Annotated in this window: 45 protein-coding genes (2 of these 45 running past the window's edge); 34 read left to right on the top strand and 11 right to left on the bottom strand. The window is 35.4% G+C overall.

Features of this window, described 5'->3' with window-relative positions; all coding sequences use genetic code 11:
- Positions 1–207, top strand: partial view of a hypothetical protein gene (locus UABHE_RS26090; protein ID WP_372366245.1) — the end only. The gene continues 5,985 nt to the left of window position 1, outside the view; only the last 207 of its 6,192 coding nucleotides appear in the window; the start codon falls outside the window, past its left edge; it ends in the stop codon at positions 205–207.
- Between the two features lie 578 nt (positions 208–785).
- On the opposite strand, the gene UABHE_RS26095 is transcribed toward UABHE_RS26090, so the two are convergent.
- From UABHE_RS26095 to UABHE_RS26110, 4 genes are read right to left on the bottom strand one after another with little or no spacing between them, the layout of a single operon-like run.
- The gene (locus UABHE_RS26095; RefSeq protein ID WP_372366246.1) at positions 786–3,077 is read right to left on the bottom strand and encodes a hypothetical protein; all 2,292 of its coding nucleotides are present in this window, start codon (positions 3,075–3,077) and stop codon (positions 786–788) included.
- Positions 3,077–3,904, bottom strand: coding sequence for a hypothetical protein (locus UABHE_RS26100; protein ID WP_372366247.1), 828 nt, complete (start codon positions 3,902–3,904; stop codon positions 3,077–3,079). Before UABHE_RS26100 ends, UABHE_RS26095 begins: the two co-directional genes overlap by 1 nt.
- Positions 3,901–5,916, bottom strand: a complete 2,016-nt coding sequence (locus tag UABHE_RS26105; protein WP_372366248.1) for a cyclic nucleotide-binding domain-containing protein — start codon at positions 5,914–5,916, stop codon at positions 3,901–3,903. Before UABHE_RS26105 ends, UABHE_RS26100 begins: the two co-directional genes overlap by 4 nt.
- A gap of 34 nt (positions 5,917–5,950) precedes the next feature.
- Positions 5,951–7,579 (bottom strand): FHA domain-containing protein, encoded by a 1,629-nt coding sequence (locus UABHE_RS26110; RefSeq protein WP_372366249.1) that lies wholly within the window; start codon positions 7,577–7,579, stop codon positions 5,951–5,953.
- A gap of 323 nt (positions 7,580–7,902) precedes the next feature.
- Here UABHE_RS26110 and UABHE_RS26115 point away from each other — a divergent pair, with 323 nt between their 5' ends.
- The 9 genes from UABHE_RS26115 to UABHE_RS26155 all read left to right on the top strand — a co-directional run bounded on the left by UABHE_RS26115 (position 7,903) and on the right by UABHE_RS26155 (position 18,095).
- Positions 7,903–9,669 (top strand): serine/threonine protein kinase, encoded by a 1,767-nt coding sequence (locus UABHE_RS26115; protein ID WP_372366250.1) that lies wholly within the window; start codon positions 7,903–7,905, stop codon positions 9,667–9,669.
- Between the two features lie 73 nt (positions 9,670–9,742).
- Complete coding sequence (locus tag UABHE_RS26120) at positions 9,743–10,540, top strand: tetratricopeptide repeat protein (protein ID WP_372366251.1); 798 nt, start codon at positions 9,743–9,745, stop codon at positions 10,538–10,540.
- An 8-nt stretch (positions 10,541–10,548) separates the two neighbouring features.
- Positions 10,549–11,274, top strand: coding sequence for a HEAT repeat domain-containing protein (locus tag UABHE_RS26125; protein WP_372366252.1), 726 nt, complete (start codon positions 10,549–10,551; stop codon positions 11,272–11,274).
- 85 nt (positions 11,275–11,359) lie between these two features.
- On the top strand, positions 11,360–12,598 hold the full coding sequence (gene glyA, locus UABHE_RS26130; RefSeq protein WP_372366253.1) for a serine hydroxymethyltransferase: 1,239 nt from the start codon (positions 11,360–11,362) through the stop codon (positions 12,596–12,598).
- A 12-nt stretch (positions 12,599–12,610) separates the two neighbouring features.
- Positions 12,611–13,045, top strand: coding sequence for a hypothetical protein (locus tag UABHE_RS26135; protein ID WP_372366254.1), 435 nt, complete (start codon positions 12,611–12,613; stop codon positions 13,043–13,045).
- Between the two features lie 286 nt (positions 13,046–13,331).
- Entirely contained in the window at positions 13,332–14,750 is a 1,419-nt protein-coding gene (locus UABHE_RS26140; RefSeq protein WP_372366255.1) for a hypothetical protein, read from the top strand.
- A gap of 103 nt (positions 14,751–14,853) precedes the next feature.
- Positions 14,854–16,083, top strand: a complete 1,230-nt coding sequence (lysA, locus tag UABHE_RS26145) for a diaminopimelate decarboxylase (protein WP_372366256.1) — start codon at positions 14,854–14,856, stop codon at positions 16,081–16,083.
- A complete protein-coding gene (locus tag UABHE_RS26150; protein ID WP_372366257.1) occupies positions 16,080–17,297 on the top strand; it encodes a leucine-rich repeat domain-containing protein in 1,218 nt (405 codons plus the stop codon). The genes lysA and UABHE_RS26150 overlap by 4 nt, the downstream gene beginning before the upstream one ends.
- A gap of 258 nt (positions 17,298–17,555) precedes the next feature.
- Positions 17,556–18,095, top strand: a complete 540-nt coding sequence (locus UABHE_RS26155) for a hypothetical protein (protein ID WP_372366258.1) — start codon at positions 17,556–17,558, stop codon at positions 18,093–18,095.
- Positions 18,096–18,619: 524 nt separating this feature from the next.
- On the opposite strand, the gene UABHE_RS26160 is transcribed toward UABHE_RS26155, so the two are convergent.
- Positions 18,620–18,853, bottom strand: a complete 234-nt coding sequence (locus UABHE_RS26160; RefSeq protein WP_372366259.1) for a hypothetical protein — start codon at positions 18,851–18,853, stop codon at positions 18,620–18,622.
- Positions 18,854–19,105: 252 nt separating this feature from the next.
- Here UABHE_RS26160 and UABHE_RS26165 point away from each other — a divergent pair, with 252 nt between their 5' ends.
- Complete coding sequence (locus tag UABHE_RS26165) at positions 19,106–19,771, top strand: hypothetical protein (RefSeq protein ID WP_372366260.1); 666 nt, start codon at positions 19,106–19,108, stop codon at positions 19,769–19,771.
- A 10-nt stretch (positions 19,772–19,781) separates the two neighbouring features.
- The gene (gene hemH, locus UABHE_RS26170; RefSeq protein ID WP_372366261.1) at positions 19,782–20,816 is read left to right on the top strand and encodes a ferrochelatase; all 1,035 of its coding nucleotides are present in this window, start codon (positions 19,782–19,784) and stop codon (positions 20,814–20,816) included.
- Between the two features lie 702 nt (positions 20,817–21,518).
- Here the strand turns inward: hemH and UABHE_RS26175 are convergent.
- The 3 genes from UABHE_RS26175 to UABHE_RS26185 all read right to left on the bottom strand — a co-directional run bounded on the left by UABHE_RS26175 (position 21,519) and on the right by UABHE_RS26185 (position 24,115).
- Complete coding sequence (locus UABHE_RS26175) at positions 21,519–21,944, bottom strand: SufE family protein (RefSeq protein ID WP_372366262.1); 426 nt, start codon at positions 21,942–21,944, stop codon at positions 21,519–21,521.
- Positions 21,945–21,955: 11 nt separating this feature from the next.
- Positions 21,956–22,804, bottom strand: coding sequence for a sulfurtransferase (locus UABHE_RS26180; protein ID WP_372366263.1), 849 nt, complete (start codon positions 22,802–22,804; stop codon positions 21,956–21,958).
- Between the two features lie 69 nt (positions 22,805–22,873).
- Positions 22,874–24,115 (bottom strand): hypothetical protein, encoded by a 1,242-nt coding sequence (locus UABHE_RS26185; protein WP_372366264.1) that lies wholly within the window; start codon positions 24,113–24,115, stop codon positions 22,874–22,876.
- Between the two features lie 731 nt (positions 24,116–24,846).
- Here UABHE_RS26185 and xseB point away from each other — a divergent pair.
- The 14 genes from xseB (at position 24,847) to UABHE_RS26255 (ending at position 41,457) form a co-directional block, all read left to right on the top strand.
- The gene (xseB, locus tag UABHE_RS26190) at positions 24,847–25,080 is read left to right on the top strand and encodes an exodeoxyribonuclease VII small subunit (protein WP_372366265.1); all 234 of its coding nucleotides are present in this window, start codon (positions 24,847–24,849) and stop codon (positions 25,078–25,080) included.
- Positions 25,081–25,250: 170 nt separating this feature from the next.
- Positions 25,251–26,126, top strand: a complete 876-nt coding sequence (locus UABHE_RS26195) for a polyprenyl synthetase family protein (RefSeq protein ID WP_372366266.1) — start codon at positions 25,251–25,253, stop codon at positions 26,124–26,126.
- Between the two features lies 1 nt (position 26,127).
- Positions 26,128–26,970, top strand: a complete 843-nt coding sequence (locus UABHE_RS26200; RefSeq protein WP_372366267.1) for an NAD(+)/NADH kinase — start codon at positions 26,128–26,130, stop codon at positions 26,968–26,970.
- Positions 26,971–27,187: 217 nt separating this feature from the next.
- A complete protein-coding gene (locus UABHE_RS26205; protein WP_372366268.1) occupies positions 27,188–27,922 on the top strand; it encodes a metallophosphoesterase in 735 nt (244 codons plus the stop codon).
- Complete coding sequence (locus tag UABHE_RS26210; RefSeq protein ID WP_372366269.1) at positions 27,922–28,485, top strand: uridine kinase; 564 nt, start codon at positions 27,922–27,924, stop codon at positions 28,483–28,485. The genes UABHE_RS26205 and UABHE_RS26210 overlap by 1 nt, the downstream gene beginning before the upstream one ends.
- A gap of 136 nt (positions 28,486–28,621) precedes the next feature.
- Positions 28,622–29,356, top strand: coding sequence for a toll/interleukin-1 receptor domain-containing protein (locus tag UABHE_RS26215; RefSeq protein WP_372366270.1), 735 nt, complete (start codon positions 28,622–28,624; stop codon positions 29,354–29,356).
- A gap of 116 nt (positions 29,357–29,472) precedes the next feature.
- Positions 29,473–31,155, top strand: coding sequence for an energy-dependent translational throttle protein EttA (ettA, locus tag UABHE_RS26220; protein ID WP_372366271.1), 1,683 nt, complete (start codon positions 29,473–29,475; stop codon positions 31,153–31,155).
- 103 nt (positions 31,156–31,258) lie between these two features.
- Positions 31,259–31,576 carry a thioredoxin gene (trxA, locus tag UABHE_RS26225; RefSeq protein WP_372366272.1) on the top strand — a complete coding sequence of 106 codons (318 nt, stop codon included), beginning with the start codon at positions 31,259–31,261 and terminating at the stop codon, positions 31,574–31,576.
- A 106-nt stretch (positions 31,577–31,682) separates the two neighbouring features.
- Positions 31,683–34,064, top strand: coding sequence for a hypothetical protein (locus UABHE_RS26230; protein WP_372366273.1), 2,382 nt, complete (start codon positions 31,683–31,685; stop codon positions 34,062–34,064).
- Positions 34,065–34,103: 39 nt separating this feature from the next.
- On the top strand, positions 34,104–36,359 hold the full coding sequence (locus UABHE_RS26235; protein ID WP_372366274.1) for a DUF3352 domain-containing protein: 2,256 nt from the start codon (positions 34,104–34,106) through the stop codon (positions 36,357–36,359).
- Positions 36,360–36,553: 194 nt separating this feature from the next.
- Positions 36,554–37,582, top strand: coding sequence for a phosphotransferase (locus tag UABHE_RS26240; protein WP_372366275.1), 1,029 nt, complete (start codon positions 36,554–36,556; stop codon positions 37,580–37,582).
- 7 nt (positions 37,583–37,589) lie between these two features.
- On the top strand, positions 37,590–38,555 hold the full coding sequence (locus UABHE_RS26245; protein WP_372366276.1) for a nucleoside hydrolase: 966 nt from the start codon (positions 37,590–37,592) through the stop codon (positions 38,553–38,555).
- 86 nt (positions 38,556–38,641) lie between these two features.
- On the top strand, positions 38,642–39,226 hold the full coding sequence (locus UABHE_RS26250; protein ID WP_372366277.1) for a NifU family protein: 585 nt from the start codon (positions 38,642–38,644) through the stop codon (positions 39,224–39,226).
- Between the two features lie 8 nt (positions 39,227–39,234).
- Positions 39,235–41,457, top strand: coding sequence for a bifunctional serine/threonine-protein kinase/formylglycine-generating enzyme family protein (locus UABHE_RS26255; RefSeq protein WP_372366278.1), 2,223 nt, complete (start codon positions 39,235–39,237; stop codon positions 41,455–41,457).
- Positions 41,458–41,500: 43 nt separating this feature from the next.
- Here UABHE_RS26255 and UABHE_RS26260 read toward each other — a convergent pair whose 3' ends face one another.
- Entirely contained in the window at positions 41,501–42,523 is a 1,023-nt protein-coding gene (locus tag UABHE_RS26260) for a polysaccharide deacetylase family protein (RefSeq protein WP_372366279.1), read from the bottom strand.
- A 259-nt stretch (positions 42,524–42,782) separates the two neighbouring features.
- Between UABHE_RS26260 and UABHE_RS26265 the strand changes: the two genes are divergently transcribed.
- Complete coding sequence (locus tag UABHE_RS26265; RefSeq protein ID WP_372366280.1) at positions 42,783–45,128, top strand: penicillin acylase family protein; 2,346 nt, start codon at positions 42,783–42,785, stop codon at positions 45,126–45,128.
- A 161-nt stretch (positions 45,129–45,289) separates the two neighbouring features.
- Here the strand turns inward: UABHE_RS26265 and UABHE_RS26270 are convergent, their stop codons facing one another.
- A complete protein-coding gene (locus UABHE_RS26270) occupies positions 45,290–46,399 on the bottom strand; it encodes a tRNA dihydrouridine synthase (RefSeq protein WP_372366281.1) in 1,110 nt (369 codons plus the stop codon).
- Between the two features lie 242 nt (positions 46,400–46,641).
- Between UABHE_RS26270 and UABHE_RS26275 the strand changes: the two genes are divergently transcribed.
- Genes UABHE_RS26275 through hemL form a run of 3 tightly spaced genes read left to right on the top strand, consistent with a single transcriptional unit; the run spans position 46,642 to position 51,543 of the window.
- Positions 46,642–48,270, top strand: coding sequence for a hypothetical protein (locus tag UABHE_RS26275; protein ID WP_372366282.1), 1,629 nt, complete (start codon positions 46,642–46,644; stop codon positions 48,268–48,270).
- 8 nt (positions 48,271–48,278) lie between these two features.
- Positions 48,279–50,246: a VWA domain-containing protein gene (locus UABHE_RS26280; RefSeq protein WP_372366283.1), complete on the top strand. Its 1,968-nt coding sequence runs from the start codon at positions 48,279–48,281 to the stop codon at positions 50,244–50,246.
- Positions 50,247–50,256: 10 nt separating this feature from the next.
- Positions 50,257–51,543 carry a glutamate-1-semialdehyde 2,1-aminomutase gene (gene hemL, locus UABHE_RS26285; protein ID WP_372366284.1) on the top strand — a complete coding sequence of 429 codons (1,287 nt, stop codon included), beginning with the start codon at positions 50,257–50,259 and terminating at the stop codon, positions 51,541–51,543.
- A 90-nt stretch (positions 51,544–51,633) separates the two neighbouring features.
- Here the strand turns inward: hemL and UABHE_RS26290 are convergent, their stop codons facing one another.
- Positions 51,634–52,836, bottom strand: a complete 1,203-nt coding sequence (locus UABHE_RS26290) for a serine/threonine protein kinase (protein WP_372366285.1) — start codon at positions 52,834–52,836, stop codon at positions 51,634–51,636.
- Positions 52,837–53,525: 689 nt separating this feature from the next.
- Between UABHE_RS26290 and UABHE_RS26295 the strand changes: the two genes are divergently transcribed.
- From UABHE_RS26295 to UABHE_RS26310, 4 genes are all read left to right on the top strand, one after another.
- Entirely contained in the window at positions 53,526–53,996 is a 471-nt protein-coding gene (locus UABHE_RS26295) for a hypothetical protein (protein ID WP_372366286.1), read from the top strand.
- Positions 53,997–54,603: 607 nt separating this feature from the next.
- Entirely contained in the window at positions 54,604–55,509 is a 906-nt protein-coding gene (locus tag UABHE_RS26300) for a DUF445 domain-containing protein (RefSeq protein WP_372366287.1), read from the top strand.
- A gap of 182 nt (positions 55,510–55,691) precedes the next feature.
- Positions 55,692–56,768 (top strand): hypothetical protein, encoded by a 1,077-nt coding sequence (locus UABHE_RS26305; RefSeq protein WP_372366288.1) that lies wholly within the window; start codon positions 55,692–55,694, stop codon positions 56,766–56,768.
- On the top strand, positions 56,765–57,671 hold the 5' portion of the coding sequence (locus tag UABHE_RS26310) for a hypothetical protein (RefSeq protein ID WP_372366289.1). Its footprint extends 605 nt past the window's final position; the window shows 907 of its 1,512 coding nt (coding positions 1–907); it begins with the start codon at positions 56,765–56,767; the stop codon falls past the right edge of the window. Before UABHE_RS26305 ends, UABHE_RS26310 begins: the two co-directional genes overlap by 4 nt.

Genomic DNA, 57,671 nt, shown 5'->3' on the forward strand with positions numbered 1-57,671 from the left:
CTTTCTAAAGTGTATGTTAAAGTATATGCGCGCTTCAATAATGGTAGCATACAATTTTATAAGGATGGTTATACTGATTTACGTGGACGGTTTGACTACACTTCACTAAATACAAACGAACTAGACAATGTATCGCGATTTTCAATTCTTATACTAAGTGAAGAGCACGGAGCGATGATTCGCGAAGTTGCTCCTCCAAAGATGTAATTTATTTGGATAGCGTTTACATTCACACATGTTGTTTTACAAATATTGTATACATGTAAAGTTAAGGGCATACTTTTTTATGTGATGCCCTCACTTCGCTTCTACATAAGCTTGTATTCTCTTCCTGTGGCAGAGGATACAAGTATTTACTTAGTAAAATACAGCATCAAATTAATGCGTACCAAAAGTGGAGGATTATTTTACTCTGCTAGGGCGTGTCATCATTCAAAATATTGTGTGTTTTTTCGAGCCCGAGCCCGTTTGCGAGCCCGTTTCCGAAACTTTCACTAACAATTTATCAAAGAAGCAAAGTTTCTTTTTCCATCGCAAAAAACTAGTATTGAACCAATAAATCACTTTCTGTCGCTCTCAAAAAGTTTTCGGGCGCGGGTTCGCAAACGGGCTCGGGCTCAATACTACTGGCGTATCATTAAATGAATCCGTTATATTTTTATCTGTATTGAATGATGACACGCCCTAAATAAACAAAGTAAAAAAGAAAAGAATAGCGGTAACAATAGGGAAGTTAGTAGGAGTGAGATAGTAAAAGGATGAGGTTTTCACCTCATCCTTTTTTTTTATTTCTTCGCTACTTCTTTTTGAGGTAATATGCCCTGCATTTTGTTTTTGAAGTGACGAATAGATACCTTTTTCTTAATTTCTTCGATAGTTGTATTTAGCGCTGGTGCAAAAGGTGTAACGTGATAATTGTGACATAGAGTACAATTGTCTCCCGCTCTACTTTTCACGTGGCACTGACTACAAAGGTCTTTTTTCATAAATTCGAAGTTGCTCATAAATTTATGAGGATCTTTATTTTCATAAATTTTATTATACTTATCTTTTACAAATAAATCGTGCTTTTCACCTTCAACAGGCATTGTCTTCTTTAATGTATGACATTTTACACATCCTACATCATCAAGTAATGCTAGGTGAGGTGCATGAGAAAAGCGATTAAATCGTCCTTGGTTAGAAGGTTTATTTGGTTTCCAGTTGATTTTCCATACCGCATCTTTATCTTCAGATTTATCGATACTGTGACACTTTACACAACGATTAAGCGCTTGGAAAACATAGTGAGTATTTCCTTGAACCTCATCCTCTTTGTTTTCGTCGTCTTTGTTGTATGAGCGTGCCATCAACTCTAACCAGGTCTTCATAACTGTGTCGCCGTGCTTTGCAGGTCTATACTTTAAAGTATATTCACTAAAATACCACCCTGTTGGCAATTCTTTTTCTTCAAATTCGAAAGCGCTAAATCGTTGTTTGCGTTTCGGATTAATAGGAGGAAGAACGCGCGCTTGAACAACTTGTAGCATATCAGCTACATTTGGAAATAGATTCTTCAAAGTCTCATTATCAACTGAAATCTTCAGAATTTTTTCCAATCGTTCTTTTAGTGCTGAAGTATCTTCCTTAGCGATTTCATCACACAGTCCCTGAATCATAGAAACATAAGCATTGATCGCCTTTATTTCATTTTTTTCTTCATCAGCTGGCGATTCAGCAACAATGTCAGATATCCATGTCTCAAGATATTCACTAAGATCTTGATCTTCAAATGCCTTTTCTTTCGATAACAACATACGCATAAAATCTGTTGCTTCTCCTGTGTCTTCTTCATCCACAGATGGCCATTTATTAAATTTAGGGCGCATTCTAAATTTCTTAGACTGCGCATAAAAATCTTCCATTAAAAAGCCAGGAAAGCGAATAACTGGAATATCCTCATCTTGTTTCAAGATATCTTTTTCGTGGCACTGAATGCATGTTTGTTCAAACGTTTTTACAACCATCAAATGCTCACCTTCATCAAGCTTGTGACAAGCATTGCATTTGTTGGGAATATTTTTCATACCTTCGTTTTTCTTTTGCTTAAAATATTCACCAAAGTGTGTTGTATGATCAAACATAATACGCGTGCGACGTTCGTAAGGAAAATGGTCAAACATCGGGTGTCCGTGTGCAAAACTTGAAAACTTAATTGAATGGCATGTTTGACATTGTTCATTTGTCAATTTTGTTAAGTTATAATCGCGACCATGGTGTTCACGGTGACAAGTAGAACAAGCAACTTGATGATATTTATTTTTACCATCTACAACTTCTTTTACTACTTCGCGACTAGCCAAACTAGTGACAAAAGATTTTTTCATATTTGTAAAATCAGCAAGAGGGAACAACTCGACACTATCTTTTTTCTTACTCACTTTTTCTGTAGAACTTTGCAAGCGTTCATCTGAAATACCATGAATGCGAAGTGCAAAAGACTCTGCTTCTTTACCCCTTTTATCACCTTGTTGACGGTGACAATCAAGACATTTGTGACTTTCACTAAGCTTTGAATTATGCCCAGCAAATGCTTCACCCACCCAAGCTAAAGCATCACCCTTACCAGCCGTATGACATATAGAGCAGTCATCCTGGCCTTCAAGTTTTGCAGTAATTGCGCTGTGAGGAGCTGTTAAACTTCCAGGAGAAGCAAAACTAGTAGTGTAAATTCCAAATAAGAAAATAAAAAGCGTAGCAACAGCAGTCATTGCAAAATACAACGCAACACGCCCTCTTTTAGCTCGATGGCTAAGTTTCGGCTGGCACACAGGAATTTGTCGACAGCAAACACCTGTCGGAGATGGTCCATTTTCACAAGCTCCACCCAAACTCTTAGGACGTGCGCACTTCCAACGATCTTCATCTTTCCAAGGTGTACACTCTAAAAGTTTATCATTAACTGCACGACATCGTCCTTTAGTATCAGGACCTACGTGGCATGGACATCCATGCTCTAAACGTCCGCATACCCATTTTTGATTTGGACGTTCATAGTGACTTTTATCAAAGTCAAATATCTGTAGTTTTTTCGTCATTACATTCCTCCTCCATGGAAGGCATATGCTAAGATGCCATGAACAAAAGAAAATACTAACAAAGCATATGTTACAGGTATGTGAAAAAACAACCACCCTTTTAACATCAATTGATGTGCATATTGATAGTCGAGATTGTCTTTAGTTTCAATGAAAGAAACTATTTCTTGTAGAACTTCTTTTTCATCACCATTCAAGTAACGCTCAACAACATCAACCTCATTTTTTAGCTTGCGCATAGGTGTATGAGATTCAAATAAATGTTTAATAATATTTTTCGGTTTACTAAAATATCCATGCAGTTTATTAAGATAAAATTCACTTAAAGTTGTCGAATTTGTTTCCTCTATGCTATCAAACACTAACTTCTCTACTTCATCTTTGATATTTTTACGAAAAATAGGAATTCTCTCGTATAGAACGGTCTCTCCTTTGCGAGTCATGAGACGCGGACTACGGCGTGTGACAAAAATGCCGAGTATTCCACTACCAACAACGGCAAAGAACAGAATAAAAAGGATACACTCAAACAATCCATTTGGTATATGAAAATTTACATGTAGGACAAACATAAATATAGTAAAAAGACCTACGTACAAATGGAATTGTAGCCAAAAAGCTGAGGTACCTAAAAAAGGTAAGAACGGAAATTTTTTACGCATGTTATACAATGTTAAAAATATCATACAACCCGCAAGAATCCATCCCGTATAGAAATTTGTTGGTTTTAAAGAAGCCTGCCATACACTATATGCGAAGTAAAATACAACACATACAAGAGTAAGCAGAATTAAATTTTGTGTTCTTCTTGAAGCAAACGTTTTCATCGGCTAATCCAATTTGCTAAGGTTTCCAAATTACTCATATCTATTCGTTTTAGTGCATCATGAGGACATGCTCTTTGACATGCAGGACCTCCCAGTTGATCTACGCAAAGATCGCATTTTGTTGCTTTTACAATAGGTTTATTCGTTTCATTTTCAAGAATAAAGTTTCCTGAAGAATCGCGAATTTCAACCATGCGTATATTGTTATAAGGGCAACTATTTGCACAAGTTGCGCACCCGATACAAGTAATATCATTAACAATAACTTGTCCTTGTAGAGCATCGCGGTGAATAGCTCCTGTTGGACAACCAAGCATACATACTGGATCAGCGCAGTGCATACATGCGTTTGCAATCATAACCTGGTCAACTTGAGGGCCATGACGCAAAAATTTTGGGTTGTTATCGTGAGCTGCTGCACAAGCACGAACACAATCGTCGCAACGCGTACAACGTTCAAGATTAATCATCATTGTGGCTGTACCATTGATAAAACGATTTTCCACTAAAAATTCCATCAAATGACTACCTATTTTCTCTAATTGCTCTGTATTATCCTTGGCTGCGCGACTTTTTGAAGCTTTAGAAGGATCAATTAAATCAGGCAAATCTTGTGGTGGAAGAGATGGTAAAACGACATCTTCCATTATTTTTGTAGGAATAACAAGTACATCTGTATAACCAACAGCCCGTAGACTTTTTTGAAAACAAACTTGTTTTTTACTTCTCCAGTTATGTGCGATCTCTTCTAAACCGTATACATGTCCCCCTCCTAAGTAAGCAAGAGTTTTATGTCCATGTCCGTATTTTTGACTTAAACGCGCAAACCCAGAGCGAATCATATATACTCCGGAAGGATAATCTCCTTCTTGAGCAATAACAGGTTCTTTACCAATACCACGCTTAGCGGCTTTTTTGAAATCTCGGTTCCACTCAAAATCACCAAAAGTCTCAAAAATTGTATTTTGCACAATTAAATCAAGTTGTTCCGCTGAAAGATTGCGAAACATTGGTGTTTCTTGGATTTGAAATCGCAGGTTGTTTTGGCGATATATTTTATCGATATGTTCTTTTAATTCTTTAGCACGTTTACGTATATCACGCAAACCTTGCCAGCGAATTTCTACAAGCTCAATATCTTCGCTTGCTACAACTGTCGCTGTACGCGGCGTACGACTCATTGCAGCAATTTCTCCAAAAATCTGCCCAGCAACTAAACTAGCTGTATTATATTTATCAAATACACTAGGTATTCCCTGTAAAGTTATACGGTTATTACGTTTACCTTTTTTCTTGCTAGCACCACCTTGGTATATTTTGGTGTTGCGCACCTCTGGCATTTTTGGGTTTTTCCACAACTGAGCTATTGCGCTCAAAACACTTTTACTCTTTTTCTTACTGCGTCCTAAAAGAGCTGGTGGAAGACCTTGCCTTCCTTTTCCTAGTACAACTTTTACTGAACCCTGAAGGATAAAGAAAGCAGAGTTTCCGTAGTCGCCTTCGCGAATAATAATATCCCCAGAATTGTATTTGACAATACGAGCATCATTACGCAAGATACCTTTAAGCGGTGCGGCAGCTGTAAATGCACTTTCATCAATATCTTTAAATGGTGCGTGCGTAAGGATATAGTCTACTTTTTCATCAGACATATCTTCGCCGTATGGTACCGCCCAACGTTTCGGTCGACTGATAGATACAGCAACAACTTTTTCTTCTCCAGGTTCGCGTATAGTAACTTTTATTGTGAATGGTTCAATGGTAATAACATCACCATCACTTAGCACACTAGAATCAATGCTTTCTTCACCCACAAGAATTTCACTGTGTTCGGACATTTTTGTCAGTACGTAGCCATCACGTTGCAATTCAATATTAGCATGCTTACGTGAAATACCTCCCATACTCAAAACAACATCGTTTTGAGGTAAACGACCGATATTGATTTTGTCTTTAGTAAAGTCAAATTCGCCGAACGTTTCTTTTCCTTTTTTTACAACTAATTGGATCATAATCTGTAGGCATCCTTGAAAGAAAAGTTAAAAACTATGCATCTACCACTATATCGCCTTTAGGTTCACCAATACAAGTATAACAAGTACCAGCTTCCGGCGGATCGCTTGGATCACTAACATAGTTTACTTCACCAGATTTTAGAGCAATGACACATGCACCGCAGTTACCTGCACGACAACCGGATTCCATTGCAACACCATTAGCTTCTCCCAATTCAAGAATAGTTCCACTACCAGGTGTCCAATCAACAGTTTGGTCTGATTTAGCAAATTTGACTTTAACAGCAGGAGCACCGCCAGCAGCTGGCGCAGCTTCAGCAGGTTTTGCTTTTTTAACAGAAGCAGGTCCGAACGCTTCGTAGTGAACGTTTTTAGAAGGTACGCCCCACTCGTCTAAACCACCGACAACTGACTCCATCATTGGGCCAGGACCACACATATAGTAATCATAGTTGCTAGAAGGCAGTAAACGCTTAAACAGGTCTACGCTAACACGTTCTTTGTGCTGGTAGTCTCTTCCTTTTACATCTTCATCAGTTGGTCTACTATAACAAACATGTAAACGTACATGGTCATTTTCCAAAGCAATAGACTCTAAATACTCTTTAAAAACATGTTCTTGGCCATTGCGTAAACCGTAAAAAAACCAAGTTTCTCTTTTAGATTTTCTATCAAGAATAGTATTCAGCATACTCAAACAAGGTGTAATTCCAACTCCACCAGCAATAAGAACAATAGGAGTTTGTTTATCCATGTCGAGGAAGAATTTTCCACCTGGAGCCTTAACATCAATAATATCACCTTCTTGCACATGATCATGCCAGAAATGTGAAGCTAACCCAGGACTTTTGTCCTTACGGAAGTGGCGCTTAATAGATACGCGGTAATAATCTAATTTAGGACTATCCGATAAAGAATAACAACGAACAGGTGGCTTAGTTTCACCAGGAATTTTAAACTGAAAAGTTAAATATTGGCCTGGATCAAAAGATGGCAAAGGGCGTCCATCGTGCGGACTAAGGTAAAACGAACAAATACCACTTCCTGAACCTTGTTGTGCTTCTCCAGCAGGTAAACTTACTTTGAATGGTACATCTCCAAAAACCAAATCATCATCATGCTTCAACTTTACATGAACTTCTGCTTTAAGTTTTTCTCCGTTAAGGGTTGTACCATTTGTACTAAAATCATCGACAACAAATAACTCATTTCGACGACACATAATACGTGCGTGTTTTCCACTAACAGTACTGTGGACAACCTGAATGTCTGTATCTTTAGTACGACCAACAACCATTTCCTCTATCTTCACTTCATATTCTTTGTTTTCATCTGTGCGAGTAAGGTATGGTCCTTTTGGTTTTTGTTTTCCTTCATGTTGCTTTTTCTTTACCACAAATTTACGAAAACCATTCCAACCAAGAGTAGCTGTCTCTTGCTGATATTGTTTTATTTTCGCTGTTTGCAACTTTGTTTTTAAAACTTCCATTTCGAGATTGTGCTGCTTTAACTCGTTTGCACTTCTCTTGAGAGAACCTAGAAAGTAGAGCGAAATCTGCATTGTCACTAATACTACAACAGCAAGACCAATAAGACCGATTATAGTCCCAGAGTGCTCTACAATTTGTTCTAATACACCTGTTTCTAAAATAAAACCCATAGTATTTTAGCGTAGTTTATGAGAAAATCTCTAAACTACAAACTCCTTATGAAATGACTATATTTTTTACACATATGCTATTTTAGAAATAAACATTTTTAATTTTCTAGTGAATTTGTAATATTTTATATTATTATCATATACAAAAAATTTGACTATTGCAAGGAATTATCTCATCGTGAATGGTAAGTTATTTCATGCTTTTACAAGATGAGTAGTTACATGCAGTGATTTTTTTTTGACACCCTTAGCGTAGTCTGCTAAAATCAAAAAAAATACAATACTTTAGGTTTTATTTTACAATTTGAGGATGGTACAAGCGCATGGCCAATAATCCCGAATTTTTTGGACAAATCGCTATTCGCAAAAATTTTGTTAGTCTTGAACAGTTAGATAAATGCCTTCGCCTCCAAAAAAGAATGCATCCACCGTTGCGAATTGGAGAAATTCTATTGGAGCAAAAATGTCTATCTCAAGTACAATTAGATGACATTTTATCAGCACAACTAAGGCAACCAGGTAAAGAGGAACTTATTTTAATTGATGACGAGACGCTCGAAAAAACAGTTTTAGTTAAAGGTATTGCTTCAAAAAAACACTTAAAAGAAGCGCGACGTATTCAAACCGCTTTGCAACAAAAACAAGGGCAAAAAAAGAACTTAGCAGAGATTATGTTAGAAAGAAAATTTATTAGCATTACTCAGCTAAGGCGTATTAACAATGCACCAAAGAAAAACGATGAAAACGAAGAGTACCCTAAAATCGAAGGCTACGATATTATTAAAAAAATTCAAAAAGGGGGAATGGGAACTGTATACAAAGCAAGACAAATGAGCATGGATCGTATTATTGCTTTAAAAGTTTTAGCTCCAGAACTTGCAGATGACAAAACCTATGTTGAACGTTTTTTTATTGAGGCAAAAGCTGTTGCTAAATTAAACGACGAAAACATAGTTTCAGGTATTGATGTTGGGCAGTCAAATGGTTATTACTTCTTTGTAATGGAATTAATAAATGGAGAAACTATTCTCAAAATAATGAAACGTGAGAAAATTTTATCTGTACCGTTTGCCTTACAAGTAACATACCAAACAACTAAAGCTTTAGCGCATGCTGCAAAACATAAGATTATTCATCGCGATATAAAGCCTGGTAATATAATGATCAATCTCAATAACGAGATCAAACTTTGCGATTTGGGGTTTGCTAAAACATCAAACATTGATTTACTAACCAAAAAAGGTACAACTCTTGGAACTCCGTATTACATGTCTCCAGAACAATGTAGAGGACTTCAAGATATTGACACACGAAGTGATATTTACTCCTTAGGTGCTACTTTATACCATATGCTAGTAGGCAAAGTTCCTTTTACAGGATCTACAGCCTCAGAAATACTTAAAAAGCACCTAGTTCAAGATTTAGTAATTCCACAAGAACGGCGTGCATCTTTAGGTGAGCATATTTGTCACTTAATTGAAAAAATGATGGCTAAAAAACGCGAAGTTCGCTACTCTACTCCGCAAGATGTAATTGACGAACTAGAACCACTGATGGCTCGTTTTGAAGCGAAAAAGATGATAGTTCTACATCCTAGTGGATGGCCAGGAGCACATGATTTGGCTCTTTTTCTTGCAGAAGGAGCTTTTGTTGAAGGAAACAAAGTTGATTTAGTAAGTGCTGATGATGTAACTTCTGAGCAATTAACAACAGCAGGAGCTATAGTCATTGGTTCAATTGCTACTCCTAACGGCGAACTTCCACCTGAAATCAGAGGTGTTCTTGACATAATGAAACGCTTTCCTAACGATATGCGTGGAAAACTTGGCTCTGCTTTTCTTTCACACGAAGGAGAGGCTGATACAGCAACGAGAAGCAAGCAATTATATCAAATATTGCATGAGTTGTTAGGTATGGGACTCTTGGTAGAAGGTGGCTTTGACAAAATTTTTCAAGGTGAGTCGATAATAGACGATTATGATAGTGAAGGTGCTGAAGAATATCGTAGTTTAGGACGTAAATTAGCAATGACACTGTTAAATTTAACTGCAGGAAAGAAAACTATGCAGAAGTCTTGGGGAACAATATAGGTATAACTAGTTCTCTACAGAAGTTAGGATATACTTCGATACATCAATTTAAAATCTTATCAAGGTGAACGACTTGCAAGAAATAGGACGATTAAAATTTTGTATTTATCTATTATTCACAAGTTGTTTGGGTTGCTCAACACCAACGGTTGATTTTAAAACCGTACAGGGAAAATGGCAAATCTCAAATTCTTGGCAAAATATCAAATCAAAATGCCTATTGCAGGACGCACTGTACAAAGAAAAAGACTCTTATTGGTTGAAGAAGAAATATAAAAAAAATATTTATCTTCAACCAAATGAAGCCGAACATTACTTTTTATATGGTAGACTACTTGGTCTGTTAGAAAAACCCAATGTAGCCATGAGCTTTTTTCATCAGGCTTTAGAACGCGATCCTGAATACTTGTGGGCCCTTTACTCGATAGGAGTTTTACACCTTAAAAAAAAGTCGCATCTCACAGCCCAAATGTTTCTACAAAGATCTATAGATATACATTTTCAATTTACACCTAGTTTAGTAGCCTTAGCAAAATTAAAAATCAGAAAAAATAAATCAGAGGCTCTGTACCTACTATTTTGTGCGGAAGTTTTTTCACCAAAAAACATTGAAATAAAACAACATATTGCAAACGTATTAGCGCTCTTCAACCGTTATGAAGAGTCTCTTGCAAAATATAATGAAATGCACAAAATATCACCAAAAAACACTACCGTTTTAAATGAGTGGAGTAAACTCCTCATAAAATTAAAAAACTATAACGCCGCATTACCTAAATTAAAGAAGCTACATAAATTATTGCCACAAAATAAAAAACGCGCGATGGAGAAAACAATATCTTTAATTATGCATTTGATGAACAAAGAGTAGGGGGTACGATGAAATTACTGATAGGATTATCGATCATTTGCCTGAGTATCTGTTATGGACAAGAAACAAAAGAAGGTGAAAGTCGTCTTGAGCAGTTAGAAAAAAACGTAACCGCTATGCAAGATTTTTTGCATATTGAACTACAAAATTTAAAAAATAGTTTAAAGCAACAAACTAACCGTACATCACAATTACGAAAAAGAAATAATTTTTTATTGAAGAAAATAAAATTTTTAGAGTCTAAAGTAAAGGATCTTGAATCTCAAATTTTACAAAATAAAGTAAAAAGTATTTCGGAAAAACCGTTAGTTGCGGAAAAAAAAATAGAAGAAGTCAAAAGTGATGTTGTATTCCAAAACAAAAAAGTTCGTGCTCTAGCAAAAGAAATGGTTTCACCTAATGCTGATATTAGAATGGGTGCTGTCATCAAACTTGGCAACATAAATCATAAAGAGTCCATAACACTTTTAAATCAAGCGTTAAAAGACAGTAATCCATATGTTAAAGTTTTAGCTTGTAAAGTTGCCGCTAACAAAAATAGCAAACTACTAGTCGAAAATTTATTTCTTTTACTAGGAGATGGAGATACTTCTGTTCGCAAACACGCGAGTCTTGCTTTAGAGAAAATAACAAATACTCAAGTAGGTTTTGACCACAAAAACTCACAGGACACAAGAAACAACAAAATAGTCGAATGGAAAAAGAAGGTCAACTATCCCACAGCCAAAGACTAAGGGAAGGGGCTTCAATTCTAAAATTCGAGATAATGGTACTATAAACTGGTGAGTTTTTGTGATTAATCAGCATGGAAAACATAAAATGAAAAATTTAAATGATACTGATCCTGAAATAGCAAAAGTAATTGCGGATGAACTTAATCGTGAAGAGTTAACTATAGAACTTATTGCATCAGAAAACTTTACAAGTAGTGCTGTATTAAAAACCCAAGGATCGATTTTAACAAATAAATATGCAGAAGGTTACCCTGGAAAACGTTACTATGGTGGATGCGAACATGTTGACGTGGCTGAAAAACTTGCAATAAAGAGAGCAAAAGAATTATTTGGCGCCGAATATGCAAACGTACAACCTCATTCTGGTTCACAAGCCAATATGGGAGTATATCATGCTGTTTTAGACCCAGGGGATACAATCATGGGAATGGATTTATCTCATGGAGGACACCTTACTCATGGGGCTTCAGTCAATTTTTCAGGATACACGTACAACGTAATTCATTATGGTGTTTCAGAAAAAGATGAACTTATTGACTATGACCAAGTACGCGACTTAGCAATCAAAAATAAGCCTAAGTTGATTGTAGTTGGAGCTAGTGCCTATTCACGATTTTTTAAATACGAAACTTTTCGCGAAATTGCAGATGAAATAGAGGCAAAAATTCTTGTGGATATCGCGCACCCCGCTGGTTTAATAGCAGCAGGAATTCATCCATCACCTGTTCCTCACGCAGAATTCGTAACGACAACAACCCATAAAACTCTTCGTGGGCCACGTGGTGGAATGATTTTATCGCGCAAAAAATTTGCACGCGCTATAAAAAAACGTATATTTCCGGGCATTCAAGGTGGTCCTCTTATGCACGTAATCGCAGCCAAAGCGGTCTCGTTTCAAGAAGCCCTACAACCGGAGTTCAAAGAATATCAACAACAAGTTGTCAACAATGCCAAATGCCTTGCGACCTATCTTCAAGAGTATGGCTTTAGAATTGTTTCGGGAGGAACGGACAATCACTTGATGCTTATTGATTTACAAAATAAAAATATTACAGGAAAAGATGCAGAACATGCTTTAGAAAAAGCATATATTACTGTCAATAAAAACACTATTCCATTTGAAAAATTATCACCAATGGTAACAAGTGGTATACGTATAGGAACACCCGCAATGACTACTCGCGGAATGAAAGAACCGCAAATGAAAGTTATTGCAACAATGATCAACAATGTACTCTCAGATATTGAGAGCGAAAGTGTTCAACAAAAAACGCGTAATGAAGTAACAGAACTCTGCCAACAATTCCCTATTTATGTTAACTAATATCGAGAAGCAATGACAACGATTAAACTAACTTTAGAATTATTAGAGAAACTAGATATACAAAGTTCGCGTCTTTTAGGCCTAGCGCAAGACCCTCGCTATTGCGATTTTGTAGAAGAATACGATATCAATCATGTACAGTGTAACCTGTGGCTAGATATATCGCGAATTTTAGCTCATATCTTAGATCGTAATGAATATGAAGATATAGTATGTGATTATGACGAATTTGGCCTGATGGCAAAAAAAATTATGGCCTCTATGGATACAAAATTCATGCATTTAAAACAACTTTTGGCACAATGCGATGTACTCCATGATAATTATGAAATAGGAAAAGTTCTCCATGAATCAATGGAAGATATTCAGGATATATACAAAAGTATTGAAGTAGCAATGTCAAAACTATTAACAAATCCTGATGAAATAAAAAATATTTTTGGTTAAATATCTTTTATTTTTAGGTAATGTTGGCATTTATATTTTTATATAATTTTAGGTATTTCAAGGAGTAGCGAGGCATTTTCAAAGTGCAAAGTTGTACTCTGCAATCGAAAATAACAAGATATATGTCGACACACCCTAATTTATATCTCATAATTTGTAAAAGCCATATACAAACGAAATTTATTTTTTAATTGATAACACGCCCCAATATTGACTATAGAATGTCTATAAACACATTCTATACAATAAATATCCAAAACTTAAAGCCAATAAGGATGGTATCATAATGAGATATATTTTATTTACTTTATTACTATTGTCTATTACATTTGCTGATTCTTTAGAAATCTATCCTAGAAGTGCAAAAATGAAAAGTGGTTCTTCTATACATTTTTCAGTTGTTGCCACTGATCAAGATGGAAATATGTATACACCACAAGGAATCAACTGGATTGCAAGTTATGGCAATGTAAGAGGAGGTATGTACACCGCACCTTCTCAACACGGCAACTACACAGTAACAGCGCGCTGGCGCGGCTATACCGCTACTGCAAATATCAAAATCAAAAGACCACAAAACACAATAAAATCAATAGTTATTACTCCAAGAAATCAAAAAGTAGAAATCAACAGAGGAGTCTATTTTAAAGCTATTGCCTACGACCATTATAACCGAGAAGTACCGCTAAGAGCAGCAAAATGGTGGGCTGACGGAGGAAAAATTGACCAAAATGGTTACTATCGCGCAAGCTATCGTCCAGGCCGCTACACCGTTTGGGTTCAAGATACTTACAGTGGACTTAAAGCTTCAACTAGCGTCGAAATTTTTCGCAAAGTAGTTCAACCTCCACGACTTCATCACATAGCAATCACTCCACGCAACCAAAGAATAGGAGTTGGTGCTTATGTACAACTTAAAGCCATTGGTTATGATAGCTATAATAGACCTGTGTCATTTACTCCAAAATGGTGGTGTGATGGTGGAACAGTTAGTGCGAATGGTTATTATCAAGCGCCTAATCGCCCAGGTTACTACAAAGTTTGGGTCCAAGACAACTACGGTATAAAAACATCTACAACAGTTGAAGTAATTAGAAGTACAATTCCTCACAATCCACCAAGCCATGGTAGTCACATATACAAAATAGTGATTACACCGCGCAATCAACGAATAGCTGTTGGTAAAGGTGTGTATCTCAAAGCCATTGCTTACGACAAATATGATCGTGTTGTAAATTTCAGAGGAAAATGGTGGTGCGATGGTGGAACGATCAACGAAAATGGTTACTATCAAGCTGGATATAAACCTGGTACCTACACAGTTTGGGTCCAAGATAATCGTAGTCGTGTAAAAGCATCTACAAATGTCACAATTCTAAGAAATACTGTGCCGCCATATAATCCGCCGCAACATGGTGGGAAAGCGCGCATTGAAGTTACTCACTGGGACGTCAATAAAGGTAATTTGTTTAGCCGTTCACGCGTAAGAGTTAAATTTACTGTGCATGGTAAAAAAGCTCACAAGGTTGCTTTATTTGGAATCTACCCAACAGGAAAAGTTGTTGAACTAAGATCTGCCTCTTGTTCTAACGGTGAGAACCTACATTTTAGAGAAAAATATTCCTATAACATTAGTCGTTTAGAATTGCGCGTATATAATTCTTGGGACAAAGAAATAGCAAAATATAGCGGCAGTGGTCGTTAATCTTTAAAGATTGAAATCGCAGACCATTTTATCTATTATTAAAAAGATAAAATGGTCTTTTTTTATGTACCAAATTTGAATGATATAACAACGGAGATTGACAGTGACAAGCAAAGAAATACAAGGAATTTCGTTTTTTCATTTAGCTAAAAAATATAAAACACCACTATATATTTACGACACCAGTATTATAAAACAGCGTTTCGAGCAATTGCAAAAAGCGCTATCTCCTATTCCACATAAAATAAAATATGCCTGCAAAGCACTTTCAAACATCCACATTTTACGATTACTCAATAATTGGGGATGCGGCCTAGACTGTGTATCTCTAAATGAAATTGCTATTGGATTGAAATCAGGGTTTTCATCAGACAACATTATTTTTACACCAAATAGCGTTTCTTTTTCAGAAATACAACAAGCATATGAACAAAATATTACCTTAAATATTGATAGTATTACCGCACTCGAAAAGTTTGCCAACTACTATCCTGAAGGAAAATGCTCTCTGCGCTTTAATCCTGATATTACAGCTGGAGGAAACAGCTCTATCCAAACAGGACATAAATTTTCTAAATTTGGTATCGCCAAAGAACAAATAAATAATGTTGTAGAAATCATTCAAAAATCAAACATTAAAATTACTGGACTTCACATTCACACAGGTTCTGGAATTTCAAACCCCGAAGTTTTCATACAAATGTTAGATACACTTTGCCAATTATCTAAAAAATTTCCACATTTAAGTTTTCTGGATATTGGTGGTGGTTTCAAAGTAGCTTACAAAAAAGATGATAAATTTATTGATATTGAACTCTTAGCCGACAAAATAGTCCCTGAAATGAAAAAAATTTCACACGAATACGGTAGACCTCTTGAGTTATGGTGTGAACCGGGAAAATATCTTGTGAGCGAGTGTGGTTACCTTCTGGCAACAGTCAATCAAGTGAAACATAATGGTGAACGTACTTTTGCGGGCATAAATTCAGGAAAAAATCACTTACTGCGTCCCATGCTCTACAATGCACACCATGAAATTATCAATATTTCAAATCCCGATGCTGAAAAAAAAACCTACGATGTTGTAGGCTATATTTGCGAAGAAGATACATTTGCACGGCAGAGAAACATAGAAAAAATTCGCGAAGGCGATTTGCTTTGTATATGTAACGCTGGTGCCTATGGATACAGTATGAGTTCAAACTACAATTCTCGATGTCGTCCTGCAGAAGTAATGGTGTACCAAGGTAAAGATTTTCTTATTCGCCAACGCGAATCACTAGACGACTTACTACGTAATCAAGATTTTGACCCTTTTGCGAGTGAACTATGAACTACACAAAAAAACTCATGCAAAAAATTTCTCAATATTTAAATGAACCTGAGCAAACAAAAGAAGCGCAATTAAGTAATTGTCAGCTAAACTCTTTCCCTGAACATTTACTAAAATGCAACTACTTAGAAAAACTCATTCTCGATGAGAATTTTATCGAAAGCTGTCCAGAGCAAATCAAAAAATTACAAAAACTAAAAATACTTAGTTTAAATTTTAATCAAATAGAAAATCTTCCTCAAGAAATCGGTTCATTAATCAATTTACAAATTCTTAATTTGGGATGGAACCAACAAAGTACATTTTCTTATGAAATACCATCTTTACAAGAACTAAATATTGCCAACAATCGCTTTGACTCTCTACCTCAAGCGATAACACAACTTCAAAAACTACAAAAACTCTACCTACGCAGTAATCGTTTACAGTTTTTATCATCAAAGATAGAAAATCTAAGTAACTTATCGCTTCTAGACATTGCAAATAATCAACTACAGCACATAGAAACCGATTTTTCTTCTTTTCACAAACTACAAAATCTAAATCTTAACAACAATTTACTAGAAGAATTTGAAGTCAACAATGATTCTCTGCAAACTTTATCTGTAAACAGAAATAGTTTAAACTCATGTTCTATTCAAGCAAAAAAAATTATATCTATTGGTTTAGAACATAATCAATTAACAACGAGTAACCTACAAATATCACCAACATCCTATTTGCGCATACTACGCGTTAGTAACAACCCTCTCCAATATCTACCAACAGAGATAAACCAATTTTCTGAATTAATTGAATTATATGCAAATAATTGCCACCTCCAAAATATAGAGCATTTACAACATTTACCAAAATTAGAAATGTTAAATTTAGAGCACAACACTTTGCAACAATTATCTTTTGACCTACCACAGTTAAAAATTTTATTTGTAAATCATAACAACATCAATAATCTCTCTACTGAATTTTACCAAAGTAAAAATTTACGCTACTGTTATTTACGTAATAATTCATTAGAAAAAATTTCCAATGACATTAGAAATTTTGTACAATTAGAAGAATTAGATCTAAGTAACAATAAAATCTCGACTCTACCAAACGCAATAGAAAACTTAAAAAACCTACGGTATTTATACTTAGAAAAAAATTCTCTACCAAAAACAGAAAAACAAAAAATAAGCGCTCTACTACCACACACGTATATCTCTTTTTAGAAGATTACTACTATTGCCTGCAAAAAACTTTAGATCTAAGAGCCTGTTACAAAATTAATTGAGGGTGAAAAATTTGGGCATTTTAGCTTCTAATAAGGCATTTTTTTAGCGTAAAGTAGTAATTTTATAATAAAAAAATAACGAAATTCGAAGTTAAAAGGAACAATTTTGCACCTTAAAATAATTTTATAACAGGCTCTAAAAACAATAAAAGCTACGCAACACTCAACTTTGCAATTGTCAGTTAAAGGAAATACAATGCTACTAAAAGAACTATTTGAAATTGGCGAAGAACTAGAACTGCGTAATGCACGCATGTATGCACACTTCTCTTTACTTCATGGCGACGATGAAAGAATTTCGCAAACTTGGGAACAGATGAGTACAGACGAATGGCAACATTATATACTGTTAAACTTTTGCAAAGGTCTATGCCAAAATTGCGAACAACTAGACAAGCCTGCGCCCGAAATTAGTAGTATAGGATTACAAGAAACGCGCGATATCTTAGATGCGGGAGAGAAGAAACTACAAAGTGGTGTAATGACTTTAAATGAATGTTTTGAAGCGTCTATTGCCTTAGAACAAGGTGAAACTGACAATATATTTCATAATCTTGTCAATGTATCAAAACAAGTAGCACAACAATTTCACAACATTCAGGCTTTTAACAAAATCAAAAAAGCAGAGAAAAAAGCAGAGAACCACACCGACCGCCTACTACAAGCAGTTAAAAAATTTGCTAATTCACCTGATTTGTTGAGACAAGCGCAAAAAAAACTATCAAATCATAAATAAAGAAAAGAAAAAAACAGTTGTATTTAGGGCGTGTGATCATTCAAAATATTGTGTGTTTTTTCGAGCCCGAGCCCGTTTCCGAAACTTTCACTAACAATTTATCAAAGAAGCAAAGTTTCTTTTTCCATCGCAAAAAACTAGTATTGAACCAATAAATCACTTTCTGTCGCTCTCAAAAAGTTTTCGGGCGCGGGCTCGCAAACGGGCTCGGGCTCAATACAGAAAATATTTTTCAGTTTGTCGAAATCAACAATACATTGACGATTGGACATTTGATTTTACAAAAGACGAGTTTACAAATTGCGAAATGGACAAAATTGAAAGCGTGACAATGTTTTTTTTCTACAAAGGAAAGTCTACTTTGTTTATATAAAAAAAATACATGGTTCCTCAAAAAGTTGTTTTACCTTCTAAACAACTTTTTTTATCAAAGCACAAACAAAGACATATATTAACTTAAGGAACCATTAATTTTTTCTCTCAAATAATTATCTTCTTTCCTTTATATACAACAACATATGATTTTATCGTTGGTAAATAGCATAAAGGAAAATAATTAGAGGAATATAAACAAGTGTAGGTAAAAGCATTACGCGTATATAACCAAACTGTTGGATAAAAACAGCCATAGAAGGATTTAAGTCTACAAGATCCTGTATTTCTAACGCAACACCTAAAATCGATAATAAATAGTAAATTGTATATATACTCACACCAATCATTGCATTTCTTGCTGCAATCCGCAAATTAATCTTCATAAGTCCTCCTTAAATACTAACATATATAACAAATAATCCTTACGAATGAAACCAAAGAAAATTTTATCACAAAATAAGCGAAGTGTATTCGCATGCCTTAAACGCACTAAAATTTTTCTTTGAAAAATTGTTGAATGTTTTAGCGCTTTATTTTATCTTTATGGGGACGTATTGCAATTATGTTAAATAATATCGAACAGTAAGTATTACATAATCGCAATCTATGATTAACATACTAGAAAGGAAATAGTCATGAAAGTACTATTTATCTCTGAATTAGCGAGCGTGTGGATTGAAATATTTGGGGCCATTTGTGTTTTATCAATTGGTTGGTTATGGGGACGCTGGAAATCAGGCGTCGCGTGGAAACAAAAAAGATTTACCAATAGAGTAGTATTATCCTTAAATTCTTTGACTTTTCGCGAAGTTGAGAAAGAGGGAAAGACAACTAAAAAACCTGCACTACAACTGCGAACAATTTTCGAACGAGATGCGATTTATGTATTTCAAAATGAAATTATGGCAGATATACTAAATAGATGTGTAAAACAAGTACAACCAAGTGACTGCTTAGTGCATTTTGCCAAAGAAGACTCTTGGTACATGCTCAACGCTATACTAAATCAGATAGGCGAGAGATTTTCTGATGGGATTTTGAAAAAAGACATGGGAATGCCTGTAGAAACCAAATGGTATACCTTTTGTGTTACATACGAGCTTGATGGTGCAATTCGTACTCACAAACCAAGGGTTATGATGATGGAAAAAGAAGCTTTTAGCAATTTTCCAGATGAAGATCCTCAAAATTTCATCTTAGAAGCAGAAACACATACAACTCGTGTAAAAACTTTACAACATTTGAAAAGACAACAAGAAAAATATCCACATTTATTTATGGATATACAACTAAGTTTTTAAGGGAAGCAAGATGGATACAACAAACACAAACGGAATCTTACTGGTTAACTTAGGAACGCCAAATTCAACAAAGGTATCAGATGTCAGGAAATATTTACGTCAATTCTTGATGGACGAGCGCGTTATTGATAAGCCATATTTATTACGTAAATTTGTTGTTGAATGTTTTATCTTGCCAACGCGTCCTAAAGCTTCTGCAGAAGCTTATAAATCTATTTGGTGGGAAGAGGGTTCTCCACTTTTAATTTTGAGTCAAAGATTACAAGAGGCCCTACAAAAAAAACTATCAACTCCTGTAGAACTTGGTATGCGCTATGGTAATCCTTCTGCAGTGACAGCTATTTCTAGTTTAACAAAAAAAGTCACTAACTTAAAAAAAATATTCCTTATTCCTTTGTACCCTCACTATGCAATGTCTAGCTACGAAACTGCTGTTATCGATGTAAAAAATGCTATAAAAAAGTTAAAAATGGATGTAGAACTAGAAATTATGCCACCATACTATCAAAATGAAAAATACATAGATGCTTTACTCGATAGTACAAAGGATTTTTTGAGTTGGGATTACGATCATATACTGTTTAGTTACCACGGTATCCCTGAACGACACTTACATAAGACAGACAAAACAAAAAAGCATTGTTTACAAGTTGACAATTGCTGCCAAGTAGCCTCTCCAGCTCATGAACACTGTTATCGCCACCAAGTAACTAGAACCAGCGAAGAATTCATAAAAAAAGCAAATATTCCAAAAGATAAATATTCCATTTCTTTCCAATCTCGTTTAGGCCGAGATCCTTGGCTTACACCTTACACTGATAAAGAGTTTACTCGACTAGCAGAGTCAGGAGTAAAAAAATTATTACTACTTTCTCCCGCTTTTGTTTCGGACTGTTTGGAAACGTTAGAAGAATTGTGCGTCGAAGGAAAAGAAATTTTTGAAGAAGCAGGTGGTAAAGAACTACGCGTTGTTCCATGTTTAAATGAAAATGAAGTGTGGGTCGATACTTTAGCTTCGTGGTGCAAGGAAAAAGGTTATAACTAAAGATGTCCTAAAAATAAGTAGCGTATCATCATTCAGAGAATAATAGACATCGTTAAAATATCATTGCTTTATATATTGAGTAATAGCAAGCCCGTTCTGAAAACTTTAAAGGTGATTGAAGAGCAGAGTTTTTTGCGAGTTGTAACAAATGTTTATTTATTTGATTAAAAGTTTTGAAATCGCGCTCGGAAAAGCATTTTGAATGATGACCTAGTTTAATGGCCGTCATTCCTGCAAAAGCACATAACTGTCAAATTAAGAAAGTATAATTTTATGCTCTTAACTTGACAGCCATGTGCCAAAACAGGATAAACAAGAGCGAGATTCAACTCTTAATTCAACAATAATTGAACTTCACTCTTTAGAATTCTGAACTTTGGCAGATCATAATAATTTTTCATTAGGGCGTGCCATCATTCAAAATATTGTGTGTTTTTTCGAGCCCGAGCCCGTTTCCGAAACTTTCACTAACAATTTATCAAAGAAGCAAGTTTCTTTTTCCATCGCAAAAAACTAGTATTGAACCAATAAATCACTTTCTGTCGCTCTCAAAAAGTTTTCGGGCGCGGGCTCGCAAACGGGCTCGGGCTCAATACTACTGGCGTATCATTAAATGAATCCGTTATATTTTTATCTGTATTGAATGATGACAGGCCCTAACTAATGATGCCTAGTTAAGTCCAAATCATCCAAAAAATAACACTAATTCTCAACACATGCTTTAGTTACTTCTTGCTTAAGACGTTTCACAAGCCAACTCAAACCATTTAATCGCGTCATACCCAAAACTTGCACTAAACCTAACGAATTTAGTAATGTATTTGGACAATTTAAAGCTTCTTGCGGATCTTTGTCATGAAAAGCTTCCATTAAAAGTGCCACAAAACCACGTACTGTAGGTGATTCTCGCGGAACATCGACAAACATTTGTATTTTCTCATTGTGTATTTCTATCCACAGATGCACTGGTGTCTGACATTCATGCAAACGATTTTGACCTTTATCTCTGGCTTCATGATAACGTTCTGGTAGATCTGGTAAATTTTCAGAGTAATCCATTAATGTATCAAGTTTTTCATCGCGCGACATTTGTTGAAAATCAGTAATAATCTCCTGTAGAGCATTCATAACAATACTTTCTATGGTCTTTCGATAGGAACACGTACGAGATTACCCCATTCTGTCCATGAACCATCATAGTTGCGCACGTTTTTATATCCTAGTAAATAGCGTAGTACAAACCACGTATGCGAAGATCGTTCTCCAATTCGACAGTAGACAACGACATCATCATTAATATCAATGCCAGCGCCTTCTTTATATAATTCGACAAGAGCTTGTCTACCTTTAAAAGTCCCATCTTCATTTGCGGCTTGAGACCACGGAACACTTTTAGCGCCAGGAATATGTCCGCCGCGCAAAGAACCTTCCTGTGGATAGTCAGGCATATGCAAAAGCTCGCCGGTAAATTCCCCAGGAGAACGAACATCAATAAGCGGCTTTTTCTGTTCTATATGATTGAGAACATGATCGCGAAAAGCGCGAATTTCTTCCTCGTTAACTTCTGAAACAGTATAGCTCTGCGCTGGAAACTCAACAATGTCTTTTGTCATTTCTCTGCCATCACTAATCCATTTTTGACGACCACCGTTTAATAATTTGCAATTTTTGTGCCCATACATCGTAAATGCCCAAAAAGCATAGCATGCCCACCAATTACTTTTATCACCATAAAAAACGACAGTAGTATCACTTCCTATGCCTTTTTTGTCCATCAAGTTCTCAAACTTTTCCTTGCTAATGTAATCGCGCATTAAATCATCTTGAAGATCATTTTGCCAGTCAATCTTAACAGCATTACGAATATGACCTGTATTGTATAACAAAATATCTTCGTTAGATTCAACAATACGAATGTTAGGATCGTCTATATGTTCTGCAAGCCAATCAGCACTTACAAGAACTTCTGGATGTGTATATTCACTCATGGATTATCCTTTGTAGTTAAATTGAGCGCAATCCCATAATTGCACCCGTTAAATTCGGTTTAAACAATGTTACTTATCTTTCCAAAAATGCAAAGGGCTTTTTTTCTTTGGTTTTTGTATTACAATTGTAGAAAGTTCCATCGCCATCGAACGAAGTAAAAGAACTTTCCGCTTTGAAAAATAATTCTTATCATCTATAACTGTCGGTATTAATTTTTTTCCTTCAACCATTTCTTTTAAACTTGCTAAATCTATTTGTAGCTCTTCCATCACTTCATTTTCATTATAATAATCTTTTAACTTTTCCTTCTTAGAAGTTTCACTTGAACTTTTGCCACCGAAAATACTCATTGGTTGTTTTACTGGTTTTTCAATAACAATAGTTGAGGACTCCATTGCCACAGACCGAAGCAAAGAAACTTTCTTTTTTGAGAAATAGTTCTTGTCATCTATAACTGTTGGTATTAACTTTTTTTGTTCAACCATTTCTTTCAAATCTGTTAAATCTACTTGCAATTCTTGCATGACTTCGTCTTCACTCAAGTAAAAACCAAGATTATCTATTGTATCAAAATGTTTTTGAGGAGTACTAATTGTAACACTTGGTTTTTCATTTTCAATCGGCGAATCAGACAAATTAGTAAGAGCATTTGTAAGAAACTCATCTCGTTTATTTAAAGAATTTACATCCACTTTAGTAAGAGAAACCTCTTCACTTTTAGTTGCTTCGCCTAAAGAGTCTTCATTGTCCTTTACTTCTTGTTGAATTTCTTCTTTTACTGTTTCGTCTAAAGAATCTTCATTGCCTTTTACTTCTTGTTGAATTTTTTCTTCTTTTATCGTTTCGTCTAGCGCACCTTCATTACCTTTTACTTCTTGCTGAATTTCTTCTTTTGCCGTTTCATCTAGCGTACCTTCATTACCTTTTACTTCTTGCTGAATTTCTTCTTTTGCCGTTTCATCTAGCGTACCTTCATTACCTTTTACTTCTTGCTGAATTTCTTCTTTTGCCGTTTCATCTAGCGTACCTTCGCTGTCATTTACAGAAACAACTGACATTTCAGGTAATGCCATACCAAAAGAAGACAGAGCATTTTGCAAACGTGTATTTTCCTTTTGCCAAGAACCAAAAGCATCTACCAAATCTTGAGTATCATTCAAAGTTTTTTTTGCTACAGGGATGAGATTAATCAAAGATTGTGTTGTGTTTTCTAAATTATTACGCAATGTCTCATCAGATATTTCACTTAAAACATTAGGAAGTATTTCTTTCAACTTATCTAAATGTTGTGATAGTTCATTTAAGGGCATCAACACTACCTTTCACTGATGAATTATATATTTAAACAAATACTTAGGATATATTCCTAAACCGTTTTATAGATTTTCCACATGCCTAAAATAGCAAAAATTCTTAATTCTGTAAAGGAACGAAAAAAACTGATGTTATTGTTATTGCAGCCATTTTACCTCTTATTTCAAAAAATCATTTCATGCTTCATTGACTCCAATAAGTACTAGACTAAAATCACGCGTTTAACAAATCACGTTTAAATTGATAGCCCTTTAAACTAACAATTAGTAAAACAAATGTTCGCATCGTTAAATTTTAATAGCAAATCTCAAGTAGTGAGGTACAAATTTTTTCAATTTTAATAAGACATTTAATAAATTTTCAAGACAAATGTTACTAGAATACATTTCTATTTATATTTTTACAAAACTCAAGTTACTTCAAGTAATAGCGCGGTCTTTCAAAAATCTATAATATTGTTATATACTTGAAAAAGTGATAAAGCCAGTGCTTAAAAATATCGAATTATAGGAAATATGAATACGGACACATCCAATGCAAATGCAAAAAGATTTGACAGCTAAAGAGAAAAGCAATAAGATAAACAAATTCTACCCACACTTGATATTGCAAGTTCTATAAAACTAATACAAAATACAGAAGCTTCGGAAAGCCCGAAGATTTACAATTTCGCTTGCAATAATAACAAGGAGGTGCTTGGTATTCACATACCATGTGCTTATTTAATATGAATGAAAAAGAAACTTTTGAAACTTCTATCAAGCGTTTAGAACAAATAGTTGGTGAACTGGAAAGAGGAGACTTACCGCTAGAAGAATCCCTTGCAAAATATGAAGAAGGAATAGAACGATTGCGAAGATGTCACTCGATGCTTGAAGATACCAAAAAAAAGATCGTAATGTTAACAAAAAATCCCGACGGATCATTAAAAGAAGATGATTTTGAAGGCAAAAAACATTAACATACTCCATTATTATCACCAAATAGCTGTTTTAGTATAAATATACAAGCGACAATCGATATTTTATCCTAAGAAAGGAGATACGAGGTTTACATAGGTTTCCAAGCATACTTAATCATTTGTTAAGTAATAATCCCTACTCCTTTGTTAAAGGAGCCTCGTGTAATACAATGGAATATCCACAGCTAATAACAACAACAAGAGCTGAACTCGAAGAGTTTTTATCAGGTGCAATTCCGCAAAATCAAGCCTACCTTCAATTACTACTCGAAGCAATGCGCTATAGTGTTCTTGGTGGTGGTAAACGTTTACGTGGTATTATCACAATAACCGTTTGTCGTCTTCTTGGCGGTGACGATGTAAACTCTTTTCCTGTAGCCAGCGCCATTGAAATGATCCATGCTTATTCTTTAGTTCACGATGATTTACCAGCAATGGACAATGATGACTATCGCCGTGGAAAATTATCTACACACAAGAAATATGGCGAAGATATAGGTATACTAGCAGGAGATGCACTTTTAACTCATGCTTTTTGGATAATTGCTGCTCAAACCAAGGATAAAACGATTGTTCCTCAACTCATAGAAGATGTTGCACTTCTTTCAGGAATTGGCGGAATGGTTGCAGGACAAATCAACGATATCGCTAGTGAAAATACTGAAATTTCCTTAGAAAAATTAAATTACATTCATCGCAATAAAACAGGCGCACTTATTGCCTTATCATCTAAGTGTGGCGCCGTTTGCGCTAAGGCCTCTTCTTCGCGCATAGAAGCTCTAAATTTATTTGGTGAAAAAATAGGACTTGCATTCCAAATAATGGACGACATTTTAGATGTAACAAGCACATCAGAAAAAATGGGAAAAGCTGTAGGTAAAGACAACGACAAAGGAAAAAATACTTATCCTAAATTTTTAGGCATAGAAAAATCACGTCAACGTGCCGAAGATTTAATCAGTGAAGCAAAAGAGCTCATTGTCGACATTCCTAACTCTGGTTTCTTAACATATTTAGCTGACTATGTAGTGAATCGAGAAAATTAAAATGGAAAAATTTGCCATTGTCGCAGATTTCAGTAAGTCAGAAGTTCGTAAAGCAGTGCGAGCTTTTCAATCATCTGACACTCCCATAAAATTAGTTGATTGTTTTGAAAAACCAGAACAATTAGACAACACTATCATTTCGCAAAAAAAAATAGAAGGTATCATAGTTTTTGGCGGAGATGGATTTATTTTATCTACAGCTCGTCAGTTAGAAGCTCCTATCCCTGTTGTTGGAATCAATTTTGGTAAAGTCGGTTTTTTAACAGAAGTGTCAGTAAACGAATTACCACAATGCATATCAAAAATTGTAAGTGGAGAATTTGTTATTAAAAAACGTATTATGCTGCACTGTGAAGTTATTCGTGATGGTAAAGTTATTAATGAAACTGTAGCACTTAATGATGGTGTCATTAAAAACATAGCTTCAAGAATGATCTGTTGCCAAATAAAAGTGAATGATGAAGAAATGTGTACTTACGGTGGGGATGGTGTTATTATCTCAACTCCAGTCGGATCTACAGCTTACTCGATGTCTGCAGGTGGCCCCGTACTCACACCAAATATGTGTGCAATTGTTATCACTCCTATTTGTCCTCATACACTTACGATGCGTCCAGTAATAATTCCTTCAGATAATGTCATTGAAATTTGTTTTTATCCTCCTTATCCTGGAGGTTGTATTTTTACTGCTGATGGTCAAGTATATTTTGATATTCACGAACACGATATCATTCGTATAAAGCAAGCAGAGAGATGTTTTCATATTTTAAACACCGGTAACAGAAATTTCTTCGATGTACTAAAAGAAAAATTTTCTTGGGGAGGTAAAAAATACCTTGTGTAACACACCCCAGGCACGTCCGCCTGGTATGTTAGAACAAATTTAGGGCTTGCCCTAACAAACAAATACCTTGGGTTATATTGCAAAACATCCCCAAAATCGTAAACGATTATTTAAGGAATGTGGCAAGTAATTTTCTCCATTTTACAATAAAAACCGCCACACCTTAACCACCAAAAATTAGGATATGTCCTAAAGATACAAGTTAGAAAGGCAGTATATGAAGTTAGGTCTTGTTGCTGACATTCATGCAAATTATGAAGCTTTATCCACAGTATTAGAACACTTCCAAAAAGAAAACGTAGATCAAGTTTATTGTTTGGGAGATATTGTAGGATACAATGCAAATCCTGCTGAATGCATAGAACTTTTATTAGAACACGGTGCTTTATGCATTAGTGGTAACCACGATCGATTTGTTTCTGGAGAAATTGACGCTGTAATCAGAAAAGAAACGCGCCATGTTATTGAGTACACTAGAAATATTTTAAGTACAGAGCAAATGGATTTCGTGTCATCTTTACCAGAAGAAAGATCTTTAGAAGACGTTGTTTTATTTGTTCACGGTTCTCCACGTCATAAAGATGAATACATCAATTCTCTACAAGTTGCCAAAAATAATTTGCAACTACTAAAAACTGAGCATCCAGGTGTTGGAGTGTGTTTTTATGGACATACTCATTTACCTTATATTATTTCTTCAAAGTACATCGAAACAGATATTCACAAAAGTACTAGTTTTCAACTAGATCGTAATCTAACGTATCTTATTAATCCTGGAAGTGTAGGACAACCCCGAGACCAATGTCCACTTTCTTCATGCGCTATTCTCGACACAGATGAGTATAAAATTCATTACTACCGTTTAGAATACGATATAGCAACAACACAACAAAAAATAAGAGACATTGGTTTTGATCATAAAATTGCCGATAGGTTAGCAAAGGGAAGATAATGAACAAACGACGCCGTATAGTTGCGATTTGTGGGCGTAGTGGTAGTGGAAAATCTTTTTTAGTAAAACGATTTACCAACTATGTAAAAGTCGGAACAGACGATTTTTACATAGGTAAATCGAAAATGGAACCAGACGAGGATGGCGTATATAATTTTGACAATCCTAATACTGTAGATCTTGAAGCCTGTGCTAAAGTAGTAATTGACTTAGCTGAATCACCAACAGGCACAAAAATTACCACTCCTCGCTACGATATGAAAATTTCGGAGCCAGCTGGTACAAGAACATTAATTACACCAAACGAAGAAGGAATAGTTGTAGTGGAAGGTATATTTTCTTTCCATCCACCTCTTCTAGACTTAGCAACTCTACGGATTTTTATGGATCCGCCTCCAGAGGTTATTCTTGCCCGTAGATACCGTCGTGATATTGAAGAAAGAGGACGTACACCAAGAAGCATTTTAAAACAATACCCTAGCGTTATTGAAGGCTACGAAACTTATATTCGTCCTATGCGTAAATTTGCAGATCTTGTTATTGACTTTGGTTGTTTAATTTAAAACAAACAACATTAACAGTAATATCGTATAATCTTTCGAATTATTCGCTTCAGCTTAGCAATTGTAGGTCTCACAATTTTTTCGGCTCAAAAACTTCAATTCAATTTTATGGTATGTTCGAAATAAGGAAAACAAAATGGGGATTCTCGTTTTTATTAGTTACGCAACACCTGATTCAGAAACATTTCAAATTTCTGAAATAGCGAAATCATTAAAAAATCGTGATCAAATCGCAGATGTTCTTTATTGGGAAGAACATATGCACGACGATATTATGAAATATATGAATGACAATTTAGCAAAATGTCATGTGGTTTTGGTTTTTTGTACAAACAACTCTTTTGATTCAGAATCTGTTCAGTTAGAGTGGATGACAGGAATTAAGTTAAAGAAGAAAGTCATACCTATTTTTATGAGCCCTGATGATATTCCTCCTCTTCTGACAACAAAACTAGGAATTGAATTTAGTAAAGATAAATTTGCAGCAACAGTAGATAAAATGTATAGCCTTATCCTAAAGAAACACGAAGGCGTTGAAATAAACATCACTGATAGCCAAGGGCATGTTACCATAGATAAATTTTCTTTAGACATGGATATTGAAGATTTAACCACAAAAGTGGCAGACGCCATGTTTAATGATCACAAAGAAGTGATAGTGGGTAAATACCAATACTGGGTAAAAAAATACAAATCTAATGGTGTTCATTTTGTTGATATTAAGCCCTACCGTTTTTTAGAACAAAACCCCAATAAACCTTCGCAATACGGTAAAATGGCAAAAGCAGGACACAAAGTAATATGGGTGACCAAAAACGGTAATTATTTCGCGCGTTGGGTTGACGGTCAGTTTTACTATATAGGGAACTAGGAATGTGATGGAAAATAATTTCCGCATCCCTAATAGCCCCAAACAAAATATTATTGGAACAGAAAACAGGTCGCGTATAAACGCGACCATATTTATTTAGGTAAACAGGAGAATGATTGATGTCCTATCAATACACATATGTAATGAAGGGTGTTAGCAAAGTATATCCGAGTAGTGATAAAAAGATTCTAAAAGATATTTGGCTTTCTTTTATACCAGGAGCCAAAATCGGAGTGATTGGACACAACGGATCAGGAAAAAGTACTTTACTACGTATAATTTCAGGGCAAGACACTGCTTTTGAAGGCGAAGCTTGGCCTGCAAAGGGAGTAAAAATAGGCTACCTTCAACAAGAACCGCAACTTGATAAAAATAAAAATGTATTACAGAATATAATGGAAGGTGTTGCTGAAAAACAAAGTGTCTTAGATCGTTACGAAAAAGTAAATGATCTTTTTGCAGAAGTCACTGACGATGAAGGAATGAATGCCCTTATCGAAGAACAAGCCAAGTTACAAGAGCAAATTGATGCAGAAAATCTCTGGGAACTAGATCGGCAAATTGAAATGGCAATGGATGCGTTGCGTTGTCCTCCTGGAGAAAAAGAAGTAGAAAATTTATCTGGTGGAGAAAAAAGGCGCGTTGCCTTGTGCCAATTACTATTACAAAAACCAGATATGCTACTTTTAGATGAACCAACAAACCACTTAGATGCTGAATCAGTAGCATGGTTAGAACGTTTTTTGAGCGAATATGCTGGGACAGTAGTTCTTATCACTCACGATCGTTACTTTCTGGACAACGTAACAGGTTGGATTTTGGAACTAGATCGCGGCGAAGGAATTCCGTGGGAAGGCAATTACTCTACGTGGCTTGAGCAAAAGCACAAACGTCTAAAACAAGAAGAAAAACGAGAATCTGCAAGACAAAAGTACTTACAAAAAGAATTAGACTGGGTACGACAGTCTCCTAAAGCAAGACAAGCAAAAAATAAGGCGCGTATTCGTTCTTATAATGAACTAGCAGAAAAAGAACAAACCAAAATACCTGGTATAGCACAAATAGTAATACCAAACGGACCAAGACTAGGAAATCTAGTTGTCGAAGGCAAAAATATTCGCAAAGCCTACGGAGAGAAACTGCTAATCGACGATTTCAGTTTTAGACTACCGCCAGGAGGAATTGTTGGTATTATTGGTGCAAACGGCGCTGGAAAAACAACACTATTTCGCATGATCTCGCAAAGTGTAGAACCAGATTCTGGAGAATTAAAATTTGGGGAAACAGTTAAGATCGGTTGTGTCGATCAATCACGTGATACTCTAGATGATGAAAAAACAGTGTGGGAAGAAATATCTGGCGGACAAGATGAAATTTCTTTAGGAAAAAGAATGGCGAAAAGTCGCGCTTATTGTGCATCTTTCAATTTTCGCGGCGGTGACCAACAAAAACTCGTCGGAGTTTTGTCGGGTGGAGAGCGCAATCGCGTTCATTTATCAAAAATGTTAAGAGAACACGTCAACTTACTACTTCTCGATGAACCTACCAACGATTTGGATGTTGAAACTCTACGCGCACTGGAAGAAGCAATCAACGATTTTGCAGGAAGCGTTATGGTCATATCTCACGATAGATGGTTTTTAGATCGCCTTGCTACGCATATCATTGCCTTTGAAGGGGATAGTAAAGTAGTATGGTTCGAAGGAAACTACGAGGCATATGAAGCAGACCGCCGCGAAAGATTAGGTGAAGATGCAGACAAACCAAGGCAAATAAAATACAAACCTCTTAGCATATAGAGCGTCTTAATATATTTTTTTAAATTTTTTTTAAACAAAAATACTTTTTTTTACGTATTTAGGACATATCAACAAGCCCTAACTATTACTTGGGAGAATTAAAGTGAAACAAATACAAAATGCAAATGAATTTGAAGCCGAAGTTCTAAAAAATGAAAAGCCTGTTGTTGTAGATTTTTTCACTGAGTGGTGCAGCCCTTGCCGTGCACTAGCGCCTATTCTAGAAGAAATTTCTAACGAACGCGAAGATATTGTAATGGCTAAAGTAGATGCTGGAAACTTAGCTGATCTAGCCCAAAAATATGGGGTTATGGCATTTCCAACTTTAATGTATTTTAAAGGAGAAAATGTAGCTTCGACTCTTACAGGTCTACGTTCAAAAGATGCTTTACTCAAATGGATAGACGAACAAGGCTCATAGTTAAGGGCATACCTTCATTTTAGATTTTTGTATCATAAATGTTACCCTAGTTACTGGTCCTATCCTTTGAAAATTAAACCAAGCTCTATTTTAGAAAGGATTTTCTATGAAAAAATATGCCAAATTTACATTGTATTTGGCATTAATTCTCATGACAACCCTATCAGTTCACGCTGAAGAAGAGAATTTTTCGCTAATTAATCAGTTGCCAAATCGTAGCTTAGCTATAGCCCACTGGCCTAACATACCACAAACTATTGATGCTTTTCAAAAAACATCTTTGTATCAGTTATTCAAAGATCCTGAAACAAAGATGTTTATTGATTCAATATATGATATCGCAAAACCACAGGTAGAAGGTTTTCTACAACAAACGCAGCAACAATTTGGTATTTCTCTAGAAGACGCTTTAGGTATTTTCCAAGGTGAAGTCACTTTAGCACTTGTGGATATCGACCTTCGTAAAGAAGCGGTAGGCGCTGTAGTAGCCATTGAGTTCGGAGAAAATGGTGCGACAGTAAACAAGGCTATTGAACTACTTAAGCAAATGACTGGTGCAACATTTTTATCTGTATCGCACGAAAATGTTGAGGTTTTACTTCTACAACAATCACCACCAAATACTACCGTTTGCTATGCAATCGTTGGCAATTCTTTGGTAATTTGTTCTGACGAAGAGCTAATGAAAGAACTAATTACAGGCAAAAGCAACAAGCTAAACAACAGTGTAAACTTCAAAACTGTACTTTCCAAGGTTTTTCCAGAAGGCTCTGTCCCGTCAAAAATGATGTACTTGAACATAGAGCAGTTGCTACAACAATTTTCTCCGATGATACCACCTCAAGCACAACAAATCGGTGGGATGCTTGGACTTATGAGTATAAAGTCGATTGCAGCAGGAGGTACGATTACTGGACCAAGAATTGGCACCACTCTTTTTCTTCAATGCGAAGACAAAAAAGGCATCATGTCATTATTCGACTTTGGTGGAGTTCAAGAAGACAACACAGCTAAAATACCTCACGATAGTATCTCTGCATCCTTAATGCATGTTGATTATAACGAATTTTTTGCTAAAGTAGAATCAACACTACAAGAACTTGATCCGCGCGGTGGTCTCCTAGAACAGTACAAACAAGGTAGCGCGCAACTCTCGCAAATGCTCGGGTTTTCCTTAAAAGATGATTTTTTTGCTTCTTTAGGTGCAGAAAGCTATTCATTTGCCTACATGCCAAAAGAAGGAGGATTAGTTCCTCGAGGTATAAGTTCTCTAGAAATAAGAGATGTTGATAAATTTATGTCAGTTGTACATAGTATTTGTGAGCGCGTACAACTTGATATTAAACAAATAAACATTGACGGTATCACTTTACAATATCTATCAACACCTCTAGGTGAATTAGGGAAAGATCCATTCAAGAAATTGGAAAAAAATCCAATGCAAGGTTTTATTCTCGGTCTTGGATTAGGATTATCTGGAGTAGCATTTTTCATAGAAAATAATTATCTTTATATGGCAGGAAACGTTCACGACGCAAAAGATTTTATTGCAAATCGCGGAAGCTGGGAAAAGTCTCTTGCTGAAAATGAAGATTTTATAACTGTAAAAAAACATATTCCTCAAAATAGTTCACTTTTTGTATACTCTGATTTACGCAAACCATTTTGCCAAATATGGAACACTATAACTCCGATACTCCGTCCTTTTGATGGCGCTATTCGTAGTTTAGGCATTCCATTTGATAGCGCTCTACTGCCACGTGCAAAAACAATTAGCCGTTATTTAACACCTGGAAGTTTAAGTTACACATGCGACAAGCACGGTTTTCTTTTAGCTTCTAACGGAACAATCGAAGCAACAGCGCCTATAATCGCTGTATCTGGTGTTGCTCTGGCAGCCTCTGTTGCAGTACCTGGATTTCTTCGTGCGCGAATGTCTGCAAATGAAGCATCTGCGATGGCAACCTTAAAATCAATAACAACCTCACAAATGCTTTTTCAATCATCAAATGCTGTTGACCAAAATCAAAATGGAATGGGCGAATACGCTTTTTTACAAGAATTAACTGGACAAATAAACGTGCGTGGAACCAATGCTCCTGCTAGTCCTGGTTATTTGAGTTCTTTCAATTTTGAGCAAGGAATCGCAGCGAAAAGTGGTTACTATTTTTACTGTTACTTGCCTGGTACAGACACTGCGATAGGTGAAAAGAATTTCTCTGGCGAGCTCAATGAAAGTGCAGCGACTCTACAAGAACAATCTTTTGTAGTATATGCATGGCCTGAGTCACATGGATCAACAGGAAATCGCGTTTTTGCTATCAACCAAAATGGTGAAATTATCTCTTGTTATGCTAGTACATACAATCTTTGGAATATACCATCTGCTAACGCTGCGTATGTCGACCAAAAAGATTCTACTAACCTACAAGGAAATTTTGCAGTAAACGATATGGGCCAAGACGGCAATTATTGGTATTCAGAATAAGTGAGCGTATTGCTCGTTTTTGTTTAAAAGAGGTTTATAATGCAAAAAATATTTTTGTGTATCGCTATGGCCATGCTGGTGTGTGCAAATGCACAAGACAATTTTCAACTTTATAATCAGTTGCCAGAGCGTACATTAGTAACGTGGCGTATGCCTAATGTTTCTGAGTCTAGATCTGCAATGAAGGAATCTGCACTTTCTAAACTATTTAACGAACCTGAAGTACAAAATTTCATAAAAAAGACAATAGATCCATTTAAAATGCATTTAGATGGAGCTATGGGACAAGCATCACAGATTTTAGGAATGCCATTAGAAAAAGCTCTTGGTATTTTCCATGGTGAAGTTGCACTTGCTATTGTGGATATTAACCCTCAGCAGCAAAGCGTTGGAGCTGTTCTCTCTATAGACTTCGGAGACAACCGCGAAGCAATAGACTCTCTTCTTAACCTGGCAAAACAAAGCACAGGTTTTACTTTTGCGGAACAACAACATGGCGAGTACACACTACACAGTGTAGAACAAATGCCTCCACATATGAGAGTTACTTATACAATTATAGGCAACACTCTCGTTATTGGGTCGCAAGACACACTTTTAAAACAGATAATCTCTGGTACAGATTCAGTTCTTTTAAAAGACACCGAAAATGTAAAAGCTGTGGCCGCACAAGTGCACAGAAATGGTACCACTGTAGAGTCTCTCTATATCAACATTGAAGCAGCAATGAAACAATTCATGCCAATGGCACCTCCTCAAGTAGCTCCAATGATGGAAAAACTAGGGGTAGCAGGAATTAAAGCCATTGGAGTTGGAGTTAACGTTGCTGGTAACAACATCAATACAGATTTTTATATGCATGTTCCCGGTGAAAAAAACGGAGTTATGTCTTTACTAGATATAGAGCCAGTATCAACAAACGTCCTCAAGTACATCCCTAAGCACAGTAATTCTGTTTCCTTAATGCGCTTTGATCTTCTAAAACAACTAAACAATATCAAAGCTGTTTTAGAAGATGTAGCTCCTGACGGCAGTTTGCTACAAATGTACGAGCAAATAATGTCCGAAATAGAAAGAGAACTTAAATTTTCTTTCGATAATGGTCTTCTCGAAACTGTTGGCACTCAACTTTATTCTTGCAGTTATATGCCAGAAGAAGGTGGACTCATTCCGCGCAATATTGGTGGAGTTGCGCTCAAAGACGCAGAAAAATTCTGGCAAATTGCAAATGATTTAGCCACTAATCACGAAATTTCTATTAAAAAAATCGAGTTCGCTGGTCAAACAATCCATTATTTTTCACAAAATACTGGTCAGTTGTTTAATATGCGTCCTTTCAAAGCTCTTCCAAAAATAGGAAATATTTCTGGTCAAGCTTTGCTGGTAGAAAATAACACTTTATATATGGCATCAAGTGTACAAGATATGAAGTCTTTTCTAGAAGATCGTCCAAAATGGAAAGAGAGTATAACCACAAACGCTGACTTTCAGGCACTACAAAAATTCCTGCCTAGTGAAGCTTCTTTTGTTATCTACTTAGATTTTCGCGAAATGTTCAACTATTTATGGAACACTGCCATACCAATACTTCGTTCTTTTGAAGGTATAGCACGCGCAGCAGGAGTTCCATTTAGCGTTGCTGATCTACCACAAGCAACAACAATAAGTCGTCATTTAAAACCACTCATGACTTCTTATGCTTCAACTAAAGATGGTATTTTAATGTCCTATACATCACCTATGACATTTATACTTCCAGGAGCTAGTGCAATAGGAGTTGGTGCGGCGATTGCCATTCCGATGGTAGAAAAGCAAAAACAGGCTGCGCGAAAAGAAATGGTAAGAAACCGTTTGCGAACCATCCTAACTGCGCAACAAATGTATAAATTAGATAGACAAAGTTATGGCTCTCTTGCAAACTTAACTGATAATAGTTATGTCTACGGTTTATATTCTTATAACAACGGAATGTTTGAAGATGGTTACTATCACTTCTATATATATCGCGCTGGTTCAGGAGAAGCGGTAGGCGAATCTTCTGCTGAAGAAAAAGAAGATGCTAGTTATGATAAATTTGTTGTTTACGCTTGGCCAATGTCCAAGGGTGATACGGTATATGCGATGAACCAAGAAGGAGATATCGTTGTTACTCAAACACAAAACTATAATTCTTGGGTCAAGCCAGAAGCAAACGCTGCATTTGCAATAGATGCAGAAAATGCCAACAGTCTTCAAGGAAGTTTTGCTTCTGGAAACACTGGGCAAGACTCTAATTACTGGAAAGCTTTGGATTAAAACGCAGAGCGCGTCATCAATTAGAAAAGTACATTTTCACTTATGCTCTACATTCGTATAAGGTAATACTCATGATCTAATTAATGACAACCAGTTAACCATTCTAATGGTTTAGGCAAAATCGACAAACAAACTTAAGACAGACGTCATGGAATTCCATGACGTCTGTCTTGTTATATAGCAGGAATTACAAAATGGATAAACAAACATTCCACGCCACACATTCTAACTCTTATTTTTTAGAATCTAATATCAGAAGCATAAGTGATTATCTTTCACAGCAAAAGTATTTATTAACCAATGAACAAATCTCCAATGTAGAAGTCGCTGGCGAAGGAAATATGAACTGCACTTTACGTGTATTTAGCAATCAACGTACTTTCATTATCAAGCAATCGCGACCATGGGTAGAAAAATTCCCAAATATAGCGGCTCCAGTAGAAAGAGCTTTAATGGAAGGGGAATTCTACCAAAATATCAATAACAACAAAGATTTAACAAGCAACATGCCATGCTTATTACATATGGATAAAAAATCATATATACTAATCTTCGAAGACTTAGGTAACGCACAAGATTTTTCATATATTTATAATAATAAACTTATTTCTAGCGAACATGTAGAACAACTAACACTATTTTTAGCCAAACTACACAACACCAAAAGTAAAACAATTGAGAACACAGATATGCGTAAACTCAATTATGAGCATATTTATGTAATTCCTTTTCAAAATAACTTTATCAACTTAGACGAAATTACTCCTGGTTTAAACAATGTCGCTTGTGATTTTAGAACAAAACAAGACTACAAACATCAACTACAACTGTTGGGAAAGCTATATTTAGAAAATGGAAAAACTCTACTTCACGGCGATTACTATCCTGGAAGTTGGCTTATGACAGATAACGGTGTAAAAATCATTGATGCTGAATTTTGTTTCTCTGGACCTTGTGAGTTTGACATGGGAGTAATGATTGCACACCTACTTTTAGCAAAACAACCGCGTAGTTTTGTGTACAAAATTTTTGCACATTACAAAAAAATAAATTCTTTCGATGTCAAATTAGCATTTCGCTTTGCAGGAGTTGAAATCATGCGCCGTTTGCTTGGTGTTGCGCAACTACCTCTAAAATACAGTTTACAAGACAAACACAAACTACTAGAATTATCGTATCGTCTTGTAATAACACCTGATAATACATTATCCGAAACTGATTAGGAAAAACATGAAATTGATATCTATGTGTGTAATACTACTTTGCTCTATTTACACCCAAGAAAAAATCGATGTCTGGATCGATGCTGACCCAGCTGCTGGCATTCAGTATCGTGATGTTGATGATGCAGTAGCCTTATTACAAGCATTTCGTTCTCCAGAACTAAACATAGTTGGAATTAGCGTAGTTTTTGGTAACACAAGTCTTGAAAAAGGTTACCCTATAGCGCAATTTATTGTAAAAGAATTTAGCAAAAACAAAATTCCTGTTTATAAAGGCGCATCAGAAAATGATCCGGTTGGTTTAGAAACAGAAGCTTCAAAAAAAATGCTAGAAGCTCTCAAGGAGAAACCATTAACCATTCTAGCGCTTGGCCCTGTTACCAATGTTGCAACTGTAGTCAATAATCATCCAGAAATAACCAAGCAAATAAAAGAGATTATTGCTGTTGCAGGTAGACGACCAGGCGCAAGATTTCAAACAGGCACCAAAAATAACAAAGCGCATCGCGATTTTAATTTTGAAAGAGATTCCAAAAGTTTTGCTCAGTTACTAGAAAGCAACGTTCCCATTGTTCTAGCACCTTTCGAAATTTCATCACAAGTGTGGATCACAAAAAGCGACCTAGATTTATTAGAAAATCAAGGAGACGATGCTTGCAAGTGGCTTGTTCCTCACGCTAAAGGCTGGTTAAATTTATGGAAAGTAGTATTTGATGTTGAAGGTTTTAATCCCTTTGATACACTGGCAATTGCTTATTTAACATCGCCAAAGTTTATTACTTACGAAAATCTTCCTGTTGAAATTCAAATTTTAGAAGATGATGTAACAGAAGAACGAATGCAAGGAACAAAATCCAAAGAAAAACCGTATTTATTAGTGGCAAAAGATTTAAAAACTAAACGCTACGTAACTTATTGTTACAAAGTATCTAAAGAATTTAAACAAAACTTACTAAATCGTTTAATTAAGTAAGTTGCAAAAAATTTTCAACACGTAAGCTTATATACCTTAAAAAAATTTCGTAACTCATTTATAAAATAACTTTTAGGAATTCAGCTATGAGTGAAAAAATAGCAATAACCTGTCATCCGCAAATGGACCCACAAATATGTATGTTTGAAGTAGCATACAACATATATACTGGTCAAAAATATAACTTTAAAACACCCGAACAAGCACAAGGATCTCCATTAATAGAAAGATTATTCTCTATTAGTGGAATCGATCAAGTCTATGTAGAAAATAATTCACTATACGTTACGAAAAACACAATGGATCCGTGGCCACAGTTCGCCAAGAAAATAGGAACAGAAATTCGCGATTGTATAGCCAATGAAAAAGTGCTTATTTCTACTGATTTACAGGCAGAATTACCACAAGGAGATCTAGCAACACGCGTACAAGAAGTGTTAGATCAACATATTAATCCTGGTTTAGCAATGCATGGTGGTAGTGCAAATCTTCTTGAAGTAAAAAATAACGATGTGTATGTTGAATTATCAGGTGGATGCCAAGGATGTAGTATGGCTATGGCTACTCTAAAAAATGGTATTGAGAGTACTCTAAAACGAGAAATTCCAACGATCAATGCCGTATATGACCAAACAGACCATACCCAAGGGAGCAATCCTTATTTTTCGTAGGATAAAAGATGACTGATGACCTATCTGAAAATTTTCTCGCAAGCTTAAAAACAAGCAATGAAAAAGATTTCACCCAAAAGATACCAACATCCTTAAAAAGACATATAAAAAATTATCATATACATTCCCCTCTGGGAAAAGGAGGAATGGCAAGTGTTTATAAAGCGATTCATATACCATCACAAAAAATCGTGGCAATAAAGGTAATAACAAACGCCAAAAACAAGTATATATATGATCGTTTTATACGCGAATATAAGTTTTTATCTTCTGTTTGCCACGAAAATCTCATTCGTGCATATGAGTTATTTCAAGAAAACAATCAGATGTATATGGTTCTTGAGTTTGTAGAAGGAACATCTTTAGAAGATCTTTTTATAAGTGGAGTAAAAATTTCATTACAAGATCAACTGGTTATCGCAAATAAAATTTCCTGCGGAATTCAAATACTAAACACAACAGGTATTATTCACCGTGATATTAAACCCTCAAATATTATGGTTAATTTAGAAAAAGGTATTGTTAAAATACTTGATTTGGGTATAAGTAAAGATCTACACAACGAACATTCAACTAAGCTGACACTTGGAGGAAATGTTGTTGGAACACCAATGTACTTGAGTCCAGAACAAACCAAGGGCAAAGTAACACTAACAAGTGATATATTTGCTCTTGGAATTGTTCTATATCAATTATTTACGACAACAAAATACTCTCCTTTTAACAAAAAAAGCGCTATTGGTTGTATGATGGCAGTAAACGATGAAACTCCCCCACTAGTTAAAAATATAATCAAAACTACACCACAAAATATTGTACTTTATGAAGAGATATCCAATATTGTTGCCAAATCAATGGCTAAATCGCCTCAAGACAGGTGGCAAAATGCTGGGGTCATCGCTAATTTTTTCGCGCGTTTACATCATCAGTTAGTAAATCCGGTTATTAAAAACAAATTCAGTATAAGTATCATAGAACAAAGCTTGGTAGATTCACTTCACTCTATTAAAATTCAAATACAAGATAAAGATGTTGTAGCACAATATCAGTCTATTCCCAAACGCCGCACAAGACAAAAACCGCGACAACAAAAAAGCTCTAGTGCATTAATACTAAGTATTCTAACAGGAGCGGCAGTCAGCATTGTATTTTTTACATTGTATATGTCAGTAAATTCATCACAACAAAAACGCCAAAGACAAAAGACGCCTGTCAAAACTTCAATAATAAATAAAAAAAAGAGTCTTCCTATGGATGCAAATGTTTGGAAAAAATGCTGGAACGGCAAATATTTTGATTTTACAAATCAAAAATGGGAAGAACTGCAACATTATGAGAAACAACTTTTCGTAAACAAATATCAAATTTGGTATGCGCAAAACAATCACAACCTTCAAGATTTTCGCCAAGAATTTACCATCGCAAATGAAAAAATAAAGATGCTACTCATCCCTCCAGGAAAATTTTGGATGGGATCAAGAACAATTCCCCAGATACCTCGACGTCAAATTACCTTAAGTAAGCCATTTTGGATTAGTGAATCAGAATTTACTCAAAAACAATGGCGATCTGTTATGGGAGAAAATCATCGTCCATGGCAAGGGAAAACATTGATGCTTAATCCTTACAATAAAAAAAAATATCATGTTCGCGATCATAATACTCACCCCACAGCATTTGTCTCATGGAATTTAATTACAAAAATTTTATTGCGCAAACTAAACAATGAATATCGATTACCAACAGAAGCCGAATGGGAATATGCTTGTCGCGCAGGTACGAGCTCTTTATTTTTTTGGGGTAAAAATCCGCTTCTAATAACAACATATGCAAATGTTTATGACAAAGAAGCAGGCAAAAAATATTATGACCGCAGCACACAAATGTTGCTAAGCAGTAACCCAAGACTTGTACAACAATTTAGTTATTTGAAACCACTCCCAGTAAATGATGGATTTGTCGAAGTAACTTCGGTAAAGAGTTTTCGCGCAAATGCGTTTGGGCTTTACGATATGATAGGAAATGTTCTTGAATGGTGTGATGACAACTACACACCTTCAACACGAGAAGCAATAGATCCTGTGGGAACTAAATATGGAAAGCGAGTTGCTCGCGGTGGGAGTTGGAGCGGATACAGTTTTGTAATTTTTCGTTCAGAAGTGCGTGAGTTATATGAAGCAACCGACGCCAAGAGCCGTATTGGATTTCGCTTAGTGAAATCACTTAAATGATAATAAAAAAACCCCTGATAAAATCCAGGGATTCAAAAACCATCTATTTCAACCTCCACGCTTTTTGATTGCGCGTAAGAACTTTCCACTGAATAGAATTCTGTGCTTTTTCTTCCAAAATCTTTAAGTATTCGGGAAAAACATCGCCAGCTTTTAAAGCTTTACTCCATCCTGTTTGTTTCCGTTGCCATTCTTTCAATTTTACAAAATCAATAACGTGAATATTATTTTTCATTATCACTTCTTTTAATTCTGGGTCAGTAAAAATATCCACATCTGCTTGACGCATACTGTACGAATGAGTAATTTCTTTCAATTCTTTTGTTGCCAACGCTGGGTGAATGTAAACTTCGGTCACTCCAGGAGGTAAGTTTGCAAATAACTTTAAATAATATTCGCGTCTTTCTGGTAAATTTTTAGGCGCTTTAAAACTTCTTTCCAAATAATCGAGTATTGCAAAACCTTTTTTGCGAAAAGCATCTGTCATATCAAAATAAGGAACGCGGAAAGGAAGACCATATTCATAGGACAAAGACATTGCCAAAGCCATAAACTCAACACGATTAGTTTCCGTTCCATAAAACGATCCCATGTGTGAATCAAAATGCGACAAGTTTACTCCACGACTAATTGCGTAATCAAGTTGTGCGCGAACTTCTTCTTCAATTTCTTTCAAACTACCACTGCGTTCTACCTGTATTGATTCACGCCACATATAGCCTTCTTTGTCTACAAGTGTCATTTTTTTACCACTAACAGGCCGCCAACGATAGTTCTTCCACTCGCTAGTTAAAGCAACATGAATTCCAACATTTTGTAAATTATTTTTTAGAATGTATTCAATACTTTCATTAACCCAAGAGCAAGGGATCATCATTGTTGCAGAGGAAACAATCCCATATTCTAATACACGCTGTGTTCCTAAATTTTCAGCGTGACACATTCCATAATCATCAGCATTTATAATCACCACGCGATCATTCTTTTTGTAACCCAAAGACTCAGCTAAACTTTGTGCAGTACAAGGTAAAATAGTACACAAACATAAAAGAAAGAAACGATACATTGTTATATCCTTAATTGTAAATTAACAAGTTTCTAAACTCACAGAGGTTAATAATTTTCAATCGTGAGCGTGAACGAACTATTATAAACAAAAGAACTCCAATGTTCTACTATAGAGCCAAACTTTCTTAGGAATACTAACGCTACTACTTGAATATTAATCTTCGAGTACTAGGTACAAATTGTTATCTATTGCAAAACAAATATCGATTAAGTAAAATAAAGTCGTAATCGATATTTTATTATTCAGGAGGTCAAAAATGTACAAAATTTTATTTCTCGTTCTTGTATTCATTGCTGCACCAATCTTCGCCCAAAGCAGCATAGAAATTAAGCGCGATGATAAAGGAGTCTGGTTTATTACTGGGCCAGAAGATGCTAAGATCCACGATGTTTACGAAGCCGTAGGTTATTGCGTTGCAACAGATCGCTTATTCCAAGCAGAAAAATTTCGTTTAGGTGCTCGCGGAAAACTAGCTGCTTTGTTTGGCAGCGACCTGCTTGATGGAGATATTTTTATTCGCACTTTTGGTTATTCCGAAGAAGAAATGACCCAAGCTTTTGATGAGCTAGACCAAGAAGTTCAAAATGTGATACAAGGTTATGTCGGTGGTTTTAACAAGCGTATCGCTGAAATCCGCGAAGACAATAGTTTAATGCCTTTCGAGTTTATAACACTTGGTTTAGAACTAGAAAATTGGACAGTAAGTGATGTTCTTGCTTGGGTTGTTAGTTTACAAATGAATTTCGACCCTGAAGCATTAGATTTTACACAACTTGAAAATGGTAAGCTACTCGAGACTCTTGCCAAAAAACATCCTAAAAATTATATTAGTATGTTTGAAGATTTACGATGGACAAACGACCCTAAAGCACAAACTTATATTCCTGGTAAAGACACAAATATTACAACCATTTCTCCTGTAGAAAAAGATTTAAATTTATGGGAAACCATCGCTAACAGTAACATTTCTAAATCGGCAACTAATTTGACAAAAATGCGTAACAATCGCATTAATAGTCAGAAAAAAGTAAATGCTTACGTCAAAATGGGAAGTTACGCGTGGGTAGTATCTAAAGATCGTACAACTACCGGAAATCCAATTGTATATTCTGGACCACAAATGGGTTTTAGTACGCCTGCTATTTGTGTTGAGGGCTCTATCAACGCTGGAGGTATTCATATTTCAGGAATGACCGTTCCTGGAATTCCAGGAATCATTATTGGACGTACTCCACACCATGCATGGTCAATGCAAGTAGGACACGCCCATACTGTTGATTTCTATTTAGAAGATCCAGCAAACGTTCAACTAGATCGCGTAGAAACCATTAAAGTTTTGGGAGAACAAGACGCTCAAATTTCTATATACAAAACGCCCCATGGACCTGTCATTAGTCCAATGCCATATAATCCTGCAACATACAATCCAGAAAAAGATGGTCCTATTATTTCCTGGAAGTATGCACATCGTAATTACGATTTAAAATCTATCCAAGGCTGGTTACAATTAGCCAAGGCAAAAAGCATGGACGAATTTGCACAAGGAATTGAATATATGGGTGTAAGTCAGCATTTTACTTACGCTGATAAAAACGGTAACATTGCCTACTGGATGTCAGGTCGCGATCCACTGCGTAAACCTGGTGAATATCGTTTTCCACAACCAATTCAAAACCCACAAGAATGGGATGCTGCAGTACTAAGAGCGCGTTCAACAGATCGCAACAATGCCCAAGGTTATTATGGTGGATGGAACAATAAATCTAGCGTTGATTACGGTACTTACAATAGTTCTAGAGATCAATACGGTGTTTTCCAACGTACACATGTTATTCATGATTACCTAGCCGCAAAAGACAAGTTTAGTTTTGAAGATATTCGAAATTTAGCACTTCATATTGCTTCTACCGATTCTTTTCAAGGTGGAGGAAATGTCTGGAAATTTGTAGAAAAAGACTTTGGTGCAGCAGTAAAGAAAAACTCTAATCCTAAACGACTAGCTGCTCTGAAGATGCTTTCTGATTGGGATGGACATTTTGTAGCAGGCGATTGGGCAACAGGACAAGACCGCGCTGACGGATGGATATTAGCTAATAAATGGGTAGACAATGTAACCAAAAAAATATTTAGCGATGAACTCAAAGATATTTACCAAGAACAAAGAAAAGATATCTTGTTTAATGTACTACTACATGCTTTAGATAAAAGCAAAGACGGCGTGCAAAATAAATATGATTGGTTTGCCGATTCGGAAACAAAATCACCACAAAACATTGATGATATTGTCGTTGAAGCTCTAGATGAAACCCTAAAACAATTAGGAAAGAATCCATGGGGTAAAGGACAGCGCGGTTCTATTAACTTTGAACATGAAATACTAGGAAAAGTTCATTCAATGCCAAGAACCAAGCGTTCCACTTATGCACATATTGTTGAAATGGGAAAAGATGGTCCACAACGTATAGAAAGCATGTTACCTCTAGGACAATCAGGGACTATTTTGTTTAAAGGTCTCGAACCAATATTTGATCCACATTTCTTCACCATGGCACCGCTTTTCGACATTTTTGAAATGCGAAAATTTCCATTATTCGACAAATAAAAATTACTTACACAAGACACAGAGATAACTTAGTATTATTTCTGTGTCTTGTTTTGTAAAAAATATTTAAGGTGCGTCGGCATTTTAAAGAATATCTTTTATGTTCGAAACAGGGAAAAGGGCGATCTAAAACTTTAAATGTTATTATTTCACTATTGTAACTACTCCATACATTCTGTACCAACACCACGATCAAGTTTACGATCCATATCATACTTAGGATCATAACCGTGTTTTATATGCTGTGCTTCTTTAAAAGACAAACCTTGGTAACGCACTAAATCTTTAGGAAGAGTCGCGGCAAACTCTTTAAATAAGATACGCGCTTCTTTAAGAGAATCTACATGTTGCAACTTACTACGAAACGGTTTACAACCTGGATATCCTTTGGCATACCACACAAAATACTTACGCGCCATTCTCGTAGTCGGGACATTATCTCCGTAGTGCTCTTCATGGTACTGTAACTGTCGCAATATTACATCTAGCCATTCTTCGCAAGTAGGGTGCAGCACTTTCCCTTCGAGAATTTCGCGAAAAATCCACGGATTCCCCAACGCTCCGCGACTAATCATAATCGCATCACATCCTGTTTGTTTCTGCATTTGCACAGCCGATTCCCAATCAAATATATCGCCATTTCCAACAGCAACAATATCCGATTTTTCCTGTTTCCCAGCACTAACACCATCACCTATTTTCTTAAAGTCAACAGGATTAGAGTAATTCTGTTGTGCAGTACGCCCGTGAATGGTAAACATTTCGACATCATTTTTCACAGAACATAACGCTGAATCTTCTACATTTATTTTATCAAAACCAATGCGAAACTTTGTCGACAGAGGCTTAGATGTTACTGCGCGCACAGCGGCCACTACTTCAGCCATATATTCTGTGTCTTTAGTTATAGCACTTCCACAATTAGCCTTAACCACTTTTTTTACTGGGCACCCCATATTTATATCAATAGTATCAAAATTTTCTTGGTCGAGTTTTTCAACAGCCCGCGCTAACTCTTGTGGTGTAGGCCCTGTTACTTGAACACCCAATATCTCTTCACTCGGGTGTCGAGCTCTCATACGCAAAGTTTTCGCATTCACATAATTAACTGCATTTGCCGATAACATTTCGACATATGTTAAACCAGCGCCAAATTCTTGGCAAATTCGGCGAAAAGGTATATCACTTACTCCTGCTAATGGTGCAAGAAATATGCGATTTTTCAGTTTTAAATTGCCAATGTTAATAGGCTGCGTAAAAAAATTCTCCATGCAATTTATCCCTTAAATACAGAAATATTTCTTTCGTTTATTTTATGAAATGCGAAAATGAAAGCAATTTAATTTCATTTTTTCACGCGATCTCCATTAAATTTTTTGAAAAAATATAACATTAAATATACAATAATGCTAGACCACATGCACTAAGCATCAGATAATTTTTGTTTGGATAACTTTTTTTATCCGACGATGCGCTTAAACTTTCGAATTATTTATTTAAACAAAGGGATAAAATGAACACTTTTTCAGACAGAATGTCTACTTTTACTCAAGAGGTCCTCACGCGATTTGCCGATGAATTACCAGAAGAAACTTTCCATAGAGTTTCTGATATCGTATTACGCGAATTACAATACCAACAAATACAAGAAAAAATATATGTACCTCTAAAAGAATTCCTGGATGCTTTGCAAAAAAATTCTGACACTAATAAAAAAATAATCAAACGTATAGATGCAATGCTAGCAAGTAATGTCCAGCAGCTACAACGTGATGACAAACAAATGAATATATTGCAAGATTTGAAAAAAGAACAAGCGTCTTTTAACAATAGCGTTCAGCACTTAAGCGAAGAAGTAGAAACAAACCTTCAACAACAACTAATTTCCAACATAAAACAAGAATGCAGTGAAATAGTACATAGCATTTCGCAAAAAATGGAAAATGCAACCGTTCAACACAACAAAGACAATACTAGTATTTCTAACCAAATAAGCATGCTTATTGAAATACACAAACAATTCATAGATGAATTTAAAAATAGTGATGTAGCTCAATCAATAGAAAAAGCAACTTCAAAAATAGAAGATCTTCAAAAAGAGTCTATAGAAAAAATGTCGGTGCAGTTGGATAATATTCCAGAACTAATTCAATCAGAGATTCTTGAAGCAATAGATCAACAAGAAATATTAGATACTCTAAAAGAACAACAAAATTTTATATCAAACAAACTTGAAGAGCGAATTGATTCAGCACCTTCTTTAGAAGAGTCGCAAGTTTTATTGCAACCTATACAAGAAGCTGTTCTTGATCAAGGAGGACAATTAGAGTCCATGCTTGGTAACATTCAAGACTCTATAGCCGAGTTACAAATTCAAAACGCTGAAGTTGCAGAAGAAAGCACAACAACATCGCAAACAACTCCAAATGTGACACCACAAGAAATAGAACAAAAGATATCCAAACTTTTTGAGCCTTTGGTTTTAAAATTGGAAGACGCTCTTTTAGAAAACATACGTCCCAAAGACTTGGATACAATGAAAAAAAGCCTGGCCAAAATGATGGAAACTGGATTTTGGCGTATAGAACAACTAGTGGAAAACAATGCTTCTCCTGAAAACGAATCAGAACCTAATTTACGTAAAGAAACTTCGAGCTCTATTAAAAATCAATTGCAAAAAATAGAGAACTTACTAAACGAAAAAACAGCAGATACGACTACAAATAACCACGAATCAATTATAAAAGAGCTAAACAAAAGCACACAAGACATAACTAAACACGTTATTGACGATATCAATACTCATTTTAGCGAACTAAATTTCTCTGAGAAACTAACAACGATTGAAGATAAACTAGAAAAAATCAATGAACAACATCTCAACATAATGCAAAAAAAGCTCGATGATATTACTCACCATGTGCAAGAATCACATGAGCACTATCAAAAGCTTCAAGAATCAATTACAAATGTTGAAAACAAAGTTTTAAGCTTGGCCATCGAAATAGATAACAATAAAGAACCTAAAGTTGCTATTACATGTCCTCATTGTGCACAAGAAGTAACAGGTGTTCCCTCAATGGAAGGGCAACGAGTTTTGTGTCGCCATTGTCGCGAAGAATTTACTTTTCCTAAACCGTGAGATAAAATATGTTGAATAATTTCTTAGTTCCAAGCGCTCTTTGGTGGTTACTACTCATTCCTTGCGTTATATTGCTATACTTTTTAAAGCTAAAAAGACAAGAATATGTATTCTCATCTACCTTGTTATGGCAAAAAGTAGTTAATGACATGCGTGTGAATAGTCCTTTTCAAAAACTAAAAAACAATTTACTGTTGTTTCTGCAAATATTACTACTGCTTCTTACTATTTTTGCTCTCGCTAGACCTTTTCTCTCTCAACAAGCTTTACAAGGACGCAATATTGTTCTTATTATTGACACATCTACAAGTATGAAAGCATTAGATGAAGAGGGAAAGTCGCGTTTATCTCGCGCCAAGCAAAAAGCTTGGGAGATGGTTGCCGATTTAAATAACGATGACAGAATGATGATTGTTACTTTTAACTCTCATTCTAAAATCGTCCAAACATTTACCCACGTTAAGACAAAGCTAAACAGCAGTATTCAAAATATTAGTGCTGTTGATACATATACAAACATATCAGAAGCGCTCGATATAGCAAAAGCAATGGTAAACAAAATATCATCACCTAGTATATTCATACTTACAGATGGTCGCATTGATTCTTTGGATAAATTACTAAACGAGTATATGACAAACAAAGATCCTGTCATTCCGCAAATCATAATATGCGGACAAAGCAGTAATAATGTTGCCATCACCGCTTTTGACATTAAGAAAAATCAAAATACCAACGATTATCAAGCTTTTATTCAGCTACAAAATTTCGGACAAGGAAATGTAGAAGTGGTGGTAGAATTAAACATCAATGGTCAAGTATCGCAAGATAATATGCGTTTGGTGGAGTTGGGAGGAGGAGATGTCCGCGGTGTTATACTTAATAAGCTCAAACTTCCCACAGGAATTATCGCAGCAAAAATAAATATTGAACAAGGAAAAGACTACCTCAAAGAAGACAACTATGCATGGTTCATTGTTCCTCCCGATTTAAAAAAGAAAATATGCTTAGTTGGATCAGGAAATTTCATTCTACAAAAAGCTCTACACTCTCACGATGAAAATCTTTGGTTGTTAACATTAGATGAGTATAATGAAAAAAGTAAGAAAAAAGATTCGCAACTTCGAAAATACGACATAATTGTATTTGATCAAGCAAGTCCTAAACGCATCTTACCAGGTGTTGGCAATATATTTTTTAATTGTGTTCCTCCTCAACAAGATGTAAAAAGCAGTGGCGAACTAAATAATAAGTATGGATTTAAAGTCGTAGATCAGAACTCATTACACCCTATTATGCGCTTTGTCGATTTACGTAAATTTTATCTTGGTAAAATCATGGAAATTTCATGGCCAGAAGACACAACTCCTCTTCTTGAAGTCGAAGGACAAATGGTTGTTGGCCTAATCACAAGACAAAATGTTTATTCACTTGTTGTAGGTTTTGATATATTTCAATCGGGTTGGCCTTTTGATCGGACCTTTCCTATCTTTATTGCCAACACTATTTCTTGGTATAAAGGTATACACAATCAACCAAATATTATCACTAGTGATATCGCCAGGGTACAATTTTTCGAAGACACCGAAAGTGTAAATGTAACTCATAAAGACCAAAAAATCTTTTCACAAAAAATCACCGCAAACAATATTCGTTTTCCGCAAACAAAAAAAATGGGTGTCTACCGTTTCGATGGCTATGATGCGCATAAAAATTTAGTAGAGACGCGTTATATTGCTGCTAATTTATTTTCTTTAGACGAAAGTCGTATTGCGCCTATTACCGAACTTAAACTAAAGAAACAAAACATCGCTTCGCGCGATCTCCTTGCAATCAACCGCGAAATTTGGCAATATTTACTGCTCGCTGCTTTTTTTGTTTTATTAATAGAGTGGTATCTATTCCATCGTCGCTCTTTTTCTTTTAACTTTCGCAAAAGTAATGGTTTTTTTACAAAACATTTTCTAGCAAAATAAGGTAAACAACATGGATCAAACAAAAAGTAAAGCGCTTTTTGAAAAAGCTTGTAGTGTTATTCCTGGAGGAGTAAACTCTCCTGTTCGTGCTTTTAAAAGCGTTGGTGGAACTCCACCATTTATATCACATGCAAAAGGTGCCCATATTTTTGATGTTGATGGCAATAAATATATAGATTTCGTAGGTAGCTGGGGTCCTATGATTTTAGGACATGCTCATGACGAGGTCCTCAAAGAAATTGCCAACATTATTCAAAAAGGAACAAGCTTTGGCGCGCCAACAGAGCTAGAAATAACAATGGCAGAAACCATCACTGAACGCGTTCCAGCAGCCGAGGTTGTACGCTTAGTTAATAGCGGAACAGAAGCAACAATGAGCGCTATCCGCTTAGCACGAGGAGTAACAAAACGCGATAAGTGCATAAAATTTAATGGCTGTTATCATGGACACGGCGATTCATTCCTCATAGCAGCTGGCTCAGGAGCAACAACTTTAGGTATTCCTAATTCTCCTGGAGTAACGAAAGCAACCGCCCAAGATACACTTCTCGCCGACTTTAATAACATTGAATCGGTCAAACAACTTTTCGAAACCTACCCGCAAGATATTTCTTCTGTGATTATTGAACCTGTAGCTGGAAACATGGGATGTATCCCTCCGCAAGAAAATTTTCTACAAGAGCTACGAACGTTATGTAGTCAGTACGGAGCGCTACTAATTTTTGACGAAGTCATGACAGGGTTTCGCATCGCTCGCGGAGGTGCAAACGAACTATACAATGTTCAACCTGATTTACTATGTTTTGGTAAAGTCATTGGTGGCGGAATGCCAATAGGTGCTTATGGCGGGAAAAAAGAATTCATGGATCAAGTAGCTCCTGTAGGTCCTGTATACCAAGCAGGTACGCTCAGTGGAAATCCCGTTGCAGTAACTGCTGGCCTAGAAACGCTCAAACGGTTAACTCCACAGGTATACACAACACTTGAGCAAATGGGGAGTTACATGGAATCAAAACTGACACAGATTATCACGAAAAACGGCTACCCTTTGTCACAAACAAGAGTTGGTAGTATGATATGTTTATTTTTTACCGAAAACAAAGTCAACAATTTTGAAGATGTAAAAAAATGTGACCTAGAAAAATTTAACCTTTTCTTTCATGAAATGCTCAAATCAGGTGTTTATTTAGCTCCAAGTCAATTTGAGGCGGGATTTTTAGGTGTTTGCCATACTAAAGAAATTATCGATGAGGTTGCCGATAAAGCGCAGAAGGCATTATCCGTTGTTTTTGGCTAAACACAAAAAAACTGAGTCTTATACCAAGATCAAATATAATCGCTCGATCTTGGTATAGGAAACAGGACAAAAAACTAACTCCCACACATACTAACTAATATTTTCGATAATACCACTTAGCTTTTCAGCCAATTCATCCATTCCTTCTTCAGTATTTTTATATGCACTTACACGTTGCCCTTTAAAATCAAAAGGGAGCTTTTCAATATCTTGGGTTAAAAGAATGGTTGGTTTTTGTAAGTGGTGGGCAATCCCTACTTCAAAAGCAACATTAGGATTTGTTTGTTCTGCCCCTGGAACAGGACTTAGGTCACCAATAATAAAGGTCGCTTCGCTAATCCCTTCTTCTATTTCTTGCCAAATATTCGCAGGCATAAAATTCTCGTCTACACGTACAGGTTTAAAACGATGCTTTTGGCACACAATTTTTATAGTATTGTACACTATATCAAAATGAGAGTGAAACGGCATAGCGATAAAAACGGTACCAACAGGACTTTTATATAGCTCTTTAGTAACAACATCTTTAATTGTTTCTAACGATGCACGCTCTTCAGGGTTTGCAACAAATATTTTTTGCAATAAATCATCTAAACATCGAGGAATGCCTGAAAATGTATTTAAACGTTTGTATTCACCGCGAAGAATAGTCTGGGATGTCGAAAGCTCAACACTACCTTCAAATGGGTATTCTCCAGTCAACATTCGATATAAAGCAACTCCTAAACCCCAAACATCTTGCTTGCAATTAATAGGTAGCCTTCCAACCCACTCTGGTGAGGTATAACGACTATCCATAAGTTCTTCGCGATATTCTTCATAACTGTCTTCTGTGCGATTTGCTAGATTAAAACCGCTCAAATAAAACTTGTTGTTTGTAACGAGAATATTTTGCAAGTGAATATTTTGGTGCACCACCTCTTTTTGTTTTAAAAACTCAAGAACTTCACATAAATGAAGTACATGTGTTAGTGCTTCATCTACGCTTATTTTTTCTTGCTCCTTCAAGATGCTTTCTATAGATCTTAAGTTAAGATCAGGCCAATTAAAAACAAGATACATCATTTTTCCATCTTCGAAAGCATCAAATATAGGTAAAATTTTTGAATGGTTTAATTCGCCAAGTAATTGTGCTAAAAATTTCAGTCGTTTTTGTAAATCTATGTCACTAGATGATGGAGAAGCTTCAATGACAACTTCTCTTCCTAAATAAGGGTGTCTTGCAGCGTAAAGCATTGTTTTCTCTGTAGATCCAATACATTTAATAACTTCGTAATGCCCAAGTTTCGCCATTACATACCTTCCTTTCAATCAAAAAAACCAAACCACATACTTAGCTTCAAATTAATCTTGTATTTTGTACAAAAAAAATCACATGTTTGTATTATTTTAGAATGTACTATGTCTAGTAGAAAGTTTGCTATTTTTACGTTCCTAAACCCGATCCCGCATAAATACAACATAAATCCAAGTATGTTGACAATAGTGCAAAAACATAATTGTATGTATCAAATATTGGTAATATCCAAGATAAATTTTCAATTATCTTGATATAAATTAGTGCTTACGTTTACTTGTTTAATTAGCTGAATTTCTGGGAACGGGAACAGGATCGAGCTCGGAGTCGTAGTTTTATTTCAACTAGCGCAAATCACAATATACTTTATTGAGTATCAGTATATTTATACGGAATTTTCAAAATATTATTTGACAAATCTCCAGTAAAAAGTGAAAATCAAAAGTACAATCGTGTGAAATTTTACTCCTTAGTCTATTTTAAAATTGTAAAAAATAGCTAAGCAAATAACATTCACTTAGGAATGTGATGAAAAAAAATATGCCAAGTTTTTCATGGCAGTTTTGTTTGTTGGAATATATAAAAACATTGTTCTGTAACTTACAAACAAAATTGATGAACAAAAAATCATGTAAAACAGTAAATTTTTTTCCTCCACACCCCTTAAAATAAAAGACAATTAACTATGCAAATACATATTCCTTCTCTTCTTATCGGTTTTGTTATTGCTTTTATTATAGCATCTATTTTTGTAATGATTGCATTTGAAATACGCAAAAAAAGAGCTCTTGCATTCACAAAACGCTTTGCCATTATATCTGAAGGTTTGAGTAGTTTAAAAGCTCTATCTTTTCGTGTATGTAATCAACTTCATCGTTTAAAATCAGAATCTGACTCTGAGGTCGTAAAAAAACACCTCAAGGGAGTGAATGTCATCTTCGAAAAAATGTCGGCAGGAATGATGCCTCCTACCGAAGAAATCGCACTAGAGGCACTTCAAGGGCGTAGTGGTTCATCAGAAGAAAGAGCCTATGAAGATAGTAAAAAATTCCGCGATGATATCCGCTGGCTTAGACAGCAAATAGAAAAAAATGGTGTTGAAGGCCTTAGTGAAACAAGTAAAAGCGGTAAGAAGTCGCAAGTCAAACTTGTATAAGTTTGCACAACAAGCCGGTATTCACCGGCTCTGCCTTTATCTCAAAAGTTTAAGATAATTACAATTCTCTATCAAAAACACACCAAAACAGATTCACATTCATTCCCCTTCAAACACTATTCAAGAGCAAAGCTACATTAAATTTACATTTGTTGAATAAAAGTGTGACCTTATTTTATATTTGCCAAAAAATAGTTTTTTTGTAAAATAAAATGAACGAAACTCTGTTAGAGCGTATTGACATTTAAGTTTTTGTGTAGTATGAGTTATCTTAGGGAGTAGCAAAGCACTTTGAAAGCGCACGATTATACTCCGTAAAAGAAAAGTAACCCAACTAATCTCTAAAAGCCAAAATTAAATGTTAACACCCCTAGTCTCAATTTAATAATCTAAAAGCATGATTTTTCGATTCTGCATTTTTCTTGGCAAAGCAACCAACTCAGTTTTTTTATGGAGCACTTATACAATTTTTGTTGAGTATATAAAGAAATATCGAAGAAAGATATTTCACGAGGAAACACAACTTCCGTTTCCGTCTAGCAAAACCCAATCAGAGTACACAATAGAAAGTTTAGCTTTTCGCTCCGGAAAAAGCCTAAGATTTGCAGTGCGTATTTTCACTCCTTGTTGTTTGTTGTTATTTACATTAAGTTTCTTGTGGAATCCTCACCAAATAGTTAGATCTTGCTCAATTGCTGGCTTAATTGGTTTTGGAACAAATTGGATTGCTGTAAAAATGCTTTTTTGGCCACGGTACCCAAGACCCATTTTTGGTCACGGCCTCATTCCTTCTCAAAGAGATGACTTGGTCGAAAAAATAACTTGTGAAGTTTCTGAAAAATTAATAAACGAAGAATTAATTAGGCAAAAAATAGAAAATAGTGGCATACTACAACGTATTACATCATCATTGAACGAAAAACTAAAAGAGCTCACGACTGACAAAGAATTCCAGGAAGACACAAAAAAATTATTATCGAGTTACATAGTAAAAATATCAGAAGATGCCAACTTTAGAGAACAAGTAAAAAGCATTTCTGTTTCAAAATTAGAAAACGTTGTTGGAAAAGTTTTAAAAAAAAAGTTATTCACTAAAATAAATGATATTTGGAAGCTACCCCTTAATGATATTGTAGATCGCATTATAAATAAAGTATCAGAACTTCTTATATCAATAATAGAGGATATGGACATAGTGCTAGAAAATATTCCACATGCAATAGATTCTCACCGAGAAGCAATAGAAGGCGTACTATTGAAAACGCAAATGGGATTGATTCAAGAAATAGATATACGTAAAATTATCACAACTCAATTGCAAACAATTTCGGCTGAACAACTAGAACAAGGGTTTAGAGAATTCTCCGACGACAAACTTACTTTTATAACACTTTTAGGTGGAGTGTTGGGTTTTATAGGTGGATTTGTTATCATTTGGCCAACAATTTCAATTGCAGTTATGATAATTATTGTTTCCATATTAATCTGTTTAGATAGACTAATCGGTGGATAAAAGCCAAAGCATATCCATTTCTAAACTTTATTAGGACGTGCCCCTATCTAAAATTTTGCAAAATTCTAGTTATTGTGGACAATAGCACAGCACTTTGAAGGTGCATAATATTGTTATGTGCCTGAATTGCTTTTTCATTTTCAAAGCGATTACGACCCACTAATCTTTAAAGAAAGAAACCCATGAATCACAAGAAGGACTACAAAAAAAAACCCAAGAAGCCGACACAACACAGCAGCAAAGTGAAATACTTCATGCGTAAGTATCACATGGATGAAGCCACAGCCTTAGAAATAGCGACAGGAGTTGTTCCTATAGAACTTTGGCTAGAAAAACAAAGGCTATATAAACAAAATATGGTTGCCAAGAAAAAATTACAGCATGAGTTAAAAAAATTTACACCAAACGGCACTTTAACGATAAATAACATTGTACAAATTCTTGGATCTTCATTTTCTTCCGAGGAATACCAAAAACAACATCAAAATTTTGTAAAAAAAGAAGAAGAAATCTTAGAACTAACAAAAAAATATGAAATGCCTATTCCGATAGCCAAGTCTATAATTGACAAAAAATTTACTTTAGAAGAATATTTTAAAGCAAACGAACAGAAAGAAATTCGTAAAGAAAAAGCTTTACAAATTAAAAAAGCTCATGCTGATATTCCACTAGAAACATGTTATAAATTAATTGATAATAACCTTAACGTAGATGAATACATCGAGCAGCAAGATTTAAAAGAAAAAAAGCGCGGTATCTGGTACAAAAACTACCTAAAAGACCGCTTGCAGGACAATGAACCTCTAAACAATTATCTGCAAAAACTGAAGAAAAGTAAAAGTCTTGTTACCTTTCACTTATATGATATGAAATCAAAAATTGGAATCGTTCATTCCTACACTCCATACGAACTCAAAATTTTATGCAATCGTAAGCTAATTACAATCCCTAAACTAGATATCAAATACTTTTGCCGCGATCGAAACAATGAACTCATCCTAAAATCACTAACTATAAATCGCGATTTGCAAAAATCTCCTATTCTACCAAGTAAAAACCCACAAGAAAGATTTAAGTTACCTCTCGAGGAACTCAAAAAGGATACAAAAATAGAAATATTTCTTGGAGAAGGAGAACAAGTTACAGGTTACATAGATTGGTTTTCTAAATACGATATAAAAATGAAACTACAACCAACTTCTCGCTATAGCTTAATGATTTTTCAACATGCAATTACTAACATAAATATTTTAACATGACCTTAAAACTTCCCGATTTCATTGATATACACTACCAAAGGCTTTCGCAAGAAATTGATATAGAAGAAAGAAGTTCTATAGTTAGCAATATTTTTTTTAAAACTATTTCCTTTGCTGCTAAGTTACATTTGCTAGAATATGCTCAAAGTAAAAGAGTAGACGACAAGTTCAACTATTGGTTATTTTCCAGATGTGATATTAAAAACATTGACCACTTGCTATCAATAATTGATTACACTAGCAAACAGAAAAAGCAGATAAAAACGGTACTTCCTATAAAAAGTTTTTCGCATATTTTCAATGATATAGCTTTTCAAGAACGTTTTTCTCGTTTGAAATGGTTTCACGATGTTGCTTCTCTAAACAAAAATTTAGAATCAATTTCTGATATTGATGAATCCGAAGAACACTTACAACATTTATTTTTGCTACTAAACTTCATTCAAAATAGCAAATATGTGGTAAGGGATAATGTAACTTTTATAAGGTTCAAACAAAAAGCCTTATCCCTTTCACCTTTTTTTGCTGCGAAATTAGTTGGAAGCGACGGTCTTCATCTTTATGAAAAACCAGCAACAATTAAAGATTTTTCAAAGGAGTGGTTATCTGAAAGCTACACAAAATATCAATCAGAAAAAAAGGGTATTATTAGTTTTCCACAACCGCAAAATGAACAAATGATTGTAATGCCTTGGGTAGAAACATTTTTAGAGGACTCTCTAGAAGAAATTTTTTATTTACCACCTGGCATAAAATTAAAAACAATACTTGTTGAAGGAGCACCGAACACGGGGAAAACAGCTCTATGTGGTTTTATAGATACATTTCTACCTAAAATTGATAGTATTAATAAATACTATGTTTCACCTCAGTCAATTTATCAAGACAGTGCAACTTTCAAAT

This window comes from Candidatus Uabimicrobium helgolandensis (genome assembly GCF_041508025.1).
GTDB lineage: Bacteria > Planctomycetota > Uabimicrobiia > Uabimicrobiales > Uabimicrobiaceae > Uabimicrobium > Uabimicrobium helgolandensis.

Excerpts from the sequence above, each read along its gene's own strand:
- UABHE_RS26095 (WP_372366246.1), bottom strand. The coding sequence starts at position 3,077 with ATGACGAAAAAACTACAGATATTTGACTTTGATAAAAGTCACTATGAA.
- UABHE_RS26100 (WP_372366247.1), bottom strand. The coding sequence starts at position 3,904 with ATGAAAACGTTTGCTTCAAGAAGAACACAAAATTTAATTCTGCTTACT.
- UABHE_RS26105 (WP_372366248.1), bottom strand. The coding sequence starts at position 5,916 with ATGATCCAATTAGTTGTAAAAAAAGGAAAAGAAACGTTCGGCGAATTT.
- UABHE_RS26110 (WP_372366249.1), bottom strand. The coding sequence starts at position 7,579 with ATGGGTTTTATTTTAGAAACAGGTGTATTAGAACAAATTGTAGAGCAC.
- UABHE_RS26115 (WP_372366250.1), top strand. The coding sequence starts at position 7,903 with ATGGCCAATAATCCCGAATTTTTTGGACAAATCGCTATTCGCAAAAAT.
- UABHE_RS26125 (WP_372366252.1), top strand. The coding sequence starts at position 10,549 with ATGAAATTACTGATAGGATTATCGATCATTTGCCTGAGTATCTGTTAT.
- glyA (WP_372366253.1), top strand. The coding sequence starts at position 11,360 with ATGAAAAATTTAAATGATACTGATCCTGAAATAGCAAAAGTAATTGCG.
- UABHE_RS26135 (WP_372366254.1), top strand. The coding sequence starts at position 12,611 with ATGACAACGATTAAACTAACTTTAGAATTATTAGAGAAACTAGATATA.
- UABHE_RS26140 (WP_372366255.1), top strand. The coding sequence starts at position 13,332 with ATGAGATATATTTTATTTACTTTATTACTATTGTCTATTACATTTGCT.
- UABHE_RS26150 (WP_372366257.1), top strand. The coding sequence starts at position 16,080 with ATGAACTACACAAAAAAACTCATGCAAAAAATTTCTCAATATTTAAAT.
- UABHE_RS26155 (WP_372366258.1), top strand. The coding sequence starts at position 17,556 with ATGCTACTAAAAGAACTATTTGAAATTGGCGAAGAACTAGAACTGCGT.
- UABHE_RS26160 (WP_372366259.1), bottom strand. The coding sequence starts at position 18,853 with ATGAAGATTAATTTGCGGATTGCAGCAAGAAATGCAATGATTGGTGTG.
- UABHE_RS26165 (WP_372366260.1), top strand. The coding sequence starts at position 19,106 with ATGAAAGTACTATTTATCTCTGAATTAGCGAGCGTGTGGATTGAAATA.
- hemH (WP_372366261.1), top strand. The coding sequence starts at position 19,782 with ATGGATACAACAAACACAAACGGAATCTTACTGGTTAACTTAGGAACG.
- UABHE_RS26175 (WP_372366262.1), bottom strand. The coding sequence starts at position 21,944 with ATGAATGCTCTACAGGAGATTATTACTGATTTTCAACAAATGTCGCGC.
- UABHE_RS26180 (WP_372366263.1), bottom strand. The coding sequence starts at position 22,804 with ATGAGTGAATATACACATCCAGAAGTTCTTGTAAGTGCTGATTGGCTT.
- UABHE_RS26185 (WP_372366264.1), bottom strand. The coding sequence starts at position 24,115 with ATGCCCTTAAATGAACTATCACAACATTTAGATAAGTTGAAAGAAATA.
- xseB (WP_372366265.1), top strand. The coding sequence starts at position 24,847 with ATGAATGAAAAAGAAACTTTTGAAACTTCTATCAAGCGTTTAGAACAA.
- UABHE_RS26195 (WP_372366266.1), top strand. The coding sequence starts at position 25,251 with ATGGAATATCCACAGCTAATAACAACAACAAGAGCTGAACTCGAAGAG.
- UABHE_RS26200 (WP_372366267.1), top strand. The coding sequence starts at position 26,128 with ATGGAAAAATTTGCCATTGTCGCAGATTTCAGTAAGTCAGAAGTTCGT.
- UABHE_RS26205 (WP_372366268.1), top strand. The coding sequence starts at position 27,188 with ATGAAGTTAGGTCTTGTTGCTGACATTCATGCAAATTATGAAGCTTTA.
- UABHE_RS26210 (WP_372366269.1), top strand. The coding sequence starts at position 27,922 with ATGAACAAACGACGCCGTATAGTTGCGATTTGTGGGCGTAGTGGTAGT.
- UABHE_RS26215 (WP_372366270.1), top strand. The coding sequence starts at position 28,622 with ATGGGGATTCTCGTTTTTATTAGTTACGCAACACCTGATTCAGAAACA.
- UABHE_RS26230 (WP_372366273.1), top strand. The coding sequence starts at position 31,683 with ATGAAAAAATATGCCAAATTTACATTGTATTTGGCATTAATTCTCATG.
- UABHE_RS26235 (WP_372366274.1), top strand. The coding sequence starts at position 34,104 with ATGCAAAAAATATTTTTGTGTATCGCTATGGCCATGCTGGTGTGTGCA.
- UABHE_RS26240 (WP_372366275.1), top strand. The coding sequence starts at position 36,554 with ATGGATAAACAAACATTCCACGCCACACATTCTAACTCTTATTTTTTA.
- UABHE_RS26245 (WP_372366276.1), top strand. The coding sequence starts at position 37,590 with ATGAAATTGATATCTATGTGTGTAATACTACTTTGCTCTATTTACACC.
- UABHE_RS26250 (WP_372366277.1), top strand. The coding sequence starts at position 38,642 with ATGAGTGAAAAAATAGCAATAACCTGTCATCCGCAAATGGACCCACAA.
- UABHE_RS26255 (WP_372366278.1), top strand. The coding sequence starts at position 39,235 with ATGACTGATGACCTATCTGAAAATTTTCTCGCAAGCTTAAAAACAAGC.
- UABHE_RS26260 (WP_372366279.1), bottom strand. The coding sequence starts at position 42,523 with ATGTATCGTTTCTTTCTTTTATGTTTGTGTACTATTTTACCTTGTACT.
- UABHE_RS26265 (WP_372366280.1), top strand. The coding sequence starts at position 42,783 with ATGTACAAAATTTTATTTCTCGTTCTTGTATTCATTGCTGCACCAATC.
- UABHE_RS26270 (WP_372366281.1), bottom strand. The coding sequence starts at position 46,399 with ATGGAGAATTTTTTTACGCAGCCTATTAACATTGGCAATTTAAAACTG.
- UABHE_RS26275 (WP_372366282.1), top strand. The coding sequence starts at position 46,642 with ATGAACACTTTTTCAGACAGAATGTCTACTTTTACTCAAGAGGTCCTC.
- UABHE_RS26280 (WP_372366283.1), top strand. The coding sequence starts at position 48,279 with ATGTTGAATAATTTCTTAGTTCCAAGCGCTCTTTGGTGGTTACTACTC.
- hemL (WP_372366284.1), top strand. The coding sequence starts at position 50,257 with ATGGATCAAACAAAAAGTAAAGCGCTTTTTGAAAAAGCTTGTAGTGTT.
- UABHE_RS26290 (WP_372366285.1), bottom strand. The coding sequence starts at position 52,836 with ATGGCGAAACTTGGGCATTACGAAGTTATTAAATGTATTGGATCTACA.
- UABHE_RS26295 (WP_372366286.1), top strand. The coding sequence starts at position 53,526 with ATGCAAATACATATTCCTTCTCTTCTTATCGGTTTTGTTATTGCTTTT.
- UABHE_RS26305 (WP_372366288.1), top strand. The coding sequence starts at position 55,692 with ATGAATCACAAGAAGGACTACAAAAAAAAACCCAAGAAGCCGACACAA.